Genomic DNA, 57,671 nt, shown 5'->3' on the forward strand with positions numbered 1-57,671 from the left:
GCGGTAGGCGCAACCGCCTTGCGCGTGCACATCACCACCATCGGGCCCGAGCGATATCGGGTATCGGCCTACGACTCCGCCGGCAAGTCGGTGCTGACCGCGGACTCGTTGGCGCTCCGGCCGCTGGGAGCAGCCGGGGTGCCACCCGCCGGGGCCGGCGAAAGCCTCTACCGCGTGGAGTGGATGCCCGTCGGTGCATCCGCTGCGGCCCCGGCCGAGCTGCTGCCCCTCGCGGAGGCGCTCTCCGGAGCCGATCCCGACGGCCGCGTGCTGTGGCTGGCCGGTGAACCGGGTGATCAGTCGGACGTGCCGACGCGGGCGCACGCCGTCGCCGAGTCGACCCTCCGGGCGGTCCAGTCCTGGCTCCGGGACGAGCGCCTCGCCGAGACCCATCTACTGGTCACGACCCGGCTGGCGGTAGCCGTCCGCGACGACGAACCGATCGACAACATCTCTGCCGCGCCCGCGTGGGGGCTGATCGGGGCGGTGCAACACGAGCATCCGGACCGCATCACCCTGGTCGACCTGGACATGCAGCCCGCCGACCTGTCCGATCCCGCGCTGTTGTCCATGGCGCTGGGGTGCAACGAACCTCAGCTGGCCATCCGCGAAGGGGTGCTGCTGGCACCCATGCTCGCCGCGGCAGCGCCCGCCGCGGCGGCGCCCGCCGCGGCGGCGCCCGCCGCGGGACCGGCACCCTTCGGTCCGGCCGGCACGGTCATGATCACAGGTGGGACCGGGACTATCGGCAGACTGATCGCGCGCCACCTCGTGGCGCGGTATGGGGTCCGCCGGCTGGTGCTGACGGGCCGGCACGTCCTCGATGCCGAGAGCGCGGCCCGATTGCGAGAGGAGGTTGCCGAGCCGGGTGTCGAGATCCGTGTGGTCGCGTGCGACGTGGCCGACCGCGCAGCTGTGGCGGACCTGCTCGCCGACATTCCCGACCTGTCCGGCGTCATCCACGCTGCCGGTGTGCTCGAGGATGCCACCGCCGCCGCCGTGACCCCGCAGCAATTACACGCCGTTCTGCGTCCCAAGGTGGACGGTGCCTGGCATCTGCACGAACTCACCCGCGACCGCGAGTTGTCGGCATTCGTGCTGTTCTCCTCTGCGGCGGGAGTGCTCGGTGGCGCCGGCCAAGCGAATTATGCAGCGGCGAACGTCTTCCTCGACGCACTCGCGCAGCACCGCCGCCTCCGCGGACTGCCGGCGATCTCCATGGCCTGGGGATTGTGGGACCGTCCGAGCGGGATGACGTCCCATCTCAATGCGGCCGACCTCGACCGGTTGCAGCGCACCGGCATCGACACCCTCAGCCCGGAGTCGGGGCTTGCGCTGTTCGACGCGGCGCTTGCAGTCAATCGTCCGTTGATCGTGCCGATACGGCTGTCGGCGCGTTCCTCGAAGTCCGACGGTGAGTCGGTGCCGCCCATCCTGCGCCGCGTGCTGGGTATCCGTCACCGCCGCGCTGCCGCCGCCGACGCGCCGACGGGCCTGGCCGACGAATTGCGCGCACTCGGTCCCGCAGAGCGGCACAGCCGGGTGCTGGACATCGTCACCACCCACGTTGCGGCCGTACTCGGGCATGAGGGGAAGGAAGCGATCGACCCGGAACGGGCGTTCAAACAACTCGGTTTCGACTCGCTGACCGCCGTGCAATTGCGAAATCAACTGACCACTGCCACCGGCGTGCGGCTTGCGGCGACAGTCGTTTTCGACCATCCCACTGCTGACGCGCTGACTCAGGAGTTGGTCGCGCGACTTCTCGGCAGTTCTGCTGCTCCGCAACCGGCCCAGAAAGCGCGAACCCGCAGAGACGACGACCCGATTGTCATTGTCGGAATGGCGTGTAGATATCCGGGGAAGGTGTACGGCCCGGACGACTTGTGGCGGCTCGTCCGCGACGGTCACGACGCGGTGGGGGCGTATCCCGACAATCGAGGCTGGAATCTCGACGAGGTGTACGACCCGGACCCGGATCGCAGCGGCACAACGTACATGAGCGAAGGGGGGTTCCTCCACGACGGGGACGAATTCGACGCCGCATTCTTCGGAATCAGTCCGCGCGAAGCCGTCGCGATGGACCCCCAGCACCGCTTGCTGCTCGAGTGTGCCTGGGAAGCGTTGGAAGCGGCGGGGATACGGCCCGATTCTCCCGACCTCACCGACACCGGCGTGTACGTGGGGATGATGGGCGGTGACTACGGGTTCCACCTGATGAGCCAACGCAATGTCGATGCCGAGGGCTATCTGATGACCGGCACCAGCAACAGCGTGGCCTCCGGTCGGATCTCGTACTCTCTCGGATTCACCGGTCCCGCAGTCACCGTCGACACGGCCTGCTCGTCGTCGCTGGTGGCCATGCATCTCGCGGCGCGGGCGCTGCGCGACGGCGAATGTACTCTCGCGCTGGCCGGTGGAGCGACGCTGATGGCTACGCCCGGTGTTCTCATCGAGTTCAGCCGCCAGCGAGGGCTCGCCGCGGACGGGCGGTGTAAACCGTTCTCGGATCGGGCCGATGGCACAGGGCTCAGTGAAGGCTCGGGGATGGTGGTGCTCGAGCGGCTCAGCGACGCAGAACGCAACGGTCACCAGGTATTGGCGATCGTCCGAGGATCGGCGGTCAACCAGGACGGTGCCTCCAATGGGTTGACCGCACCGAACGGGCCGTCGCAGGAGCGGGTGATCCGCCAAGCGCTGGCCAATGCCGGGGTCGGCCCCGCCGACGTCGACGCCGTGGAAGCACACGGCACCGGCACGACGCTCGGTGACCCGATCGAAGCGCAGGCACTGCTGGCTGCGTACGGGCAGGAGCGGGACGGACGGCCGCTGTGGCTCGGGTCGGTCAAGTCGAACATCGGCCATTCTCAGGCGGCGGCGGGCGTGGCCGGTGTGATCAAGATGGTGATGGCCATGCGGCACGGGGTGCTGCCCCCGAGTTTGCACGGTGATGCCCCGACGCGGCACGTCGATTGGACGGCGGGTGAGGTCTCTCTCCTGGGCGAATCGGTTGCCTGGCCGGAGACGGGACACCCCCGCCGGGTCGGGGTTTCGTCGTTCGGCATCAGCGGCACCAATGCGCACATGATCCTGGAGCAGTCGGCCGGCTCGGCCACGCCGAAGGTCTCGCCCCCGTCGGCATCGCCGTTGGTCTGGGTGATCTCCGGAAAGACAGGGGAGGCACTACGCGCGCAGGCCGCACGGTTGACCGCCTTCCTCGATCGCGATGACGCGGAACTCCCGGATCCCGCCGACCTCGCCTACTCGCTGGCCACCACTCGATCCGGTTTCTCCCACCGCGCCGCCGTGGTCGGGGAAACGCTGACCGAGCTGCGCGACGGTCTGGCTCGCATCGCCCTGGGCCGACCGGGCGGCAACGTCCTCAGCGGGACGAGTTCTCGCGGCAAGACGGCGTTCATGTTCACTGGCCAGGGCGCGCAACGGATCGGGATGGGCCGCGGTCTCTACGGTGCCTACCCGGTGTTCGCCAGGGCCCTCGACGAAGTCTGCTCCGCTCTCGACGAGCATGTGGAAAGCACTGTCCGACAGGTGATGTGGGACGAATCCGACGGTGGCGCCGCAAAGCTCGACAGTACCGAATACACCCAACCGGCGCTGTTCGCGGTGGAGGTCGCGCTCTCCCGGTTGCTGCGGGACTGGGGTATCACCCCTGACTACCTGATCGGTCATTCGATCGGAGAGATCACCGCAGCACACGCCGCGGGAGTGTTCAGCCTGCCCGATGCCGCCGCCCTGGTGGGTGAGCGCGGACGGTTGATGCAGTCCACCCGTCCGGGCCGGATGATCGCGGTACGGGCACGCGCGGACGACGTCGTGGCGCAGCTCGACGGCCGGGTCGATCTCGCGGCCGTGAACGGTTCCGAGTCGGTGGTGCTCGCGGGCAGCGAGCACGACATCGACGCCGCCGCAACCGAGCTGTCCGCCGCGGGCATGAAGACGACGAGCTTGCGGGTGGAGCGAGCCTTCCATTCGACCCTGATGGAACCCATCCTCGACCAGTTCGTCTCCGTCGTGTCGAGGCTGACCGCGCAGCCACCGAAAATTCCGGTCGTCTCCAACGTGACCGGGCGGATCGCCTCCGCCGAGGAGCTCACGTCCCCGAGATACTGGGCGCAGCACATCCGCCAACCCGTGCTGTTCGCCGACGGCATTGTGGCCCTGGACGATCTGGGCGTCACCCGACTCGTCGAAGTAGGTCCCGGCGCAGCCTTGGCCGCGAACGCCGCGGAGGTCGTCCCGACTGCATTTGCTGCACTGCCCGGACGCGGCGACGAGGCGCACGAAATCATGGAAGTCGTCGCGGCGGCCTATGTGTCGGGTGTCTCGGTCGACTGGGAGCGGGTGATGCCGGGTCGTAGCCGGGTATCTCTGCCCACCTACGCATTTCAGCGCCGTTCCTTCTGGCCGTCCGCGGCGGCGCGTAACGCCGGCGATCCGACGGAGCTGGGGCTGAGCCCGGCGGATCATCCACTGCTCGGCGCGGCGGTGACACTCGACGACGACGCGACGTTGTTCACCGGACAGCTCTCGCTGCACCGGGATTCATGGCTCGTGCCGCCGCGGGCCGAAGACGGTAGCCCATCTACGGCCGACGATTCGCACACGGTAATGCCCGCAGTGCTGGTCGAGCTCACGTTGCACGTAGCCCATCACGTCGGTCTGGACCATATCGACGAACTCACGCTGCACCACCCACTGACCCTTCCGGCGTCGGGGCTGGCCTCACTTCGCGTGCTGGTGTCGCCGAACAACGACACCAGCGGCCGCACCGTCACCATTTCGTCGAACGTGGGTGAGGCCGGCAGCGCAGACACCTGGGTTCGGAACGCGTCGGCGACCATCGACGACGTCGTCAGCTCCGAATCGGAGGTACGGCAGCACGTTTCCGCGGACGACGATGCCGAAGTTCGCCTCGGTGAAGGCGTCGACACCAGTGGCTTCGGCATCCATCCGGAGCTGCTGCAGGCAGCGCTCGAGCCCCTCCTCGGAGGCGACGGCTGGCCACTCACATGGTCGGGAATCCGTCTGCACACCGTCGGTGCGGAGGCAGTATCGGTACGTTTCTCGACGACCGAGGACGGGCGATACCGCATCGTCACTGCGGACCCCGAGGGTTCGCCTGTGTTGACCATCGATGGGCTGAAAGTGGTGCCGCGGGCAGTCGGTAGGGAAGGAGCGGGCCGCTCGGCAGGCAGCCTGCCGCTGCACCGGCTCACGTGGATTCCGGTCGAGGGCGGAGCGTCCGAGCCGGCCCTCGGCCCGGCGGTCATCCTCGGCGCAGAGGGATTCGGCGACGACGGGATCGGTTCCACCTTGCCGAACTATCCCGATATGGCGGCATTGCGGGCCGCACGGGAGTCGCTGCCCGACGGAGACGACCGACATCCGTGGACGGTGCTCGTCGGGTGTGGCACCGAGGGCGGAGGCGGGCCGGAAGCGACCCATGCGCTGTGTGCTCGGGTGCTGCAACTGCTGCAGTCGTGGCTCGACGACGACGAGGTTGCCGACAGCTCACTCGTGATCGTGACCCGTGATGCCATGGTCACCGAGGACGGTCGGGACCGAGGCGATCACCTCGAGGCTGCGGCAGTGTGGGGTCTCGTCGGCTCCGCGCAGAACGAGAACCCGGGCCGAATCGTCCTGATCGACCTCGACGATGCATCGGACGCCGAATCCGCCGTTGCCGCGGCGGTGACGAGCGGAGAACCTCAGCTGGCAGCTCGGAACAACACCTTGCTCGCGCCTCGGCTGCGGCGTCTTCGCGTCGTCGACGAATCCGGCTCGGCCCTCGATCCCCGCTCGCCCTTCGATTCTCGCGGTACCGTTCTCCTCACCGGGGGCACCGGCACCGTGGGATCACTGGTCGCTCGCCACCTGGTCACCGAGCATGGGGTCCGGCACCTGCTGTTGACCAGCCGGCGCGGACCCGACGCCGAGGGTTGCGACCAACTGCGGAGCGAACTGAGCGGCCAGGGAGCCGAGGTGAGCATCGTGGCGTGCGATACCTCCGACGAATCGGCAGTTGCCCACTTGCTGTCCCGAATACCGGAGGAGCACCCACTCACGGCTGTGATCCACGCGGCCGGAGTGATCGACGATGCCACCTTGTCCTCGCTGACCCCCGAGCGACTCGACGCCGTGCTGCGGCCCAAGGTCGACGCGGCGTGGAATCTGCATCGGCTGACCGCCACCTGCGATCTGCGCGCGTTCGTCATGTTCTCTTCACTCGCTGGAGTCCTCGGGGCGCCCGGGCAGGCGAACTACGCTGCCGCGAACATGTTCCTCGACGCGCTCGCCCGTCACCGCAACGCCCTCGGACTGCCCGCGCTGTCGATCGCCTGGGGCATGTGGGCACCGCCGAGTGCCATGACCGACAACCTCGGTGCGATCGATCTCGCTCGTGCCCGTCGCAGCGGGATGGTTCCGATGAGCGCTGCCGAAGGCCTCGCTCTCTTCGACAGTGCGTTGACCGCCGGTGTGCCGACCGTGGCGGCCGCTCGGTTCGACCTGTCCGGTTCGGCCGCTCCGTACGTTCCCGCCCCACTGCGTGGCCTGATACGGGAGGTGCGTCCGCGCGCCGCAGGTTCGGACTCGGCGGCGACCGGATCCAGCGGGTCCGGGACCTCGGATTGGGGTCAGCGCCTTGCTGATCGGTCGACGCCCGAGCAGCGGCACCTGATGCTCGAACTGGTTCGGAGTGGGGCTGCGGCCGTCCTCGGCTACGACTCTCCCGACGCGGTAGACGCCGACCAGGCGTTCAAGGAACTCGGTTTCGACTCGCTGGCCGCCGTTGCGCTCCGCAACTACCTCGGCGCCGCCACCGGCCTGCGGTTGCCGCCGACGATGGTGTTCGATCACCCCAGTCCGCGTGCCGTCGCCGAATTCCTGCGCGGAGAGCTCGTTCCGGATCCGGTGTCGGTCGCCCTGTCCGACGTCGACCGACTTCGCGCCGCCATCGCCGAGCTCGGCACCGACACCGAGGCGCGGTCGGCCGTCGCGAAACGGCTGGAAAATCTGGTGGCAGAGGTGGCTGCGCCCGAAGAGGCGCACGCCGACACGGTCGACAAGATTCACGCCGCCACCAGTGAGGAGATCCTCGATTTGATCGACCGCGGTTTGTGAACTGCCGGACTATGCAGTGTGAGCGAGGGTAGGTTCGGACGAGTGGCCAGCGAGGATCCCGATCGGCTCTCCGCCGATGACGCGCGCATCCTGGCGCTCGAATCGGCGGCAATCACCGGTCATACGCTGAAATTGATCGTCCTCGAGCCGGATACCGGACCGCTCGACCTCGACGCCCTGAGATCCTCGGTAGCGGCGCGACTTCCCGGTCGACCGCGCGCGAGGCAGCGGGTCGACACGTCGGGACCGGAGCCGCGCTGGGTCGACGCTGACGACTTCGAGATCAGCGACCATGTCCGGCGTCTGGCAGAGCCCGCCTGCGTCTCGCGGGCAGATCTGTGGCGGGCCGTCAGCAAGCTGATGTCCGAGCGACTCGATCATGACCGACCCTTGTGGACAATCGACGTGATCGGCCCACTCGGCGACGGCCGCGAAGCGATCGCGGTCCGGATTCACCATGCGATGGCCGACGGGATCACGGCGGTCCGCTTCCTCGATGCCGTGCTCTGGGATCCGCACCCGTATCCGGACTCCGGCCAGGTGGCGCGCCCGGGCATTCGCTCGGCTGCGGCGAAGCGCTCGTGGTTCGCCGAGGCCCGGCGGATGCCCGGAGCCGTCTGGCGGGAACTCGTCTCGCGCGGGTCGCGCTCTCCTTTCGACCGCCCGATCGGTGTCTCCCGGGAGGTGGCCTTCACGGTCGCCCCGCTGGCAGAGCTGAAGTCGATCGGGAAGTCACGTCCCGACCACGCAACGGTCAACGACGTTCTCCTCGCGATCGTCGCCGGTGGGGTGCGCCGATGGCTCGGCGAAAGCGCGGTGGGGCTTCCGCGACTTCGTGCCCAGGTTCCGGTCAGCCTCCATCACCGAACGGAGAGCGCGGGGGAGTTCGGGAATCGGGACTCGTTCCTCAACATCGATCTACCGCTCGGGGAGACCGACCCGCTCGAGCGGCTCGACCGGATTGCCCGAGAGACCAGGGAGCGCAAACTCCTCGGCGATGCCGAAGAACTCTACGACCTGTTCCATGCTCTCGGGCGCACGAAGCACCTCGGCAGCGCTGTGGAACGGCTCGCCGGGAGCCCGCGAGAATTCAGCCTGTCGATTTCGAACGTTCCCGGCCCGGCCGTACCCGTGGGCGTTGCCGGTCGCCGGGTCCAGCATCTCTTCTCCTCTTCGGAGCCGGCCGCGCACCACGCCCTCCGTATCGCCGCGATCTCGTGTGCCGGGAGCATCGGGATCGGGCTCTGCACCGACCCGGCGACGCTACCCGATGTCGCCCGGCTCGCGGTCGCGATCGACGACTCGTACGCGGAACTGCGCACGGCGGCGATCGGGGGAGGGTGATCGCCCGCCGTATCGGCGGTGGGTGCGGTCAGGCGTTGTCCCCCAGCAGGGTCGTGCGGACGTGCCGTAGATGCGCCCGCATCGCCGTGCGGGCGCTGTCCGGGTCCCGGTCCGCGATGGCCTCGACGATGTCCTCGTGCTCACCGCAGTATTCGCGGTGCAGCTCGGGGTTGAAGGTGCGCTTCTTCAGGCCACCCCAGATCGGTTGCTGACGGCTGTCGATGAGGAGTTGGCTGACCCCGATCAAGACGATGTTGTGGGTGGCGAGCGCGAAGCTGTGGTGCAGCGCGGTGTCCCATCTCTCGAACTCTTCCGAGGAGCGGGCGCCCTCCCCGCCGCGCAGGCAGCGCCGCATGTCCTCGATGTCGTCGCGGGTCGCCGCGGCCACCGCCAGTGGGAGCAGCTCCGGTTCGAGGATCAGGCGCGAGCTCATGATCTCGCTGGGGCTGGGATGGTTCGCCGTCTCCGGGTCGGCGGTCTCCCGCGGGGCGAGAAACGTGCCCCGGCCGACGTAACGCACCACCGTTCCCCGGTGTTCGAGGTCCTCGAGGACGGACCGGACCACGGCACGGCTCACACCGGCGTCGGCGGCCAGTTCCCGCTCTGTCGGCAGCTTGTCCCCCGGGCCCAACTGCCGCTCGGCGACGACGGCTTCGATGTGCCGCAGAGCGGCCGCCGTAGGTCCCACAGCCAGGGTCACAACAACTCCTCTCGACGAACCAATTTGAACCAATTATAGGGGCTTGGTTGACAGCCTTCCTGCCGACATTGCCATAAATCGAGTGTTGACGATCACAGCATCCGCGACCTATCGTAACCAATACGGACCGCAACTCGGTTTGGTTCACATTGGTTTCACAGGAGGTTTCATGCGCTTCGCGCGGATTCAAGGTAAGAACGGCGCGGTCGTCTGCGCCGTGGACGCGAACGGAGCTGCACTGCCGGTGCAGTTCGGTGACACCGGTGCCCCAGTGCGCGAGCTGCAGGAGATCATCGCCGGCGGCCAGGCCGCACTCGGCCGATTGAGCGCCAGTACGCCCGCCGAGGGCGGCAAGCTGCTCGCCCCGATCACCCCGCACCGCAACGTGTTCTGCGTCGGCCGGAACTACTCCGAGCACGCCGCCGAGTTCGCCAAGAGCGGGTTCGACGCGACCGGCTCCGCGGACGGGCAGCACGTGCCGCAGTATCCGGTGGTCTTCACCAAGCCCGCCGCCACGGTCATCGCGTCCGGCGACCCGGTCGACCCGCACACCGATATCACCTCGGCGCTGGACTACGAGGGGGAGATCGGTGTGATCATCGGCAAGCGCGCTTCCAAGGTCAGCCGCGCCGACGCAATGGACTACGTGTGGGGTTACACCCTCATCAACGACGTCACCGCCCGCGACCTGCAACGCGACCACAAGCAGTGGTTCATCGGCAAGTCCCTCGACACGTTCTGCCCGCTCGGCCCCTGGGCCGTCACCGCGGACGAGATCGACATCGACGACCTGCAGCTGCAGACCCGCGTCAACGGCGAGCTGCGGCAGGACACCAACACCGCCCAGCTCATCTTCGACGTGCCCACCATCATCGAGACGCTCTCGGCCGGCATCACCCTCGAACCCGGTGACGTGATCGCCACCGGCACCCCGGTCGGCGTCGGTATCGGCTTCGACCCGCCGAAGTACCTGGTCGAGGGCGACGAGGTGATCGTCTCCGCCCCCGGCCTGGGCGAGCTGCGCAACAGCATAGGCATCCCGGCCCCGGTGGACCACCTCACCCCGGCCGGGACCAGCGAGCTGTTCGTCGAGAAGACCGGCAGCGGACCGGCGGTCGTGCTGATCCACGGCCTCGGCGGTGCCACCACCGTGTACGAGCCGCAGGTCGCGACGCTCGCCGAAACCCACACCGTGCTGCGCTACGACCTGTCCGGTCACGGCCGCTCCCCGTTCGCCGGGCCCGCGAGCATCGACAACTGGGTCGAGGAGCTGCGCGAACTGCTCGACGCGGAGGGCATCGAGCAGACCGCCCTGGTCGCGCACTCGATGGGCACCCTGGTCGCGAACACCTTCGCCGCCAAGTACCCGCAGCGTGTCAGCAAGGCCGCGCTCCTCGGCGCGGTCCGCGCTCAGCCTGAGGCAGCCAAGACCGCCACCCGCGCCCGCGCCCGCACCGTCCGTGAAGGCGGCATGTCCGCCGTCGCCGACACGATCGTCGCAGCAGCGCTGTCGCAGCACACACACAGCACCCGCCCGACGTCGGTGGCCCTGGTCCGCGAGCTGCTGCTCGGCCAGAACCCCGAGGGCTACGCAAGCGCTTGCGAGGCCCTCGCCGCCGCCGTCGAACCCGACTTCGCCTCGATCGAGGTCCCGGTGCTGCTGCTCACCGGAGACGAGGACAAGGTCAGCCCGGTCACGGTCAACGACGAACTGCTCTCGATCTACCCCAACGCCCAGAAGCACGTGCTCGACGGGGTGGGCCACTGGCACTCCCTCGAAGACCCCAGTGCTGTCACCAACCGGCTCCAGGAATTCCTGAACAAGCCCTGAGCTTCTCCGAAGAAAGGAGTGGCGACAATGACGTCAGCCAACACCCCCGATCAGTCCATCCTTTTCACCAACGTCCGGATCTTCGACTCCACCGGCTCCGACCCGTACGAGGGTGAGGTGCTGGTCGAAGGCGAACGCATTGCCGAGGTCCGCAAGGGCACAGGAGATCTGCCTCGCGAAGGCGCGAGAGTCATCGACGGCCAGGGCAAATTCCTGATGTCGGGTCTGTGTGATGCTCACACCCACTTCTCCTGGGTCAATTCCGCCGACCTGCCCGGTCTCGGGACGATGGGCGTCGAAGAGCACACCCTGCTGTGTGCCCGCTCGGCGCAGACCTACATCGATTCCGGCTACACCATGTGTGTCGGTGCCGCGGCCGCCAAGCCGCGACTCGATGTGGTGATCCGCAATGCCATCAACGCCGGCCAGATCCCCGGCCCCCGTTACCTGGCGAACTGTCAGGAGATCGCGGTCACCGGCGGTGCCTTGGTCAAGGGCATCACCGCCTTCGCCGACGGGCCCGAGGAAATGCGTAAGGCGGTCCGGAAAAACGTCGATCTGGGTGCGGACCTGGTGAAGCTGAGCATGTCCGGCGAGGAGATCACCGGCAACCAGCACGCCGAGGACAACTACTTCTCGGACGAGGAAACCCTCGCCGCGGTGACCGAGGCGCACCGCCGCGGACTGCGGGTGTGTTCCCACGCCAGGTCCGGGGAGAGCGTGAAGATGTCGCTGCGCAACGGCGTCGACATCATCTACCACGCCTCCTTCACCGACGAGGAAGGTCTGGACATGCTCGAAGAGCAGAAGGACCGCATCTTCGTCGCACCCGGGCTGAACTGGCTGGTCGCCACCCTGCACGACGCCGAGGCATTCGGGTATCCCCCCGAAGCCGCCGAAGCTGCCGGATACCAGCACGAACTCGACTGTGCGATCGAGGTGCTGAAGAAGATGAAGGAACGTGGCATCCGGGTGCTGCCCGGCGGAGACTACGGCTTCGCGTGGACACCGCACGGCACCTACGCCCGCGACCTGCAGCACTTCGTCGAACTGCTCGAGTTCTCCCCGAAGGACACCCTCCTCGCGGCCACCGCGCTCGGCGGGCAGATCATGCGGATGCCCGACGACCTCGGGCAGGTCAAGGCCGGGTTCTTCGCGGACATGATCCTGATCGACGGTGACCCGCTCGAGGACATCACCATCCTGCAGGACCAATCCAAGATCGTCGGCATCATGAAGAACGGTGCCTTTCACAAGGATCCGGGCTCCGGACAGTCGGCGCGACCGTCCGAACTCAGCGAAACCCACCGAGGCACCCCCATCCCCGCGTAGGCGTTGCCAACCCTTGTCTGCTGGTGAGGATGGGAGCGTGATGCACCACCCTCACCGGGCGGCAAAGGACAACTGCGCCCGCCGATATCCACGTGCCCGGCGGGCACACCGTCGCCTGACCCTGGCGAGAACCGCCACGCCGTCGACCTCGGGCGGCGCTCGGTGAACAGGCGTTCGGGCTTTGCACCGGCACGGCGACGCTGCCTGACGTCGCCCGGCTTGCGGTCGCGATCGACGACTCGTACGCGGAACTGCGCACGGCGGCGATCGGGTGAGGGTGATCGCCGAACCCTACGATGACGGACATGGCGATCACTCCCGACACCAAGGACTGGACCTGGGTGCTCGAACGAGCTTGTCCCGACTGCGGGTTTGACTCCGCGGAGGTCCGGTACACGGACATTCCCGATCTCGTGCGCGCGAACGCCGCGGCGTGGGTGCCGGTTCTGGAGCGGCCAGACGTGGCTGTGCGCCCGGACGAGGGGACGTGGTCGGCGCTCGAGTACGCCGCCCACGTGCGTGACGTGTTCCGCATCTTCGAGGTGCGACTGCAGTCGATGCTGGACGAGACGCATCCGGTGTTCCCCAACTGGGATCAGGACGAGACGGCAGTGGCGGAGCGGTGCAACGAACAGGACCGGGTGGTGGTGGGGAGGGAGCTGGTCCACCACCTCCACGACGTGACCCGGTAACAGATTCGGATTCTGGGGCCCGATTCGGTAGAACGTGTTCCAATTCGGGCTGATTGTGTCTATCGTCACATCAGCAGATGCGCAGACATGAATGAAGGGTTGGAAGACACATGAAGACCAAGGGTGCGATCCTGTGGGGCCTGAACGAGCCGTGGTCGGTCGAGGAGATCGAGATCGGCGATCCGGTTGCGGGCGAGGTGCAGATTCGCATGGAAGCCGCCGGCATGTGCCACTCCGACCATCACATCGTCACCGGCTCGATGCCCATGGCATCCTTCCCGGTGATGGGCGGCCACGAAGGGTCCGGCGTCATCACCAAGCTCGGTCCGGAGGTGAAGGACCTCGAAGTCGGCGACCACGTGGTGCTCTCGTTCGTGCCTGCCTGCGGACGCTGTCCGGCGTGCTCGGCGGGACATCAGAATCTCTGTGACCTCGGGATGGGGCTCCTGAGCGGGTTGGCAATCAGTGACGGCACCTTCCGCATCCACGCGCGCGGCGAAAACGTCATTCCGATGTGCCTCCTCGGCACGTTCTCGCCCTACATGGTCGTGCACGAGACCTCGGTCGTGAAGATCGACAAGGACATTCCCTTCGACGTCGCCGCCCTCGTCGGCTGCGGAGTTCCCACCGGGTGGGGGTCGGCGACGCGGATGGCGGAGGTGAAGCCGGGTGAATCCGTCGTCATCATGGGTGTCGGCGGCGTCGGTATGAGCGCCCTGCAGGGTGCGGTGGCGTCCGGAGCGCGCCAGATCTTCGCCATCGATCCCGTTCCGTGGAAGCGGGAGCAGGCACTGAAGTTCGGGGCCACCCATGCGTTCGAGAGCGCCGCGGCCGCCATCGAGCCGATCATCGCCCTCACGAATGGGTTGATGGCGCAGAAGACGATCATCACGGTCGGGGAGATGCGCGGCGAATATGTCGAGGAAGCCCTGCTGCTCACCAGCAAGTTCGGCACCTGTGTCGTCACGGCCATGGGCGCGATGACCGACATGGACGTCAAGCTGAACCTGTTCCTCTTCTCGATGCTGCAGAAGGACCTGAAGGGCACCATCTTCGGCGGCGGAAACGCCCGGGTCGAGATCCCGAACCTGCTGGCCATGTACAAGTCGGGGCAGTTGAACCTCGACGACATGATCACCCGCACCTACACCCTCGAAGGGGTTAACGACGGGTATCAGGACATGCTCGACGGCAAGAACATTCGCGGCGTCATCCGGTACACCGAAGCCGACTGGTGACGGCTCGCCGCAGCAGACCACGGGGTGCTCTCGTAGGCTGACCGGGTGCAGAGTCTCGATCAGATTGCCCGATGGCCCGTGGACAACGCTGCGGCGGTCGTCCTGTCGCGAGACGAAGGGGTGATCGGCGAGTACGGCGACCAGCAGCGCGTCTTCCCGCTCGCCTCGGTCACCAAATTGCTCTGCGCGTACGCCGTCCTGGTGGCCACCGAGGAGGGGGCCGTCGAACTCGACCAGCCCGCAGGCCCTGAGGGTTCGACGGTGCGTCACCTCCTGGCGCACGCGTCGGGCCTCGCCTTCGACGAAAACCGGGCGCAGACCACGCCGGGGCGTAGGCGAATCTATTCGAGCGCAGGCTACGAGGTGCTCGCCGAGTTCGTCACCGCCGAGACGTCGATCGACTTCGCCGACTATCTGGCCGAATCCGTCTTCGCGCCGCTGAAGATGGGGGCGTCCGCGCTCGTCGGTCCCGCCGGCCACGGCGCGGAGTCGTCGGCCGGCGACCTCGGACGCTTCGCCGCCGAGTTGCTCCGGCCGGCGCTGTTGTCGCGGGAGACGGTCGATGCGGCCACGTCGGTGCAATTTCCGGGCCTGGACGGCGTTCTGCCCGGCTACGGGTCTCAGCGCCCCAACGACTGGGGTCTGGGATTCGAGCTCCGTTCCCGCAAGAGCCCGCACTGGACGGGCCTGAGCAACTCGCCGCGCACCTTCGGGCACTTCGGCCAGTCGGGCACGTTCCTGTGGACCGATCCCGCGGCGGGGCTGGCGTGTGTGGTGCTGACGGATCGCCCTTTCGGTGACTGGGCCAAGCCCCTCTGGACCGAGGTGAGCGACGCGGTGCTGGCGGAGGGCCGGCGATCATGACACACCGAATGTGCGAATCACTGGCGCAACACGGGCAACACAAGGCACACTGGTCCACCGAGCGTGCTGCACGCATCGACTGAGGCCGTTGGGGAAGACGTCCCTCGTCGAAGCAGGAGGCTGGAGTGCGCGCATTGGATCAGTTCGCGGACGCGACGGCTGGAGTTGTCTACATCCACTCGTCGCCCGCCGCGTTGTGCCCCCATATCGAGTGGGCGTTGACCGCAACCCTCGACTGCCCACCGAATCTCAAGTGGACCTCGCAGCCGGCTTCCAAAGGGGTTCTGCGCGCCACCACTAGTTGGGTCGGCCCCGTCGGCACCGCCTCGAGACTGGTCAATGCGCTTCGCGCCTGGCCGATGCTGCGATTCGAGGTGACAGAGGATGCCAGCGAAGGCGTGGACGGCGAGCGATACAGCCACGTCCCCGGCATGGGTTTGTGGCACGGTTCCACCAGCGCCAACGGCGACGTCGTCGTGGGGGAGATGCGACTCCGGGCTCTGATGGAGGCTGGCGGCGATCTCGCCGCCGAACTCGACTACGCGTTGGGCACCGCGTGGGACGAGGAACTCGAGCCCTATCGCAGCGGAGGGGAAGGGGGAGAGGTTACTTGGCTGCGCAGGGAAGTCGGCTGATCCCTCCTCACAGGCACCGCCTGCATCGCTCAGACGAAGCCATCAGCGATATCCTGGGGAGCACGTCGTCGAGAGGCTGATCGTGCGGATTTCATTGAACGTATCGCGGACCCGATGAATCGACCTGGACGATGCCCGAGATCGATCCATTCGAGACCCACCGCGATGTGACCCCCTCGCTCGCATCGGAACTGGCAGCCGACGGGTTCGACGACGCCCGGGAGATCGGGCGGGGAGGCTTCGGCGTCGTGTACCGGTGCACGCAATCCGCACTCGACCGGACCGTGGCCGTGAAAGTGCTCACCGACGATCTCGCGGACGAAAACCGAGTGCGTTTCTTTCGGGAACAGAGGGCAATGGGCCGCCTGACCGGCCACCCCAACATCGTCAACGTCCTCCAGGTCGGGGTTACGGATCGCGGACAACCTTTCATCGTGATGCCGTACTACCCGCAGGGCTCCCTGGATGAACGTATCCGACGGCACGGTCCGCTAGGTGTGGATGAGGTGCTGCAGTTGGGGGCGAAACTGGCTGGCGCGTTGGAAGCCGCCCACGGTCAGGGCATCGTCCACCGTGACGTCAAGCCGGCGAATATACTCCTCACCGATTATGGCGAGCCAGCGCTCTCGGACTTCGGGATCGCGCACATTTCCGGCGGGTTCGAGACTGCTACCGGCGTTATCACTGGTTCCCCCGCGTTCACCGCGCCCGAGGTCCTCGGCGGGGCCTCCCCGAGCCCTGCCTCGGACATCTACGGACTGGCAGCCACCTTGTTCTGCGCAGTTACCGGCCACGCTGCGTTCGAGCGCCGCAGCGGCGAACAGTTGGTGGCCCAATTCATCCGTATCACAACGGAATCCGTCCCGGATCTGCGAGATCAGGGCCTTGCTGATGATGTTGCCACTGTTCTCGAGCAGGCAATGGCCGGCCGCCCCGAGGACCGGCAACCCTCTGCCGCCGTATTGGGTGACCACCTACGTGAGATTCAGCGGAGCCGGGGACTGCCCGCAGGCAAGGTGGCTCTCCGCGCGCAAGCCACAATGGAACAAGAGCCGACATTACACGGGCAGTTTCCCACAAGCCCTCCCCGCCACGAGCGTGGGAACCTCCCCCTGGAATTGTCCAGCTTCGTCGGACGCAGGCACGAACTTACCGAAGCGAAGAATCTGCTGGCATCGTCGCGATTGCTGACCCTCGTCGGAATGGGCGGCGTCGGGAAGACACGTCTCGCATTGCGACTTGCCACGAGTATCCACCGCGAGTTCCCCGATGGAGCCTGGCTCGTCGAGCTCGACGATGTCCGCACCGCGTCCCGCTTGATCGACGTGGTGGCCGCAACCCTCGGTGTGCGGGACCACACCGGGCGGTCGCTACGTGAGATTGTGTTCGACTTCCTGTCGTCGCGAGCACTGTTGCTGGTGTTGGACAACTGCGAGCAAGTGGTCGACGCCGTAGCGGATCTTGCCACAGCTTTACTGCAACACAACCGGAACCTGCGCATCCTCGTCACAAGCCGGGAACCTCTTGCGATTGCCGGTGAAGCGACGTTGCGCGTTCCCCCACTCACCGTCCCCGACCCCGACCGCGAGCCGTCACTACAGGGTCTGCCCCGTTACGATGCCGTGTCGCTGTTCACCGAACGCGCCGCCACTGCGGTCTCGACATTTACGTTGACCGATGCCAACAAGTCCGCGGTGACACACATCTGTCACCGGCTGGACGGATTGCCGCTGCCTATCGAATTGGCGGCTGCGCGGTTGCGCGCCATGTCGCCTGAGCAAATCCTGCAGAGACTTTCCGACCGCTACGCGCTGTTGACCCGCGGAACCCGCGGCGCGCCCTCGCGCCAGCAGACGCTCCGGTTGTGCGTCGACTGGAGCTACGACCTGTGCAGCCCGCTGGAACAACGGACATGGGAACGACTGTCAGTGTTCACCGGTGGTTTCGATCTCGATGCCGCAGAACACGTGTGCGCGGAGAACCTGCAACCCGGCGAACTGCTGGACTCGGTGGCAACCCTCGTCGACAAGTCGATCCTGATCCGCGAAGAACACGGCACCGCAGTTCGTTTCAGACTGCTCGAAACCCTCCGTGCTTACGGACGAGAGAAAGCGGAGCAATCCGGCGACTACCACGATCTGCGCCGACGGCATCGGGATTGGTATCGCGAGCTCGCTAGAACCGCCGCCGATGAGTTCATCGGTCCCCGGCAGATCGAGTGGATCGCGCGAATCAGCAGTGAGCAGCCCAACCTGCGCGAGGCCATGGACTTCTGCCTCGCCGAGGACGATGTCGAATCCGGCCTACAGATCGCTACCCCCTTGTTCCAACTCTGGGGGTCACGCGGCCAGCTCAGCGAAGCGAGACGCTGGCTCGACCAATTCCTCTCACGCCACGGAGCGCACCCGACCACCGCCACTATCAGAGCGATCTACGCCGACTGCCTCATGACCGGACAGCAGCGGGATTATCAGAGAGCTGCTGCTCTTGCCGCCCAGGCCCGCACCCTCGCCGAGCAGATCACCGACCCCATAGCGCATGCTATCGTCGATCACACCGAGGGTCTCGTCGGACTGTTCACCGGCGATCTCGACCGAGCCGCCGCGAGTCTTGAACGGGCACAGCCAGTATTCCGGCTAGCAGAGAACGATACCGCGCTACGGATCGAGTCTTTGACGTTGCTGGGATTGGCGTATCAGCTGCTCGATACCGAACCTCACCGGGCAATCGAATGTTACGAGGAAGCTCTCGCTATTACGAAAGCACACGGTGAATCGGTCTACCGGGCCTACGCGTTGTGGGCGATGGCCGTTGCACAATGGCGCCTGGGCGCGCAAAGTCGTGCAATCGAGCTGCTCGAAGAGGGATTGCGGCTTGCTCGACTCGTCGACGACCCAGTCAGTTGCGCGAACTGCGTCGAAGTACTCGCCTGGATCGCCGGAACCAGTGACCCCGAACGCGCCAGCACACTGATGGGAGCCGCGGAGGCGCTCGGCCGCGCGGCCGGGAGTCCGTCCGTATTCGCTCCCACCCTGTTCGTCCATCATGAGGAATGCGAGCGGTCCGCGCGCCGGATGCTCGCCAGCCGCGTCTTTGAGCAGACCTGGCAGCACGGCATGACAATGGATCTTGCGTCCGCTGTCTCCTACGCACTCCGTGAGCACATCTCGAAGGTGCACCCTCCAGGGTCCACCACCCTGACGAAACGCGAACAACAGGTCGCCGAACTGATCGCCGAGGGCCTGACCAACAAGGCGATTGCCGCCAGGCTCGTCATCTCGCAGCGCACCGCGCAGGGACATGTCGAGCACATACTCACCAAACTCGGATTCACCTCACGAACGCAGGTCGCGGCCTGGGTTGTCGAAGAGAGACAGTCGTCCTGATGCTGCTCACGGGTCGGTGCGGCAGGGGTGAGCCCGACACCGAACCGCCGCGGTCGAATTTGAGAATGGCTCCGTGGATACCTGCCGCTACAGCAATCTCGCGATGATTCGCTCCATCACGTCCATTCCGATTCGTGACCGAACGTGCGGTCCTCGCGACGCCTGACTTCCCGGCGCACATGGTGTACCTACGTGGGATCGACTGGCGCACGGATCTCCGGGGCGGAGGCAGAGCATAAAGGGACTCCGACTCATCTGGCAGATCCGAGCTGGATTTCCGAGATTCCGCATCTCCTGGCCCACAGGGACTGACCAGTCGATGTGCTACTGCACGAAATTGCTCTCGTTCCGCGCGGAACGCCGAAAGAGATGCCGCGTCGAGCAGTGAGCGACATCGGGTCCCGTCTCGGGATCGGAGAACTCCTGGCGCCACGTGTCTTCGCCCAACAGGATGCGGGGCAGAATCGGCGCTTTTGGTCCTCCTCGTGCGCCGACAGGGCTCACACCAGCAATTTACATAACAAATGTTGTGATAACTGCGGAATCTCGATAGGCTGCTTCCGTCTACCGTCCTTCGCAAAGGAGATGTTCGTGACCTCTACATATGATGTCGCGGTGATCGGCGCTGGCTTCGCCGGCGTCACCGCAGCACGCGACCTCACCCTCGCCGGCCACTCGGTGGTCCACCTCGAAGCGCGTGACCGGATCGGTGGCCGGACGTTCGTGGGGGAGGCATTCGGACGGCAAGTGGATGGTGGCACATAAGCGCATTGGTCCCAGGCGCACGTCTGGCACGCCGCTGACACCACCGCGATCGAGAAGGAGACCCGGTGGCCGACCGGCTCGACTCCATGGGCCTGTCCACGCTGGACCGCGATGTACTTTCGGATGTGACGGCGACGCTGGTGCACTCCGAGACCGAGCAGGGTATGGCTCAGTTCCTGTTCTGGACCTCGATCAATGGCGGCAGCTGGGAGACTTTCATGGAAGGTGCCGGTGGTTTCCCGATCGAGGGTGCACCAAGTGCCTGCTCGAGGCGATCAACGGCGAATCGACCGCAGAGTTGCGCCTGTCCGCACCGGTCACCGCGGTGGAGGACGACGGGGCCGGCGTCACGGTGATGACTGCGCAGGGTGAGCGGCTCAGGGTGCGGCACGTCGTGCTGGCGGTTCCGTCATGGGACGCCGCACGGTGCATGCCTTGACCTTCATCGCGGTGTATTCGCGGCACACGTTCGTGTGGTTGACCTACTCTCCGACCCTTGTATTGCCTGTCACCGCACTGCGAGGTTCGGAGAAAACCGTGCAAGTGGAATGTCGCTAACCCTGGCCCGTTCGTTTTCAATCGACTCGACGGAACGACGCTGCAGATCGATCTTCCGCCAGCTGCGCTGAAACTCATTGTGAACCAGAAACCATTCGCTGTAAGGACATCATGAAGCGCAAAGCGATCAATCCAGAAAATACCCTGCCTACGTACGAGCGACTGCATTATTCGCAGGCGACCCGGTTCGGTGACCTTATTTGGGTGTCCGGACAGGTCGGCTATGACCGTGCAACTGGGGAGATCCCCACAGACCCTGAGGAACAGGCCCGGCTGGCTTTCGAGGGCATGAAGCAGGTCCTCGAGGAGGCTGGATCGTCGCTCGACAACATTATCGAGCTGACGACCTTCCACACCGACCTTCACGGCGATGGACCCGGATTCGGTGAGGTGAAAGACAAGTACATCCGTGAGCCCTATCCGTCCTGGACCGGCGTGGGCGTCACTCAATTGGCCCGGCCGGAGTTCGTCGTCGAGGTCCGCGCCGTCGCTTGCGCGGGACGTTAATCCGCTCAATTACAGGGACAAGCCGCCGCCCAGAGCCCATGACATGGCGAACCTGGCACATAGGTTAGGAAACGAATGAAGAACCTTACTGCGCCGATGCAGTTCTTTCCGGACACTGGCTGGATCGATCGGCCGTCGCAACTCGAAGCAGCGGTGGAGGGCGAACAGTCTTTCGATTTCGCGGTCGTGGGAGGTGGCGTGGGTGGCATGCTCACGGCGCTCCGCCTGGCCGAGAACGGTCGCCAGGTAGCCCTACTCGAATCCGATGTTCTGGGGTGGGGTGCGAGCGCAAGGAACGCTGGCTATTTGACGACCGCAGTGGGAAGTGACCCGGCCATTCTCGCAAAGTTCTATGCGGATCGCTTTCGCGGACTGGTCCGGTTGGCGGATGCGGCAGTTCACTTCTCTGAGGACCTGTTCGGCCACTATTCCATCGACTGCGATTACGAACAGACGGGTGTGCTCGGTTCCGCAGTAACAGCTAGCCAGCTAAAGCAGGTGAAAACCAGTGCCCAAATCCTGATCGACGCGGGAATCGATTCGGAGATTGTCGACGGCCATGACCTGGGCGTACCCGATACCTTCCTGGGTGGGGTCTACGCCCGTGCAGGCGGAATTCTCAACCCCGGCAAATACGCGCTCGGACTCCGCGATGCCGTCCTGCGTTCCGACGTCACGGTTTTCGAACAGAGTCAGGTTCTCGATGTGCAAGACGACGGCGACTCGGTGACTCTCGTGACCAGGCGTGGTCGCGTCCAGGCCAAGAAGGTGGTGCTCTCGAACAATGCTCACGCGCGAGAGTTGTCGATCGTGCCGAGGCGGATGAGCAATCCTGTCTGGACGACCGCGATCGAGACCGAGCAGGTGCCCCCAGAGCGTCTCGACGAGGCCGGATGGACCAGCCGTATCCCGATGGTCACAATGCACATGGTGATGGAAAGTTACCGCACCACCACCCGGGGAACGATGGTTATCACCACCCGGCAACTGCAGATGCCACGGGGCAAACTCACCGATCACCTGCCGGACCAGACGATCGTCGCGGACCTCGTTCGGGCGTTCCGTACGCGCTTCCCGACGCTGAGCGACATCGAGCCGGCGAAAGCGTGGGGCGGATGGATCGGCATGACACCGGCGATCTTGTCGGTGGTCGGGGAGATCTCGCCTCGTGTGCTATACGTCAATGCCTGCAACGGTCACGGGCTCGCCCAGGCCGCCTACTTGGGACACCATATCGGCGACTACCTCTCGGACAAGGGCATGCATGAGGACCTGCAAGTGGTGTGGCGGCCGAAGCCACGGTTCGCGCCCGGAGTCGTCTACCCCCCGATGCTCAGACTGGCGTGGCTGGCGGACCGGATCACCGACCGCCTAGGGCAGGTGCATTGACTTTTCGGGCCGCATACCCTTTCGCGACCGAACCTCCGCAGGTCGCACTTCGCACGTCGCTGGCCCCAGGTCAAGGTCGACATACCGAGTGTGGAAGCCCTGGACCTCCGTTCGGTTGCGTCACAAGGTCCGGTTGCGGTGGTGAACTGGGAGACTGCGGTACGATGACATCATCAACCGGACGCTGATACGTACGGGCGCTGATTGTTCGCGGCAATGGCGCCGGGCACCCGGCGTGCTCGAGACCGCTACTGCGGGGGCAGATGACCGCGGAACAGCAGATAGGCGATCGCCTTGACCAGGTTCTCGATGGGGTCGACGAGGTCGATGATCATAGGTGTCCTAAGGGGGTAGGGATTCAGGCCGGGTCGAATTTCGAGACGAGCCAATTGTCGCCGTGACGTTCCAGTTCGACGCGGACCGTCGTCGTGGTCGGCGTGGGCTCGGGGTGCGGTGCCAGCGTGGTCTGCTGATTTACGAAAAGCACGGCGACGGCACGATTCTCGTCGAACTCGGCGATTCCCTTACCCGTCACGGTGGCGGTGGTGCTGATCTTCTTCTCCTTCGCTGCCGGTGCGACGACGTCGCGGGTGAACGTGCGGTAGTAGTCGGCGAAGGTGCCGGTGAGGTATCTGTTCGCGGCGTCGAGGTCGGCGTCGACGGTGTCGGCCCGGTAGGTGAGGATGGCGACCGTCGCGTCGGCGGCGGCGTCGACGGCAGCCTGCTGCCGATCCGGTGCCAGCGCACGGTCCTCGGCCCGGACAACGAAGACCAGGTACGCCCAGGCGGTCACCGCCGTGACAGCGAGCACGACGGCGATCACCAGCCTGCTCTGCCCACGCCGTGGCGGCGGATCGGAATCTATGGGGGTAATGGCTGGTTCGGACTCGGTCTCGGGCGTCAACTGTTCTGTGATCATGCGACGAAATCCACTTTCGACATCTTGTAGGTCCCTTCGTGCTCGGTCATCGTCACACGCAGCCGCCAGTTGCGGCTCTCGTTCGCCGCGCCCGCGGCATTGGTGACCGTGGACGACGCCGCCACGATCACCGTCGCGGAGTCGCCGTTGCGGGACTCGATTCCGGCGGCGACCACCTGCCCCTGCGTCACAACCTTCGCCGCCTGGACGACGGAGACGAACGAACTCGACCGCGCTTCGAAGTCCTTGGCGAACGCGCCGGTCGAATGGTCGAGGACGTTGCGCACGTCCTCGGCGGCGGAGCTCTCCCGCACCGAAAGCATGGCGTTCAAACCGGAATTCGCGGCGCCGAGAATCACAGCGTCCTCGGCACGGGCGGCCTCGGCCGCCCGGTGCGCGGCGAATTGGAACACCGCGAGCACCGCGAAAATCGCCGCGACGGCGACCAGGACGAGCGGGACGGCTGCGGTCTTGACTACCTTGATCATGTTACGGACCTCCGATCCAGGGATTGGTGCCGAGCGGTGCGGTACCGCCCGCGCGGCAGGAGTCGACATCGGGAGCACGCACCCCCGGGTTCTCCACGCACGGCATATTGCGCGCGCCACGTGGCACATAGGATTCGCCCGGCGCGACGCCGCAGTAGTTGGGTGTCGGGCTGTCGATCACCGCCGACTCGCTCGGTGACCGGCGCTGATCGGGCGGCACGAACCCGGTCAGGCACGGTGGAGGCGCGTTGACATTCAGGTTGAAGTCGAGGTTGGCCATCCCGGGGTGGGAACCTTTGACGATGCTCTGCGCCATCGCGGCCAGCGGCGGGTAGACCACGAGGATCTGTTCGAGGCTCATATTGTAGATCCGCAGGACGTCGGCGACCGACTGCAGGTTTCCCAGGGCGCGGGGCAAGGTCGGGCTGATCCGGCGGAACAGGTCGGCCGCCTGGGTTCCGGCCTCCTCGCCACCGCCCAGCAGGGCGCCCACGTGGGCGTCGTTGGCGGCGAGCGAGCCGGTGATCGCACCGAGATACCCCGTCCACGCCCGGATGTCGTCGCCCGCGGCCAGCTGGGTGTCCAGCAGGGCGCCGGCATTGTCGATCAGGTGCAGGGTCGGTGCGAGATTGCGGTGGCCCTCGTCGAGCACGTTGTCGAGGCCGTCGAGGATCTGCTGCAGGTCGGGTCCGGAGTTGCGAAACGCCGTGCCGCTCTCGGTGATCACCGTCTGCAGGTCTTCGCGGGGGATGTCGCCGAGTGCGGCATCGAGGGCGTTGACCATGTGCGCCGTCGGGGTCGGCAGCCGGGTGCTGTCGATGCGGTCACCGTCAGCGAGGTAGGGCGCCGAATCCGTCTGGGGCAGCAGCTCGATGTACTGTTCGCCGATCGCCGACCGGCTGTGCACCTCGGCGCGCAGGTCGGTCTTGGGGATGTCGAGGTCGGCGTCGAGATACACGGTGACTACGACGATGTCGGTGTTGATTCGCAAGCTGTGCACGACGCCCGCGTGCACACCGCGGTAGGTCACGTTCGATTTCGGGTACAGCCCGGCGCCCGAGGCGAGCGCGAGTTCGACTGTACTGCGTCCGATTCCGAGCATTGCGGGCACCCGGAGATAGGAGACGAGGATCCAACTGACGACGACGACCGTGATGATCGCGAACGCTCCGAGCTGGTAGCGGACGAATTTCGTGAGGAGCATCAGTTTCCTCCTCGGCTCGGCGGATTCAGCGGACTGAACAGCGGGTTGTCCGAAGTCGGTGCGATCGGGGGCAATTGGCCGATCAACCCGCCGAGCGAGGCGAGCTGACCGGCCGCGGGAGTGCCGGTGAGCAACGCCCGGTCCAGCCGAGCGGTGGTCAGGTCGAGATTCAGGAACAGGTTCGCGAAATCACCCTGGATTGCGTTCCGGTAGGTGTTGAGCGGGAACGGGATGGTCCCGAGGAACGACAGCGACGACGGCAGCGCGGGCCCCGCGTCGGCCAGCCCGCGCAGGGTCGGCTCGAGTGCGCGCAGGTTCGCGTCGAGTTCGGCGCGGCTGCCGGTGATCACCTCGTTCGCGGCGTCGGCAAAGTCGCCGATCGCCAGTAGTGCGGCGGCCAGGTCGTCTCGCTGTTCGTTCAAGGTGCTCAGTGCCGGTGCCAGGGTGGCGACACCGTCTTCCACCACCTGACGGTCGTCGGCGACGATTTGGGCGAAGCGGTCGATGCCCTCGAGGGCGCGGATGAGGTCGTTCCGTTGCGCGTTGAGCCGGGTGGTGAAGTCCTCCACATTGGTCAGCAAATTGCGCACCACGTCCGCGCGCCCCGACAGGGCAAGCGCCACTTCGCGGTTGATTTCCTCCAGCTTGCCGATGCCACCGCCGTTGAGCAGGAAAGACAGGGTCGACAGGGTCTGTTCGGTGGTCGGGTAGGTACCGCCGCGATCGAGCGGAATGCGGTCACCGTCGCAAAGTTCGCCCGCCGGCTGGGGTGGGGCCAGCAATTCCACGTGGGCGGAACCGAGCAGGCTCGTCGAGCCGATCTTCGCGGTGGCGTTGGCAGGCAAGCGCACCTGCTCGTCGAGGGAGACCGTGATCAGGGCGTGATCGCCGTCGACCTCGATCCGGCGGACGGTGCCGACATTCACGTCCCCCACGCGTACCCGAGCGTTCTCGGTCAGTGTTGTCACGTCAGGCAGCTCGATCTGCACCTCCCATGCCCCGTCACCGCCGCCTGCCGCGCCGGGGAGGGCGAACTGGTTCGGGCCGGTCCACCCGCAGCTCGACAGCAGAGTGGTCGCGGCGAGGCCGCCGGCGAGGGCGAGCACGGTGCGCGCGCGGCCGGTCATCGCGGACCGGTCCCGAACGGCGCGGCCAGTGGCGGCAAACCGGGTAGCAGCAGACCCGGCAGCCCACCGGTCGCCGGTGGTGCGGTCGCCGCCACCGGCTCTGGGCTGGTCACGGCCGGTTCCGCCAGTCCGGGTTCGCTGTAGACGATCTGATCGGGCAGGGCCCCGACCGTGTTGCCGACCACCGTCCCGAGCGGAATGTGGTTGAACGCCAGGGTTTTCAGCACGGGGCCGAGATAGTGGATGCATAGATCGGTCGCTTCCTGTGCGCCCTGTTCACCCGCGCCTGCGATCGCGCCGCAGAGGAACTGGACCGGATTGGCGGTATTGGTCAGCACTGTCGCCGAGGTCAGCGAGTTCTGCGCCGGCTGGTAGATGTTGCTCAGGTTGACAAGGGTCGTCGGGGCAATGTGGAAGACCTGTTCGAGGTCACGACGCTTGTCAACCAGCGCTTGGGTGGCGGCACCGAGCCCGTCGACGGTGTCCCCGAGAGCTTGCTTGTTGTCCCGGACGAACTGCCCGATATCGAGCATTGCCCCGTCGAGTTCGGCCACCGCGTCGCCGAGCGTCGTCTCGCTGGTGCCGAGCAATTGGGTCACCGAGGCCAGGTGACCGTTGAATTGCACGATCTGCTCGTGGCTCTGCGACAACGCCTCGACCAGCATCGACAGATTCCGCACCATCGCGAACAGGTCGGTACGCCCGTCCGACAGCGCCGTGGTCGTGCGGGCGAGCTTGTCGAGGGTGTCGTGCAGAGTCGCCCCGTTGCCGCGCGCACTGTCCGCGGCGTTCCCGACGAACTCGCCGAGGGTGCCGGTGGCCGGCCCGGTACCGTCAGCGCGGGGTCCGAGGGTCTGGGTGAGCCGGGTGAGCTGTTCTTTGACGACGTCCCATTCCACGGGCATCGCGGTGCGCTCCTGCGGAATCACGCCGCCGTCGGGGAGTGCCGGGCCGCCGGTATGAGCGGGGGTGAGCTGGACGAACCGGGTGGTCACGAGCGTCGGCGCCACGATCACCGCTTGCACGTCGGCAGGCAGCTCCCACTGGCGGTCCAGTCGCATCCGGACGGCCACCCGTGTCCCTTCCGGGTCGATCCGCTCGACACTGCCCACGTCGACGCCGAGGATCCGCACGGAATCCCCCGGAAACAGGCCGACGGCGGCCGGGAAGTACGCGGTGACCGAACGCTGCGACAACTTCGGGACGATGACGTAACTGAGCAAGGCCAGGAACACGAGGATCCCCACGCCCGTGGCCAGGGAAAGGGTTCGGCGGTTCATCCTCATCGTGGTCCCTCCGTCAGGGTCTCGGCGGGTGGGGTCGGTAGGCGGCCGTCGCCGAGCGCGGCGTCGATGAACGGCTGAACGAACTGGCCGGGCAGCAGATTGGTGATGTAGGCCTGGAAGAACGGGCCGCTGCCGAGTGCCTCGTTGAGTGTCCGGGCATAGGTGGCCAGCCCGGGGATCGCCGCCTCCAGTGAGGCCTGATGCCGTTCGAGCAGATCCAGCACCCGGTTCACCCGCTCGAGTGCCGGTCCCAGCTGCTCGCGGTTGTCCGCGATCAGCCCGCTGATCTGCTGCGCGACCGCCGACAGGTGCGTCGCCAAGGTGTGCAGGGCAGCGCGGCGGGCATCGACCGCCGCGAACAGTGTGTTGCCGTCCAGAACAAGCGCGTTCAGCTGGGTCCGGCGTTCGGCGAGCACCCCGCTCACCGTCGAACCGTGCCGCAACAGCTCCTTCAATGCCTCGTCGCGGGAGCCGAGAGTGTCCGAAAGCCGGGCCACCCCGTCGAGCGCGGTGTGGACTTCGGGCGCCGACTCCGCGAGCACCTCCGAAGTGGCGCGTAGCGCGTCCGACAGCTGATCGGTGTCGATATCGGCCACGTTCGCGGTGAGTGCGCCCAGCTCGGTCGGCAGGTCGTAGGGCGCGCGGGTGCGCTCCAGCGGAATCGGTACCTCCGGGTCGTAGCGGCCGGGGTCGTCGCTGGGAACCAGCACGATCGCCTTGGCGCCGAGCACCGCTCTGGTACGCATCTGCGCTCGCGGCTGCTCGCCGAGGGCGAGATCGTCGCGCACCGACATGGTCACCTCCACGTCGGTGCCTCGCAACGCGATCTCGGTGACCTGCCCGACGTTCACGCCGACGAGCTCGACCTTGTCGCCGACCTCGATGCCACCGGCATCGGCGAAGATCGCGGTGATCTCGTGATCGATGTCGAGGAAGACGAGGTCGTCGTAATAGGACACCGCGACCACCGCGGCGAGAATGACTGTGGCACCGATGATTCCGGCCCTCGTGCTCCGATCTCTGTTGTAACTGATCATTGTGGGGTTACACACCTGCCCTGGTCTTGCTGCACGAGTTTCGCCTCGATCGGCGCACCGCCCGGCCCGTCGACGCGGATCGACACCGAGCACAGGTAGAAGTTGAAGAAGCTGCCGTAGGAGCCGAGGCGGCTCAGGCGCCGGTAGGCCTCGGGCAGTTCGCTCAGCACCGACTCGATCTGTTCGCTGCCGTCATCGAGAAGCGTTGCTGTGCGGTGCGTTTCGGTGACAACGCCCTGAACGGCCGCTCGGTCATCGAGCAGCAGGTCGGCCAGCATTGCCGAGCCGTCGTCGAGATGGGCCAGTGCCTCGGCGATCGGCACGCTCTGGCTCGACAGCCGGGTCACCAGTTGCTGGAGCCGGTCGATGATGGTCGAGACCGCACCGCGGTCCTTGCCGATCGACTCGAGCGTGGTGCCGAGCTCGGCGATCACGGCGCCGATCAGCACGTCCCGATCGGCCAGCTGGTTGGTCAGCACGGCGACCTGCTGCAAGATGCCCGTGACGCTGCCGCCCTGGCCCTGCAGCACCCGCAGCAGATCGCCGGAGAGCTGGTCGATCTGTTCGGGTTCCAGCGATCTGGTCAACGGCGCGAGCCCGCCCAGCAGCGCGTCGATATCAAGTGCGGGTTTCGTCTGTTCGACGGGGAAGACCCCGCCTTCGGGCATCGCTTCGGACCTCGCCGGGCCGTTGGTGATCTCGAGGTAGCGATCACCGAGCAGGTTCTGGTATCGCACCTGCAGGATCGCGTTCTCGGTGATCTGCACGGTGTCCATAACGTCGAACTGGACGTGGGCCCGGCGCCCGTCGAGGTCCACCGCGTGCACCCGCCCCACATCGACTCCCGCGATCCGCACTTCCTGGCCCGAGGTGAGTCCGGAGGTGTCGGCGAAGATCGCCTCGTACGGTGTCCGGTTGTCGAGCCGGATCCGGCCGAGCACCAGGATCAGCATCACCAGGACGAAGATCATGGCGACACCGAAGATCCCGAATTTGACCGTAGTCTTGGTCATCGCGGTCCTCCTGGGATGCCGTACAGCAGGAAGTCGAGCACGTTGAGCTGGGCCTGTTTGCCGTCCGGCGCAAAGGGGTTCACCCCGGTGTCGGTAACGACGTAGGGCGCGGGTCCGTCGGCGGGGTTCACCAAAGGTAGGTGTCCGCACCTGGGTCCGCCACTGGCCGCGACTTTCGGTAGGTTGTCCGGGTTGTGATAGGGCGTCTCACCCGCCAGCACCGTTCCGCTGACATTGATGCCGGGAACGGTGCCGCCGATCGCCGTCTCGACCGCAGCCCGTGCCTCGTCCAATCCTTGGAAGAAGCAGGGGAATTCGGGGGAGTAGTCGCCGAGCAACCCGGTGGTAGGCACCAGATCGCGCAGCAGGCCGGCGACCGCGGCCCGATTGTGGTCCAGCAGCGTGCTCCCGGAGTCACCGAAATCGACGGCGGCGAGGAGGAACCGGTCCAGATCGTCGGCCTGCTCGACGATCGTCGAGCCGGTGGTGGTCAGGGATTCGACCGTGTCGAGCAGGCTCGGCGCCGCGTCCGCGTAGATGTGTGCGACATCCGCGGTGACCCGGAGGTCGCGTTGCAGGTGCTCGAGGCTCGGCCGCAGCGCGCTCGAGTAGGAGTCGGCGCGCTCGAGTGTACCGCCGATCCGGGCGCCGCGGTCACGCACGGCGTCGGCGATGGCGGTGAGGGTGGCGTTGAGATCCTGGGGCGACACCGCGCGCAGCACGGTCGTCAACCGCTCGAACAAAGTGTTCAGTTCGGGTGTGATTTCGCGGGAATCGATTGTGTCACCGGTGTCGATGTGACGCGTCGAAGGCTGCGTCGGCCGAACGAGATTGATGTACTTGGCGCCGAAGACGGAGGTCGAGTCGATCGTGGCGAGCACATTGTCGGGCACCGCGTCGACCTGATCGGGGAACAGGTGCACTTCGACCCGGGCATAACCGTCGGTTTCCTCGACCTTCGCGATCCGACCGACCTGCACGTCGAGCATCTTCACCCGCGCGCCCGGCTCGAGACTCAGGCCCGAGCGCGGCGTCAGCAGCACGACATCGACGCTGCGCACGAAGGTCCCGCGAAACTGGAGCGCGACGAACACGGCGACAACGGCGAGCACTGACAGGAAGGCCACACCGTCGAAGGTGTAGTGCGGTTCCCGTGGTCCGCGCCGCGGCGATCGGCGCTTCATCCGGCGAAGTGGAAGTTGCCCGACACGCCATAGACGGCCAGGGAGACGGCAAGGGTGACGAACACGACGGCGGCCAGCGACGCGCGCACCGCGCGCCCGACAGCCTCACCGACCCCGGCGGGACCGCCCGAGGCGGTGTACCCGAAGTAGGTGTGGATCAGCATGACGACCAGTCCCATCAGAATCGCTTGCAGAAATGACCACAGCAGGTCCGTCGGTACAAGGAACGACCGGAAGTAGTGGTCGTAGACGCCGCCGGACTGACCCCAGACGACGACCGTGACGGTGCGGCTGGCCAGGAACGACGCGACGACCGCCACCCCGTACACGGGAACGATCGCAAACACCCCCGCCACGATGCGGGTCGAGGCGAGATATGGCACCGACTGCACGCCGATAACTTCCAGCGCGTCGATCTCCTCCGAGATCCGCATGGCGCCCAGTTGCGCCGTCGCGCCCGCGCCGATGGTCGCGGCGAGTCCGACGCCGGCGATCGACGGCGCGGCGATGCGGACATTCACGCAGGCCGCGAAGAACCCCGTCAACGCCTCGACACCGATGTCACTCAGTGAGGCGTACCCCTGCAGCGCGACGACCGCACCGGCGGACAACGTGAGGAAACCACAGATCACTACCGTGCCACCGATCAGTGCCAGCGCACCGGAACCGAGCGCGACCTCGGCGACCAAGCGCAGCGTCTCGCGGGGGAAACGCCGCACGGCGAATGGTATTTCCAGGATGGCGTCGCGGTAGAAGACCGCTTGCCTGCCGACCTCGTCGAGCGTTCGCTTCGCTCCTGATACTCCGACGATCGCCATCAGCGACCTGCTGTCATCTTGATACCGATGGCGGTCGTCACGACGTTGACCAGGAACAACGCCATGAACGCGTAGACGACCGTTTCGTTGACCGCCTGTCCCACACTCTTGGCGCCGCCCTTGACGGTCAGGCCCCGGTAGCACGCGATCAGGGCCGCGATGAGCCCGAACGAGGCGGCCTTGACCTCCGAGATCACCAATTCCGGTACCCCGGTGAGCAGGGGAATTCCGTCGACGAACGCGCCGGGGGTGACGTTCTGGAAGAACACCGAGAAGATGAAGCTGCCGACGATCCCGATCGCGCAGACCAGCGCGTTGAGCAACAGCGCCACCAGCGTTGAAGCCAGCACCCGGGGCGAGACCAGCCGCACGATCGGGTCGATGCCGAGCACCTCCATCGCGTCGATCTCCTCGCGGATGGTGCGCGACCCGAGATCGGCGCAGATCGCGGTTGCCCCGGCTCCCGCGACCACCAGCACCGTCACTACCGGTCCCACCTGGGTGACCGCGCCGAGCGTGGCACCCGCGCCCGCCACATCCGAGGAACCGAATTCGGCGGCGAGGATATTGAAGGTGAAGCTGATCAACGCGGTGAACGGCAGCGCGACGAGCAGCGTCGGCAGCAACGACACCCGCACGATGAACCAGCACTGGCTGATGAACTCGCGCCATTGGAACGGCCACACCATCATTCCGCGGAAGGCGTCGGCCGACATGGCGAAGAACTCGCCGAGCAGAGTCAACGGGCGCGCAACGGGATTCGTCATCGCGCCCGCCGCTTCTTGCCTGCCGCGCCGCGCAGGCCCGCCACAGCGGCGACGAAGACGAGCAGCAGTGTCCAGGCCGCGCCGGCGGTGAGTTCGAACGGCAGCGAGTTGATCCGGTAGACCGGAACCCCACCGCGGGCGAGCAACCACGCCGCCGCCCCGGCGGCGACACCGGCGACCACGGCCGCCGCCAGCCAGCGCAGCGTCGGGTCGGCATCGGGCGCCCGGTCGGCGCGCTTTCCGTCCCACGCTCCCCACGCCGCCGCCGCCCCGACGACGACAACGGCGCCCGCGCCACGGAACCACGCCCCGTGCTGTGGCCAGGTGTCGAGCAGGGAACCGATGAGCACCCGCACCGACACCATCACCGCGGCACACCCGGCGCCACGGACGATCCGGGGATCGCCCAGCCTACGGGCGAAGTTGGCGGGCGCACCGGTTTTTGGGTGGGTGCCGTGTCGGGTCAGGACAGGACTGCTCGGTATCAGCACTACGGTTTCCTCGCGATCGGGCGGCAACGCGCGGGACAGGGCATCGAGCGGTGAGAACAAAACCCTGGTGCGCAAGAGATTTCGGGGCGTCGATTGCTTCTCGGCGACATCGATCTGGCGGCGGGGAATCGGCTGCCGGTTCACGGACCCAGCCCTCGGCACCCGCCGGTTTCGACGTAGCGCATGTCACAGTAGGCAACTGTTCTGAGCTGGACCATATGCCGACCGCACGAAATTGGGGTCCCCGTTCGTGCGATGAGCACCAAGGAGTCAGTTGTCCTCGGGCCTGCTCAGCACGGTCGAACCCAGCCAGCGGCAGGCCTGCAACGCGAGCTGGATGTCGAGCACGATCGCCGGATCCTCGAAGTCGTGTCCCAACCGCTCCGCGGCCTGCTGGAGCCGGTACTGAATCGTGTTGCGGTGCAGATGCATCGCGTCCGCGGCCGCGGTGTAGCTGCGACCGCACGACAGGAAAGTCAGCAGAGTCTCGCGCAGCCAGCAGTCGCGTTCCCCATCGGCCGCCAGGTCGCCGAGTGTGCGGCGCACAAACCACCGCAGTGCGTCGATGTCGTCGGTCATGAGGGCCAGCGGCGTGATCTGGGCATAGGCGACAACCCGGCGACGGCCCGCGCAGGCGAGGGCCACGCGCTGGGCACGGGTGGCCTGCAGATGTGAACGCCGGAAACCGTTCTCGCCGCGACCGGGGTCGCCGAGCGCCAAGCGGACGCCGAGGCCATGCTCGGCCAGCGCCGCTTCCATCGCCTCGACGTCGAACGGCTCGTTGCCGCGCAGCGGAATCCACAGCCTGACCTCGTGCTCATCGGTCGGCACCATCAGCGGATGGCCTGTCGCACCGACGTACTTGGCCAGCAGCGAGCGCGTCTCGTCGAACAGGGTCAGCGCGTCGCGGGTGGACACCGACTCGTCGAGCCACGCCGCGACCGCGAGGTGGACGGTGTCGAGCCGATATCCCAGGGCTTGCTCGGCGTGGTGCACTTCGGCACCCGCTCCCGTCAGTAGCGTCTCGACCCACTGCCTGTGCAACCCGCTGCGGCTGCTCACCCACCTGTCCCGCTCGGCCTCGTAGACCTCACCGACCTGTTCGAGCATGCGGTCGATCCACAACGCGGTGCGGTTGACCAACGCGATGATGGCTTGCGGACTCGCCTCGGGGCCGAGGGTGAGGGCGAAGCTCATCGCCTGATCGAGGAAGTCGGTCTGCGCCATCCGGTAGGCGCGGATCACCACGGTGATGGAGACATCCCGTTGGGCGAGGACCCGCAGAAACGAACGCACCGGCAGGGGCAGCTGGATATCGGCTTCGCCGACGGCATCGTCGAGGAATTCGATCACCGCGATCACGTCCTCGACGATGCTGGCCTCCAGCAGGGCGGCCATCCGCTCGTCTTCGGTGAGCTCGGGCAGTTCCGAACGCGCCGAGGTCATCAGGTCGGCGACGAACGCCTCCATCCGGTGGCCCATCTCCAGGGCAACCGGTCGAAGGATGTTGTCTCCCCGAGAAATACCGCCAATAGATGTCGTCATGGATCCGGCCGATCTTGCGGTCGACCTTTTCGCCGCCGAGCAGCACACCGGGGTAGCCGCGGTGAGCGAGTTCGGTGCGTCGTGCAGGGGGCAGGAGTTCGGTGGGCGCGTGACATGATCATCCGACTATAACGACTGACTCACAACGTGTCACCGGTTCCGCCGGTCGCCAACAGGAGCTCGCGTGCGCCCACCCCGGTGACCCCCGCTAGCCGCGCGAAAGCTCGCGCAGGTACTGGCACACCTCCTCCACTGCATGCTTGGCCTGCGCGAACACCGTGACCTCGGTGAAGAAGCCGTGGAAGACGCCGCGGTACCTGGTCGACGACACCGGTACGCCGTCCTCGCGCAGCCGCTGAGCGTAGGCCTCGGCGTCGTCGCGGATCGGGTCGACCTCCGCGGTGATGATCAGCGCGGGCGGCAGACCCCGCAACGACTCCGCATGCATCGGCGCCGCGAGTGGGTCGCCGCCGGGATGGCCTGCCCCTGTGTACTGCTCCCAGAACCAGCGACCCTCCGCGGCGCCGAGTAGTGGCGCGTCGGCGAAATCCGACCACGACGGCCGAGTGAACCCGTCGTCGACGGCGGGATAGGCGAGCACCTGCGCCACCGGCAGGGTGTCGCCCTTTTCGCGCCGGTACAGACACAGGGCGGTGGCGAGATTGCCGCCCGCGGAGTCGCCGCCGACCGCGATCTGCGCCGGGTCGATGCCCAGGTCGGGCGCCGATCTGGCCAGCCACGTGTAGGCGTCGATGCAGTCTTCCAGTGCGGCCGGATATTTATTCTCGGGCGCCAGTCGGTATTCCAGAGACACGACCGTCCAGCCCGACCCCGCGGCGATCGCGCGGCACAGCTCGTCGGCTCCGTCGAGGGTGCCCAGGACGAACCCGCCGCCGTGTAGGTAGACGAGGGTGGGGCCGGGCCCGCGGGAGCCGGCACCGTCCGCGCGGTACAGACGGGCCGCGATCGCGCCCGTCCGAGTCGGCACGGTCAACTGCTCGACATGGTCGAGGCGCGTGATCGGCTCGGCGGACGGTGCGGAGTTGACCAGCGCGCGGGCCTGCTCGGGACCCAGCTCGTGCAGGCGTTTCGGCAGCAACTGGCTGATCAATCCGGCCACGGCCGTGGCCTGGTCATCGAGCAGATTCCGCCAGGCGGGAGCGGCGTCGTTCATCAGAATTCCTCGCTGATCGTTGACAAGTAGTGATCTGTGCCTCACCATCTTAGTCACGTGACCCAGACATTTGACTAGAAGTTCACGTTCCATTTGGGATCCGCTGTCGACGGTGTACCGCGCACACGATCTCGTCGAATCGAAAGGACAACATGATGACCGAAACGACGATCGGTCCCGCGACACGCGGGGCTGACTCGGTCGGCGGGGTCGACATCCGGATCGAGGACGACGCAAGTCCGATCGTCCGGCTCATCGCCCGGACCATCGCCGATTCTCTGCGCGCCGACAGCTCACTCCTGCCTGCCGGACTGTCGGGCGCGATCGCGATCCGCTCCCACGACACCCCGCAGGCTGCCACGCTCACCATCGCCGACGGTGCCATCGCGGTGTCGGGCGGTGTGTTCGTCGAGCCCGACCTCGACGCGACCGTCGACCTGAACCAGTTCTTCGCCCCCGTCGGCGAGCCCGTCGGCTCGCCCGAGTTGCTGGGCGTCGCCGTGGCGCTGCTGTCGCCGCCGCTGCCTGACTGGAAGACCGCCGCGGTGAGCTTCTGGGACAAGGCCCGGTCGGTTCCCGGCATCCCCGACATGCTGGTCGCCGTCATCGAGGGCCCCGACGGTGTCGAGCAGGTCGTCGCGGGCGAGGGGGAGACCCACTACGTCATCGCAGGCCCGCCGGAACTGCTGGCGGCCGTCTTCACCGGCGCGGTCGATCTGCTCGCCGCCCTGTCCACCGGCCTCATGGGCGTGCGTGGCACGCTCTCGCAGCTGTCCGTGCTGGTCGCAGCATCCTGGAAGGTTCGTTACGATGTCTGAAATCGCCACCACCGCAACGGCTCTCGAACCCGGCGTGCACACGGTCCGGATCGAGTCCACCAACCACGACGGCTCCTTCCACGGCAAGAACGTCTCGCCCGCGAAATTCACCGCGTGCGCGGAATCGGGTTTCGCGATGGCCGATCTGCTCTTCGGCCTCGACCTCGGCAACGCGCCGACCCTCGGGTTCGACTACCCCGCCTGGCGTGGCCATCTCGCCGACCTGCAGTTCCGGCCCGACCTGTCGACGCTGGTGCAGTGGGCGCCCGGTGTGCAATCGGTGATCGGTGACTACTGGCAGCCCAACGGCACCCCGATCGGCACGTGTCCCCGCAATCTCGCTCGCAAGATGGTCGATCAGCTCGCCACGCGTGGTTTCGCCGCGACCATCGCGGTCGAAATCGAAGCCACCCTGTTCCAGGAATCGGTGCACGAGGCAAGGGCGAAGGGATATCGCGATCTCACCCCGCTCGGCGGGTCCGCGGGCACCGCCTACAACTTGGCGAAGTCCAAGGACTGGGTCGACTACATGTCGGCGGTCGCGCGGCGTCTCGAGGAGATCGGCATCGAGTGGGAGGCGTGGAGCGATGAGGACGCGGCCGGTCAGGTCGAACTCAATCTCGTTCCCGGTGACCCGATCTCGGTGTGCGACAATTGGGCTCGCTCCCGGCAGGTGATGCGCGAGGTGGCCTTCGAACTCGGCCACACCGTCACCTTCATGGCCAAGCCGACCGCGGGCTACGGCCAGGCCTCGCACGTGAATGTGTCCCTGCAGCGCGACGGCGTCAACGCGTTCTACGCTCCCGAGGGGCCGTCGGACACCATGCGCCACGCCGTCGCCGGGCTGCTCGCGACGATGCGTGGGGCGACCTCGGTCATGCTCCCGCAGATCACCTCCTTCCGTCGCCTGGTCGACCTCAGCGGTCCGCCGACGACGGTGACCTGGGGCATCGCGAACAAGACCACCGCGGTGCGTGCGGTGGTCGGACACCCCGCCTACTCCCGCCTCGAGTACCGCGTGCCCGGCGCCGATGCCAACCTGTACCTCGCGGTCGCGACAATCCTGGCCGGTGTGATCGCCGGGATCGACGCCAGGCTCGAACCGCCCGACCCGATCACCGATATGGCGTGGTGCGCGCCCGACCTCGAACGGCTGCCCGACACCATCACCAAGGCGGCCGACGCGCTCGAGACCGACCTGATCCTGCGCGAGCAGCTCGGTGACGAGTTCGTCGACTACTGGGTCGGCACGCGGCGCTGGGAGTGGATGCAGTTCCACACCACCGGCGGTGACCCGTTCGCCGACCTGTCCGAGTGGGAGTCCACGCGCTACTTCGAGTTCCCGTGACCGCGGGCTCGGCCCGGCGCAAGCCCCTGATCGGTCTGACCGGACGACGGTTCAGGATGGGGCTGATCAAGGGCTCGCACCCGGGTTACGGTCAGCGGCTCACCGACAGCTACTTCGCCGATTTCGCGGAGCGGATCACCCGCGCCGGTGGTGTGCCGGTGAATCTGCCCTACGACGCCGATCCGGCGGAGCTGGGCGATTGGCTGTCCGGTGTGCTGATCACCGGTGGTCAAGATGTGCATCCGAGCCGCTGGGGTGGGGACGAGTCGGTGGTCAGCGGGATCGATCCGCGGACCGACCCCTCGGTCCACGATCCCAGCCGGGACGAGTTCGAGATGACGTTGACCCGGGTCGCGCTGGATCGCCAGATCCCGCTGCTCGGCGTCTGCCGCGGCATGCAGGTGCTCAACGTGACCCTCGGCGGCACGCTGATCCCCGACCTACCGGTCGGACCGATCACGCACCTCATGTCGGCGCCTCCGCTGTCGGACGGCGATCCCGAGCACGTCGTCACCTTCGACGTGGGAACAACCGCCCAGAAGGTGTTCGGCGATCGGCTGGTGACCAACTCATGGCACCACCAGGCGGTCGATGTCTGCGGTGACGGGCTGGTCGTCACCGGCCGCACCGACGACGGTGTCGCCGAGTCGGTGGAGCTGCCCGGAGCCGCCGTGCTCGGGGTGCAGTGGCATCCCGAGTGGATGGCAGGTGACGACGGCGCGGTGCGCTGGCTCGTCGAAGCGGCCAACGAACGGCACTGAGCGAAGCGGAAATGGCTGTGGCCGCCACCGGTCCGGTGGGGGCCACAGTCGCTTCTGTGGGGAGTTCAGTCCACGCTGACCCAGGACACCAGCGACCGCATATCCGGCGCGGGCGTGCTCTCGGGGATCTCGACCGTGAGCGTCTCGGCGGAGCCCCCTCCAAGATTGGCCGCCATCCATGTGTCGAGCACGCTGAGGGTGAGCTCCATCTGTATCTGTGCCGCGGCGGTGTCGGTGAACACCAGCCAGTTGAGTGCGAAGCCGTCGGACAGCGCGGCGACCAAGTAGATCAACCGGTCGATCGTGTCCGGTGGAACGTGTTGGCCCGCCGCGGTCAACGGTGCGCCGAGGATCGTACGCATGGTTTCGAAGGCGGCGTTGTACACCAGCTGGGCCTGCGCGCCCTCCCGCTGGCCCCAGCTGATCAGCTCGATGATTGTCGCGCCGAAGGCGGGGTTGTCCAGGTACCACTCCATCAGGCCGCGTAACAACGCCCGTGCGGTGGTCGGAATGTCGCTGTGGACGTCGTTGCGGATGAGCACGTCGCGATACTCACCGGCGAGGTACTCGAACACCGCTCCGAACAGCACCTCTTTGGTGGCGAAGCAGTAGTGCAGCGTCGCCAGTGGAGCCTTCGCCTCCTCGGCGATCCGGCGCGTAGTGGCTCCGTCCACTCCGTGGTCGGCGATCACGCGCACGGCCGCGGCTACCAGCTCGGCGCGACGTTCCGCGGCGGGAATGCGAGCCATGCGAATCTCCTTCTCACCAGATCTGAACGACTGATCAAGTCAAACTCGACATTACCAGCCCGAACAATTCGCCAGACCCGCATCCGTTGCTGTTGGGCGATTAGTTAGTCAAACGCCTTGATCATTTGACCCACTACCGTTACGGTTATGGCAGGCCTCACATTCCCTCGCGAACCAGGCCCATCGAGAACCGTCGACGACGGCGTGCGAGCCGCGTCGGCCGCAGCCCGGCCACTGCAGAGCGATCGACGGCCTACCACCTGCTACCGCGAAGAGGACGACATGACCCAAGTCGAATCGGTCCACGCCGAACGCGCGATCGCGCTCGAACGCCTGTCCGTGGACCCGCCGATCGACACCCTCGTCGGCCTCCTGGCCGACCGGGCCGTCCGCTCGCCCGACCGTGAATTCCTCCGATTCGTCGACGGGTCGTGGACCTTCGCCGAGATCGACGACTGGAGCACGCGGCTGGCCCAGCGGTTGGTCACCGAAGACGGTGTCCGTCCGGGGGACCGCGTTGCGATCATGCTCCCCAACGTGGTGCAGTGGCCGGTCGCCTGGCTTGCGATCCTCGGGGCAGGCGGCGTCGCGGTGCCGGTGAACTCGTCTTACCAGCGCGCAGACCTCGAATTCGTGCTGCGGGACTCCGGTGCCCGGGTGATGTTCACCGACGCCGCGCACACCCCGATCGTCGAAGAGGTGCGCGCCGCCAATGACGATCTGGCCGATGTCCGGATCGTCGGAGTCGGTGCACGCGACGAGCTCACGCAGTATCCGGCGGCGTGGCCGGGGGTTGCCATCTCCGGCGACACCCTCGCGAACCTCCAATACACCTCAGGCACAACCGGATTCCCCAAGGCCTGCATGCTCACCCACGATTACTGGACCCGGCTGGGCTGGGTCTGCGCGAACGCAGCCGGTCTCGGCCCCGACGACGTGGCCCTCACCTCGCAGCCATTCTCCTACATGGACCCGCAGTGGAACACGTCGTTATGCCTCACGATCGGCGCGCCGCTGGTCGTGCTTCCCCGGTTCTCCGCCTCCGGTTTCATGGCCGACGTCCGAAAGCACCGGGCCACGTTCTGCTACGTGCTCGGTTCCATGCCCACGCTGCTGTTCAAGCAGCCGCCCAGCCCCGACGACCGCGACAACGACCTGCGCATCGTGCTGTGCTCGGCCATTCCGGTCGCGTTGCACGCCGAGCTCGAACAACGCTGGGGCGCGCCGTGGCGGGAGATCTTCGGGATGACGGAGAGCGGGGTGGACCTGTTCAGCCTGCCCGAGAGGGCCGGTGATGTCGGCAGCGGACGACTGGGTCAGCCGGTGCCGACCAAACAGGTCCGCGTGGTCGACCCGCAAGGCCGTGAGGTCGGCGACGGTGAATCCGGCGAACTGATCACCGCGGGCAAGCCGATGATGCTCGGCTACTGGAACCGGCCCGAGGAGACCGCGCAGGCCCTGCGCGACGGCTGGCTGCACACCGGCGACGTCGCGGTGCGCGAGGCGGGCAGCTATCGCCTGGTCGGCCGGATCAAGGACATGGTCCGTCGCGGCGGGGAGAACATCGCCAGCGCCGAGGTCGAACGGGCGCTCGAACGCGACGACACCGTCGTCGCGGCCGCGGTCGTCGGTGTCCCCGACGAGCTGTTCGGTGAGGAAGTCAAGGCCTTCGTGCAGCTGGCAGCAGGCGTCGAGGAGGGTCGCGAGACTGCCGAGCGGATTCTCGGAAATCTTCGAAACCAACTGGCGCGCTTCAAGGTTCCGCGCTACGTCGAGTTCGTCCCCGATTTCCCGCGCACGCCGTCCGAGCGGGTGTCGAAGCCTGCGCTGAAGATTCGCGCCGCCGAGCATCCCGGCACCACCTACGACCTGCAACCCCCGCGTGCCTGAGGAGCCAGACATGACCGACCCCTACCTGGACGTGCACATCGACGACGACGTCGCGGTGCTCACGCTGAACCGCCCAGCGAAGCTGAACGTGATGGATGTGGCCACCCGGGTGCTGCTCGCGCAGACGATCCGCCGGTTCGGTACGGGTGATCTCGTCCGCGGGATCGTCCTCACGGGCACCGGGCGGGCATTTTCCGCCGGGGAGGACCTGCAGGCGGTGCCGACCGACTACGACGAGATTCGCGAAGCCTTCGCGACCTTCCATGACATCACGCGGGCAATTCTCGAGACGAAGGTTCCCGTCATCGCCGCCGTCAACGGTATTGCGGTGGGCGGTGCCTCGGAGATCACGCTCTGCTGCGACTCCCGGATCGGCAGCCCCGCCGCCGAGTACTACCAGCCGGAGAACCACCGCGGGATCATCATTTCGAACGCTGCCAGCCTCCTGATGGGCCGGCTGGTGCGCAATCATGCGATGCGAATCATTCTCGGCTCCAGCCGGATCGGCGCGGAGGAGGCCCTGCGGATCGGGCTGCTCGACGAGATCACCGCCCCAGAGGCGCTCGTGGACCGCGCGGTCGAGGTGATCCGGCAGTGGAACACCGACCCTCGTATCACCGCGCTGCACCTGGGTTTGCTGCGGCCGCGCCTCGAAGCCATCGAGGCCGCGTTCGCCCGCGAAGACGACGCCGCCCGCCAGTCGTGGGAGTCCGGCGCCTTCAGCGAAGGCATCGAGGGCTTCTGGACATCGAAAAACGCGGCGCCATCGGCGTCGCAATAGCGCAATCAAGATCGGAGACATGATGATCACCACCGAAGCAGCTGTCCTCACTGCGGTGAACGAACCGCTGGAATTCACCGAGATCCAGGTCGACGACCCGGAGCCCCACGAGGTCCGCCTCGCCGTCTCGAATGTCGGCCTGTGTCACAGCGACCTGCACTACATGACCGGTACCGTGGGCGCCGACCTGCCCGTGGTCGTCGGGCACGAGGTGGCGGGCGTCGTCGAGTCGGTCGGCTCCGGGGTCTCCTCGTTGCTCCCCGGCGACCGCGTCGTGGGCGCGCTCACGCCGTCGTGTGGGTTGTGCCGCAACTGCCAGGTCGGGCATTCGACGCAGTGCCAGCGTGTCGCGCAGATTCGGCAGCGGTCGCGCCCGGCTTTCCAACTGCCGGGAGGCCAAGTCGTCGAGCGACTCGGCGACGTCGGCGCGTTCTCCCGCCACACCCTGATGCGGGAGAACTCGCTGGTGAAGGTTCCCGACGAGGTGGGACTGCATGTCGGGTGCCTGCTCTCGTGCTGCATCATCACCGGTGTCGGCGCCGTGTTCCGCGCCGCCCAGGTACGCCCCGGCGCGACCGTGGCCGTGATCGGCTGCGGCGGTGTCGGATCGGCCATCATTCAAGGGGCGCGGCTCGCGGGCGCCTCGGCGATCGTCGCCGTGGATCTCGACGAATCCCGGCTCGCGGCGGCCCGGACCTACGGTGCCACGCACGTTGTGAACGGGGCGGCAGATGTCCCTGCTGAGATCCGGAACGTGCTCGGCGACGGGGTGGATTACTCGTTCGAGGCCGTCGGCAACGCGCGGACCGCGGCTACCGCGCTGGCGGTCCTGCGGGCCACGGGCACCGCATGCCTCGTGGGTATCGCGCCCGACGGCACCGATCTCACCCTCCCTGCGTCGGACTTCTTCTTCGGTGAGAAGCGCCTCATCGGCTCCTACATGGGCTCCGGCCAAGCGCACGAGGATATTACGCAGTTCGCGCACCTCTACCTGCAGGGTCGCCTGCTGCTCGACGAGATGGTCAGCGACGTCATCCCGTTCAGTGAGGTCGACAAGGGCTTCGAAGCGATGAAGTCGGGAGAGGTAACCCGCATCGTCGCCGACCTCACCGTGTGAACCCCCACCCCTTCGAGCACCCAGGGAGCCCCAGATGGCGAATCCGCAACTGTCCCAGCCAGTCAATTACATTGCCGACGAGTGGTCCGAGTGCCAGACGATCCCGGACGCGTGGAATCTCGACCCCAACACCGGCCAACCCGTCCACCGGGCCGTCACCTCGAGTCCGGACGACGTGGAGCGCGCGCTGCGCCATGCCGAACGGTCCTACGGCTTCGAACGCTGGGACGACACGGCGAGAGAGGAGCGTGCGGCGGTCATCGAGCGCGCAGCTGAGATCGTCGAGACCCGGATCGAAGACATCGCCCGGACCGACGCTCTCACCAGCGGTGTCCCGATCGCGAAGGCCCGGATGGTCGCGGAGTTCCTCCCGCACAGGATCCGCTCGTCCGCGGCGGAGCTACGCACCATCCCGCGGCGCACGGCGCTGGCGGCCGGCGGCCGCGACGTGCGGCTGTACAAGGTCCCGTGGGGGCCCGCGGCCATCCTCACCCCATGGAACGGCCCGAGTTTCATTCCCGCCGCGAAGATGGTGAGTGCGCTGGCCGCCGGGTGCCCTGTCATCCTCAAGCCCTCGGAGCACGCGCCGAGCAGCGCCCAGATCATCGTCGAGAGCTTCGTCAAAGCCGGGCTGCCCGCGGGCGCACTGCAGCTCGTCCACGGCGCGGGCGATGTGGGAGCGGCGATCACTGGTGATCCCCGGGTGAAGATCGTCTCGTTCACCGGCGGACCGACCGCGGGCCGGGCGATCGCCCGCGCGGCAGCGGAAGACTTCAAGGTGCTCCAACTCGAGCTCGGTGGCAACAACCCGGCCCTCGTGCTGGATGACGCCGACATCGACGTGGCCGCCGACGGCATCCTCGAGGGGATGACCAAGCTCAACGGTCAGTGGTGTGAGGGGCCCGGGAAGGTGCTGGCGCACAAGAGCCTCGTCGAGCCGCTCCTCCGCGCGCTGATCGATCGCATCTCCCGCATCGAGATCGGACACTCCCTCGAAGAGGCCACGCAAGTGGGCCCCATTTCGAACGCGCCACATTTCGCCACGCTGCAGAGCCGGATCGAAGGGCTGCGGGCGCACGGCGCGACTATCCATCAGCCCGCGAACCTCCCCGCACTTGACGGATTCTTCCTGTCGCCCACCGTCGCTACGGGAGTCGACGCATCGTTGGCGACCGCCGAGCTGTTCGGGCCGATCGTCAGCCTGCACGCCGTGGAATCCGACGAGGACGCACTGCGCGTGGCCAATGCGAACCCGTCGGGTCTGGACGCCTACGTGTTCGGCGGCGACGTGGACCGCGCCATCGAGGTCGGATCCCGGGTGCTGTCGGGCGAGGTCCGAGTGAACGGTGCCAAGGTCGCCGATCTCGCCGACGGTTCGGCACAGAGCTTCTGGGGCACGTCCGGAATCGGCGGTCACGCCCCCGGCGAGTCCGTCCGCGTGTTCTGCGGCGACCGCGTGGTCGGCGTCGATGCACCCGATCTTCCGATGTAGCGCCCGGGACACTTTTCCGTCACCTCTTGACTGTGACCAGGACCACTGGTGTACTGGACTCAGTCAACTGATCCAGTCATATGATCACCAAGACGAAAGCGGCAATTTCCATGAACTTCCCCTCCACCTCGGATACCGGGATCGTCGATGTCATCGGCGTCGGCGCCGGCTTCTCCGGCCTCTACCTCTCGCACCGGCTCACGAGGGCGGGGTGGACCTTCGCCGGGTTCGAGGCCGGACCCAGTGTCGGCGGCACCTGGTTCTGGAACACCTACCCCGGCGCCCGCTGCGATGTCGAGAGCATCTACTACTCGTACTCATTCGACGAGGCGCTCCAGCAGGAGTGGACGTGGAGCCAGCGATTCGCGCCGCAGGCCGAGATTCTGAGCTACATCGAGCACGTCGCCGACCGCTTCGACCTGCGTAAGCACTTCACGTTCAATACCCGAGTTGTCAGCGCGACATGGAACGCGGACGACCGGCTGTGGGAGGTACAGCTGGACAACGGTGAGACTCGCCGCAGCCGCTACCTGATCTCGGGCGCCGGCGGCCTGTCCACCCCGAAGGACTTCGACGTGCCAGGCCTCGCGAACTTCACCGGACTCCAGGTATCCACCAGCCGGTGGAATATCTCGCTCGACGACCTCGCCGGCAAGCGCGTTGCCGTGATCGGCACCGGATCTTCCGGGGTTCAGGCCATCCCCCTGATCGCGGAGGTGGCCGAGCACCTCACGGTGTTCCAGCGCACCCCGAACTATGTGATGCCCGCACGCAACGCCGACCTCCCCCCGGAGCAGGTCGCCGCCATCAAGGACGACTACCCGGCGATCCGAGAAGAATGCCGGCACTCACCCGGCGGCATCCCCGACCGTCCCGTCACCGACAACGCCTTCGACGTCTCGGACGAGGAGCGCCAGCGGCGGTACGAGGAAGCGTACGAGCGCAGCGGCTTCCAGGGCGTCGGCGCCGAGTTCGCAGACCTGCTCACTGATCCCGAGGCGAACCGGACCGCCTCGGAATTCATCCACGACAAGATCCGCGAGATAGTGAAGGATCCGGTCACGGCGGAACTGCTGGTGCCCAAGTACCACCCACTCGGCGCCAAGCGCAGCGTGTTCGGCACCGACTACTACGAGACCTATAACCGGCCGAACGTGTCGCTGGTGTCGCTGCGTGGCGAGTCGATCGAGACGATGACCGAGAACGCGATCGTCACCTCGAAGGGCACCTACGAGGTGGACGCCATTGTGCTCGCGATCGGGTTCGACGCCTTCACCGGCCCGCTGTACGGGCTGAATATCACCGGCGCGTCCGGCGAGAAGCTGCAGGAGGCCTGGAGCGACGGTATCCGCTCCTACCTCGGGGTCATGGCCGCCGACTTCCCCAACTTCTTCATGGTCGGCGGACCGCTGAGTCCCGCGCTGGCCAGCAACGTGGTGGTGACGATCGAGCAGGCCGTCGACTGGATCGCCGACCTCATCGAGCACGCCCGCGACTCCAACGCCACGCTGATCGAGGCCACCCCTGAGGCCCAGGACGACTGGGTGGACATCACCGAGGGGACCGTCGCCCAGACGCTGTATGCCACGACCGACTCCTGGTATCGCGGCTCCAACATCGAGGGCAAGCCCAACACCTTCATGGGCTACGTGGGTGGCGTGGGCAAGTACCGCCGGATGTGCACCGAGATTGCCAAGCGCGGGTACCCCGGCATCCAGATCGACGGCGAAGCGCAGTCCCGCACCCTCGGCCCCATCCATCAGGAAATCTCATGAGTAAGACCGTGCACCGGCGCTATGTCGCCTTCTCCGACGCACACTATGCCGGAAACCTGGTCGACGGTGCCTTCGCCCTGAAGTTGTTCGGTGACGTCGGCACGAACCTGTCGATCGAGATCGACGGCCACGAGGGGCTGTTCGCCGGCTACTCGTCCGTCGAGTTCCTCGCCCCGGTTCGTGGCGGCGATGTCGTGGAGGCCGAGGCCGCGCTGGTGAAAAAGGGCAACCGCAGCCGCACAGTCGATTTCGAGCTCCGGGTGATCTGCCGCGGTTCCGACGACACCGGCCGCTCGCAGGTCCTGGAGACGCCCCTGGTCGCGGTGCGCGCTCGCGGCACCGCGGTCATTCCTGCAGATGATACGGAGTAGAAGCCATGGAGCTGATCCACGACACTGGCTGGGCCGCAACGCCTGTCGCCGCTGAACCATCCCTGCGCGGTGACATCGACTGCGACGTGGTGATCGTCGGCGGCGGCGGGGGCGGCATGTCGGCCGCACTGCGCCTCGCGGAGAGAGGCGTTGACGTGGTCCACCTCGAGGCGAAGACCCTCGGCTGGGGCGCGACCTCCCGCAACGCCGGATACATCACCAACTCCATCGCCGCCGATCCGGAAATGCTGGGCTTCCTGCTGAAGCGCGAACGGCTGCGCGACCTCTACCGGTACGCCGAGAACGCGGTGCACTTCGCCGAAGATGCCATCACACACCACGGGATCGACTGCGGCTACCAGCAGGAGGGGATCGTGATGGCCGCCGTGTCCAAGGGGCAGCTGCGGCACGCACGCCGCAACGCGAAGGTCATGGCCGCGGCCGGATCGTCGGCCGAATTCGTTGAAGGTCGCGCAGCAGGCCTCCCGGACGGCTTCCTCGGCGGAGTGCGTGAGGGCGTCGGCGGCACGCTCAACCCGGGGGAGTTCGTGCTCGGTCTGCGGGCCGCGACGATCGCGGCCGGCGTGCGTGTCTACGAGCACACCCTCGCCCGCGACGTCACGGACACCGGCGGCGGGGTCACCGTCGAAACACCGGACGGAAGAATTCGGGCTCGCAAGGCGCTGCTGACCACAAACGCCAACAGCAACGGCTTGTCCATCGCACCGAAGCACCTCGCCAGCCCGGTGTGGACGTCCCTGGTGGAGACCGAACCCGTCGCACCCGAGCGACTCGACGAGATCGGCTGGACCAGCCGTGCCCCGATGGTCACGCTGCACATGATCATCGAGAGCTACCGCATCACCCCGCGGGGCACGATCGTGTTCGGCACCCGCCGCGTACAGACCGGGCGGAACCCACTGCCCGACCGCACCCCCGCGCGGAACGTCGCAGACGATCTTGTCCGCGGATTCCACGACAGATTCCCGGGCCTGCGCGACGTCAAGCCGCAGCGGGCGTGGGGTGGCTGGATCGGCATGAGCTCCACCTGGCTCCCCGCCGCCGGCGAGGCCTCTGACAACGTGCTGTACTCGCTCGCCTGCAACGGCCACGGCTTCGCCCAAGCACAGTATGTGGGCCACCTGCTCGCGGACCGCATCGGCGGTGCGCCGCTGCACGACGACCTGGCGGCAATTTGGCACGGGCGCAAGCGCTTCTGGCCCAGCCTCGTCAGCGGCCCCGCGCTGTACGCGGCCTGGCTCGCCGACCGCGCCTCCGACCGCCTGGCAGCACTCACGAAATAACTATCGGCGTAAGCCACCTTCCAAGGAGATGCTCATGTCCATCAAAGAACTGCTCTTCGCGGTCTCGGACATCTGGATGATCGCCGTCGGATTCACCTACGGGATCAAGTTTATCCGGAACTACAAGAATTACCTGCTCGGCATCGAGTGGATCGTCGTCGCGACGTCGGGCACGAATTTCCTGCTCTACGGTCTCCTGAAGGCTGGTCACGACAGCCCGATGTATGCCTTCGCCTACTTCCTGGACGCCTTCTCCCGGTCGATCGGCATCACGCTCATCTTGGTCCTGGGGCTGATGAAGGTCACCCACCGGTACAAGCCGTCCGCGGCGGTGGACATCGGCGCGTTCGCCCTGGCGGGTGTGGTGGGTTTCCTCCTCAGCCATTTCGCGGAGGAGATCGGTCTGCCCGGCAAGATCTTCTACATCGTGGTCAACGTGCTCACCACGATTTTCCTCATCTACTTCGTCAAGCGGCTGTGGGGCATCGGCGAGCGCGGGCACGCGGCGTGGGCCGCCGTCGCCACCGCCTGCGGGTTCGTCATCGCGGCGACCTACGACTTCGTTTCCATTCCAGGGGACGACGCCGAGCACACGATCTTCTACATCTTCGCACTGTCCACGTGGGGCCTGCAGATGTTCGCGTACTACCGCGCCTACCGAGCATTCGACGCCTACAACAAGCGCGTCGACGCCCAGACGGTCAGCGGCAGCGCTCCAGCAACGGCGTAAGCGGCCGAACCCTCCGTGGAGATCGATCCATAGTCAGGAACCGAAATGTCAACGCATGTCATGCACGAAGAGACCACCGAGGTTGTCGTCGTCGGCGCCGGAATGTCGGGTCTGATGGCGGCCACCACGCTGGCGCCGGAGACCGACGTGGTGGTGCTCGAATCCACCGAGCGCACCGGTGGACGCGTCGAGACCGTCCGTCGGGGCGACTACTGGATCAACGTCGGCACCCAGTTCACCGAGGGCACCGGCACGCTGATCGATGCCCTCGACCGGCACGGCATCGAGATGGGCTCGCTCGCAGGCAAGAGCGTCGCGCTGTACTTGAACGGCGAGGTGGTCGACACCTCGAACCCCGTCGCGCTCATGTTCCGCACGCGGATGACCATGATGGACCGTATCGGCATGGCCATCGTCGGTGCCCGCATCCTTTCGGTCATGCCGTTCCTGGAGTCGCAGAGCCGTATCGCGCAACGGGTTCGCGCCAAGCTCGACACCAAGCTGGCGTCATACCTGCTGAAGGGTGTCCGGTCGCAGTTGGCCGCCGCCGTCGTGCGGTCGTGGTCGGCGCAGTGGATGGGATGCGAGGTGGAGGAGACGGCCGCCACCCAGTTCGTCACCTCCGTGGGCCTCGCGCTGGCCGACCCGGAGAAGATCCCGAACTTCTCGCTGCCGGTGGGTGGCAATCAGACGTTGACCGACGTGCTGACGGAAGATCTCGGTGGCCGTATCCGGCTGAACTCGGTGGTGCGCTCGGTGCGGCAGGACGGTGACGGCGTGGTCGTCGACTATCACGACGGTGACCGACCGGTGCGGTTGCGGGCAAAGCGCGCGATCGTGACCGCACCCGCCGATGTCGCCGAGCGAATCATCCCGGACCTCCCGCAGCAGCACCGGAATGCTTTCAACGACATCACCTACGGCCGGTACGTGATCGTCGGATTCTTCACCGACGAAGTCGGGCCGCAGCGCTGGGACGACTACTTCGCTGTCTCGACGCCGCAACTGTCGTTCCAGGCGATGTTCAACCACGCCGCCGCGATGCGGAACGGCGACAACCGTAAGCCGGGTGGAGCACTCGCCTGTTTCGCCGGTGGCGCTCACGCCGACGCGTTGTTCGACCTCCCCGACGAGGAGATCGTGTCGCGATACCAGCAGGACCTGCTCGCAGTGTTCCCCGAGCTGGAAGGGAAGCTGGGCGAGGGCATCGTGCGACGGCACCGTCGGGTCGTGCCCTTCTGGGCGCCCGGGCGGAGGAACTCGCTTCCGACGTTGCGTGATCCGCTCGGCACCACCTACCTCGCCGGCGACTATCAGCTCGAATTGCCCTCTCTCGCCGACGCGGCCACGTCGGGCGAACGGGCGGCGAAGGCCGTACTGGCGAGCCTGAGCGGCGTGGGGGTGCAGGGCGTCCCGACACGTTCCTGAATCAGCTCCCGTCCCAGCGCGCCCGGCAACCGGGCCGCGATACCCACACCCCACTGCTGCAATATTTCGAGGGAGAGGCCCCAGTGAGCTTCAAGAGCCCGTTTCCGGACGTCGAGATTCCGAACCTCAGCGTCTACGACTTCCTCTTCGGCCAGGTCGATGCGGCCGATGGGGATCGGCCGGCGCTGATCGACGGCGCTTCCGGTGCGGTCACCACGTATCGGGCGTTGATCGCCCAGATCAACGGGGTCGCGGGGGCGCTCGCCGCGCGCGGGTTGGCCGTCGGTGAGGTGGCGGCGTTGCATTCGCCGAACGTGCCGGCGTTCGCGTCGGTGTTCCACGGGATCCTGAGGGCCGGTGGGGTCGCGACCACGATCAACGCGTTGTACACCGCCGAGGACATCGCCAAGCAGCTCACCGACTCGAAGGCGAAGTTCCTGTTCACCGTCTCCCCGCTGCTGCCGCAGGCGGAGGCCGCGGCCGCGCAGGTCGGGATCCCGGCCGCGCACGTGATCGTGTTGGACGGTGCGGACGGGCACCCGTCGCTGCAGGATCTGCTGGCCGAGGGGGCGCCGGCGCCGGAGGTGTCGTTCGACCCGGGCACCCAGTTGGCGGTGTTGCCGTATTCGTCGGGCACCACCGGCCGGCCGAAGGGGGTGATGCTCACCCACCGCAACCTGGTGGCCAATGTCTGCCAGATCGACCGGCCGATCGGGATCGGTGCCGACGACAAGCTCCTGGCGGTGTTGCCGTTCTTCCACATCTACGGGATGACGGTGCTGCTCAACGCCGCCCTGCGTAAGCGGGCCGCGCTGGTGACGATGCCGAAGTTCGACCTGGTCGAGTTCTTGACGATCGTCGCGGAGCAGAGGTGCACGTATGTGTTCATCGCCCCGCCGGTGGCGGTGGCGTTGGCCAAGCATCCGCTGATCGATCAGTACGACCTGTCGAGTGTGCATTCGATCTTCTCCGGGGCCGCCCCGCTGGATCAGGAACTGGGTAAGGCGGTGGCGAACCGGCTCGGGTGCCGGGTGCGGCAGGGGTACGGGATGTCGGAGATGAGCCCGGTCTCGCATGCGATTCCGTTCGACCGGGACGATATTGCGCTGGACTCGGTGGGTCCGACCATCGCGAACATGGAATGCAAGCTGGTCGATCCCGGGACCGGTGCGGAGATCGAGCAGCCGGCCGAGGGGGTCAGTGCGGCGGGGGAGTTGTGGTGCAAGGGCCCGAACATCATGGCCGGGTATCTCGGTAACGAGGAGGCGACCGCGGAAACCCTGGATGCGGATGGGTATCTGCATACCGGGGACATCGCGACGGTGGATTCGGAGGGGGTGGTGACGATCGTGGACCGGATGAAGGAGTTGATCAAGTACAAGGGTTATCAGGTGCCGCCCGCGGAGTTGGAGGCGTTGTTGTTGACGCATCCGCAGATCGCCGACGCCGCCGTGATCGGGGTGCTCGACGAGGATGGTGAGGAGGTGCCCAAGGCGTTCGTGGTCCGGCAGCCCGGCGCCGACCTGGACGAGGACGCGGTGATCGCGTTCGTCGCCGAGAAGGTCTCCCCGCACAAGAAGGTCCGCAAGGTCGAGTTCATCGACCTGGTGCCGAAATCGGCCGCCGGCAAGATCCTCCGCAAGGACCTACGCGCCGCCGAGGCCGCAAAGTAGACACTCCGACATGACTCACACCGAACCGACCGCGGTGTGGTCTACCGAATCAGAGCGGGATGTTCTTGTGATCGCCGCGATGCGCGGGGGCGGCCGCGAGGGCTGCGGTGATGACGCTGCGAGTCTTGGCCGGGTCGATCTCCTCGTCCACCACGCCGATCGCGACGGCGCGATCGACACCACCGGCGATGCTCTCGTGCTCGATGGCCAGACGCTCGTGCAGCGCCTCACGCTCTTCTTCGGGAGCGGCGGCGAGCGCGCGCTTGTGCAGGATGCCGACCGCAGCCTTGGCGCCCATCACGGCGACCTCGGCGTCGGGCCAGGCGTAGACGGCGGTGGCCCCGAGCGCGCGAGAGTTCATGGCGATGTAGGCGCCACCGTAGATCTTGCGCGTGACCACCGTGACCCGGGGAACCTTGGCCTCGGCGAACGCGTGGAGCAGCTTGGCGCCCCGGCGAACCACGCCTTCCCATTCCATGCTGACGCCGGGGAGGTAGCCGGGGACGTCGACGATGACGACGAGGGGGATCCCGAACGCGTTGCACAGGCGCACGAAACGCGCCGACTTCTCCGCACTTTCGGAGTTGAGGCAACCGCCGAGGCGAAGCGGGTTGTTGGCGATGACGCCGACCGTGCGGCCGCCGAGGCGGCCCAGCCCGGTGACGATGCTGCGCGCGTAATTGCCCTGCAACTCTTCGAAGCTCGACTCGCCCTCGACGTTGTCGAGCAGTTCGTGCACGATCGGGCGAACGTCGTAGGCGCGCTTGGCTGACTCCGGCATGAGGGCGCGGAGATCGGTGTCACCGTGTTCGGCTGCGGCCTGGTCGAATTCGCCTTGCTCGCAGAACATCGACACGAGGCGGCGCGCCCGATGCAGGGCATCGGCCTCGTCGTGGGCGGCGATGTGCGCCACACCCGACTTCTTGGTGTGGGTGTCGGGGCCGCCGAGGGACACCATGTCGACCTGTTCGCCGGTGACACTGCGCACCACGTCGGGGCCGGTCACGAAAACGCGGGCCTCGGGCGCCATGATGACGATGTCGGTGAGGGCGGGGCCGTATGCCGCTCCGCCGGCGGCGAAGCCGAGTACTACGGAAATCTGGGGGATGCGACCGGAGGCACGCACCATGGCCTCGAAGACGAGTCCGACGGCGTGCAGCGCCTCGACGCCTTCGGCGAGGCGCGCGCCACCCGAATGCCAGAGCCCGACGATGGGGGCATCTTCCTCGAGGGCGGTGTCGATCGCCGTGACGATGTGCTTACAACCTTCGACTCCCATGGCACCGCCCATGACGGTGGCATCGGAGCAGTAGGCGATGGTGCGGACACCGTCGATGTTGCCGGCCGCAGCCAGCACACCGGACTTGTCACGCGGGTGCAAGGGGACGACGGTCCCGGCATCGAACAGCTTCTCCAGACGCGCAAGGGGGTCGCGTGGATCGACTGACGCATCGGACTTCGTTGCGGGTGCCAAGATTGTCATCGCGTCCTCCTTGTAGCGGCCCTGAGGGGCTGTCGATGGGTGGAGACCCCCTGAAGAAGGAGGTCTCCACCCGCGATCTAGCTGGACCGGCTTGTCAGACCCGGCCGAAGGCGAGCGCGACGTTGTGCCCACCGAAACCAAACGAGTTGTTGATCGCGAACTCGATCTCGCCGTAACGGGCTTCGCCTTTGACGACATCCAGATCGATTTCTGGATCCTGATTCTCGAGATTCAGCGTGGGCGGGATGACTCCCTCACGCAGACTCAGGACCGTGAGCACCGCCTCGAGCGCACCGACGGCGCCGATCGAGTGCCCCAACGCGGACTTCGGTGCGTACACCGCAGCATGGTTGCCGACAGCAGCCTTGATGGCGTTCGCCTCTGCTGTGTCACCGATCGGCGTGGCCGTGGCGTGCGCGTTGATGTGCTGGATGTCCTTCTTCGTCAACCCAGCAGTCTCGATTGCCCTCGTCATGGCCCGCGCAGCGCCCGAACCCGAAGGATCGGGAGCGACGATGTGGAACCCGTCGGAGGTGATTCCCGCGCCCAGCAGACGGGCGTGGATGGTGGCACCGCGAGCCTTGGCGTGCTCCTCGGTCTCGAGAACCATCATTGCGCCGGCTTCACCGAAGACGAAGCCGTCGCGATCCTTGTCGAACGGCCGCGAAGCCGCCTTCGGATCGTCGTTCCGGGTGCTCAGCGCACGCATCATCGCGAAGCTCGCGATCGGCACGGCGTCGAGGTAACCCTCCACACCACCGGCGACGATGATGTCGGCGTCACCCATCACCAGCATGCGGTATGCATGCGCGATGGCCTCGGAACCCGAAGAGCAGGCCGAGACGGGTGTGATGACCCCGGCGCGGGCGCCGAGTTCGAGTCCGACGGTGGCCGACGGACCGTTGGGCATCACCATCTGCACCGCGAACGGCGACACCTTGCGGTAGCCGCCGGCCTTCATCTTCTCGACTGCGTCGATGAGAGCCTCGCCGCCGCCCAATCCGGTGCCGATGACGACACCGAGTCGGTCCTTGTCGACCTCCGGGCTGCCGGCGTTCTCCCAGACCTGACGGCCCAGGACGAGCGCCAACCGCTCGACGAAACTCATCCGGCGAATCTCGACCCGGGACAGTGACTCGTCGGGCGACACCTTGAGCTTGCCACCGATCGTCACCGGAAGGTCGTTCTCGGCGACGAAGGGCTCCTGGATGGTGTCGATGCCGCTCTCGCCGGCCAGCAGGCCCTTCCACGTGGCATCCACATCACCAGCGATCGACGTCGTGGCCGCGAGGCTCGTGACGACGATGTTGGGGAACTGTTTCCCGTTGGTCGAGGCGGAAGTCACGGTTGAGCTCACTCCTCGTCGTTCTTGGCTGCTTCGAGCTTGGCCTTCACGGCGTCAGCCTCGGCGCCGCCTTCGGCTTCGAGCTTCTGGATGTAGGACACGGCGTCACCGACGGTGCGCAGGCCTGCGAGATCCTCGTCGGGGATCTTCACGCCGTACTTGTCTTCGGTCTGAACGGCGATCTCAACCATGGAGAGGGAGTCGATGTCGAGGTCGTCGACGAAGGACTTTTCGATGGTCACCTCGGAGGGTTCAATGCCGGTGACCTCCTCGATGATCTCCGCGAGTCCGGCGATGATGTCTTCCTGGGTGGCGGCCACTGAGTGGCTCCCTTCTGATTCGGTGTAGATGTATCTGGAGTTGTGCGGACGCGTCCCCATCGGCCGCGCCCGCGGGCCCTGCACGCACCCTGAGGTGCGCGCAGCAAACTAGCCGACTTGTGTGAGTTCGGCCAGCGCGGAGATATCCCCCGGGGTCTTGAGTGCCAGAGTCGGCGTACCGCGCATTTCACGCTTGGCGATGCCGACCAGGGTTCCAGCTGGTGGAAGTTCCGCGATCGCGGAGACCTGAGCGGTCCGCAGACTCGCGGTGCACAGGTCCCAACGCACAGGTCGGGTCACCTGCGCAGCCAGCTTAGTCAGTGCGTCGGCTCCGGATGCGACCGGTGCGCCGTCGGCGTTGGAGAGCAGTGTGCGAGTGGGTTCGTCGGGCTTGATCTTGGACGCCGCTTCCGTGACGGCTTCCTGGGCGGGGGCCATGAACCGGGTGTGGAAGGCGCCGGCGACGGGGAGTGCGCGCACCCGTGCCTTCGCCGGTGGGTTGGCGGCGAGCTCTTCGAGCGCGGAGAGCAGACCCGCTGCCACGATCTGGCCGGCAGCGTTTCGGTTGGCCGGCTCGAGGCCCAGCTCTTCCAGGCGGGCGAGGACCACGGCTTCGTCGCCGCCGAGGACGGCGGACATTCCGGTCGGTTCGAGGGCGCAGGCCTTGGCCATCTCCGCGCCGCGGATCGCAGCGAGGGCGACAGCATCGTCTGTGGAGAGCACACCGGCGATAGCCGCCGCGGCAAGTTCCCCGACCGAATGCCCGGCCGCGATGGCGTCGGCGGGGATCACACCGCGGGTGTCGAGCTCCTCGAAAGCGAGCAAGGCGGCGGCCACGACGAGAGGCTGGGTCACCGACGTGTCGGTGATCTCCTCTGCCGTCGCTGTGGTGCCGAGCCGGACCAGATCGAGGCCGGAAGCCTTCGACCACAGTGCGACACGGTCATGAGAACCCGGCAGCTCCAACCAAGGAATGAGCATGCCGGGTGTCTGAGAGCCCTGACCCGGGGCGAGCAACGAAATCACTCTTCAAGAGAACACCGTCAGGTACGTACTGCGAGATGTCGTTGCGGATGAACCTTTGTCAGCGGATTTGTTGGGTTCCCACAAAATTGCACGTGGGACCCTCGCATCGAAATTGGACAACCGTTCGTTACAGCGCTGGTTCTCCGAATGGGAAGCCTGTGACTGGTGTTAAACGTGTGATGGGTTCGTTATGGGAACGTGTCAAACGACCGACCGTGGCGGCCACCCGAAGCACGTACGCATCCCTCGGATTCGTCGGATCACGGCCCGTGACTTCAGCGATTCGCTTGAGTCGATACCGCACAGTATTTGGATGAACAAACAGCTGCCGTGCACAAGTCTCAACCGCACCTCCACAGTCGAGATAGGCGTCCAACGTGTCCGTCAGGACCCCGCCCGCGGCCGCCAGCGGAGCTACGAGATGTTCGTTGAGGGCAGTGACCGCCGCGTTGTCGCCGAGGAGCGCGCGTTCGGGGAGGAGCTCGGCGGCGTGGACCGGCCGGGGGGCGCCCCGCCAGCCCGCTACCGCCTGCATCGCGGCCAGCGCCTCGACGGCACTGAAGTGGGCTGCGCCCAGCGTCGGGGTGGTCGGACCGATGATCACCGGCTCTTCCGAGAACTTGCCGAGCAGATCCGACATGAAACTCGAGTGCCCCGACCCCTCCTGTAGTTCACCGCTGACCACCATCACCAGGCGGGAGCCCTGCACCACGGCCAGCGCTGCACGGCCGTGTTTCTGCGCGATGGTGTGCACCGTCCCGACCACGGACACCCGCTCGTCCTCCGGCGGTGTGCCCACGATCACGGTGGCGGGCGCGGTGGCGTCCCAGTTGAGGGTGGCCGCCCGCGACAACATGTCGGATCCGGTGTCGCCCCGGACGACCGCATCGACGACGAGTGCTTCGAGCCGGGTGTCCCAGGCGCCGCGGGATTCGGCGGCGCTCGCGTAGACGGAGGCGGCCGCGAAGCCGAGCTCGCGGCCGTACCGGAGCACGGCCTCGGTCAGTGCGATCAACTGCTGGTCGTTGCGGGCGAGGGCGGGAAGCCACTGCTCGAAGAACTCCATGGCCACCCGCACCATGTCGACCGTTTGCCGGAGAGTGAGTCGGCGGGCCAGGTCCTGGGGGATGACCTGGAAAGCGTCGAGGCTGAAGCGGATGTCGCTGTCCGGGTCCTTGAGCCACTCCAGAAAGTTGACGACCGCCGTCTGCACGAGGAGCTGCACGTTGGAGCGTTGAGCGGCATCGAGGTCGTCGAAGAAGGGCAGTTGATCCTGCATGGTGGTGACGGCCTCGGTGGAGAGGCGGCCGGAGTACTGCTTGACGCGGCGCAGGAGAGCATCGGGCAACGGATCTCTGGGCTGTCGTCTGCGGGAGACCATCGGACTCTGCTCGACCATGGTCAAGAACCTACGCTCACCGCCGCCCGAGATGTCCGACGGACACCCGGGCGGCAGTGAGTCGAGGAACTATCTGTGGGTTACGCGCTTCCGGTGTCGGTGTAGGACACCTCCGCGGCGCCGACCTCGTCGATGCGGTACTTCGACGCAGCCTCGACGGCCTTCGACCGGTCGACCGCTCCTTCCCCGGCGAGCGCGCTGAGGACGGCGACGACGATCGATTCGGCGTCGACGTTGAAGAATCGACGCGCGGCCGGGCGGGTATCGGAGAAGCCGAACCCGTCGGTGCCCAGGGTGGTGTACGAGCCCGGGACCCACTGACGGATCTGGTCCGGGACGGCGCGCATCCAGTCCGAGGCGGCGACGAACGGGCCGGCCGCATCGGAGAGTGCCTGCGTGACGTAGGGCAGTGGTGCATCGTTGC

At 66.7% G+C, this 57,671-nt stretch carries 46 protein-coding genes and 1 pseudogene (2 of these 47 cut by a window edge); 26 read left to right on the plus strand and 21 right to left on the minus strand.

Features of this window, described 5'->3' with window-relative positions:
• Positions 1–7,143, plus strand: partial view of a type I polyketide synthase gene (locus tag GFS60_RS12130; RefSeq protein WP_159921501.1) — the 3' portion only. Its footprint begins 3,492 nt before the window's first position; only the last 7,143 of its 10,635 coding nucleotides appear in the window; its start codon lies off the left edge, out of view; the stop codon is at positions 7,141–7,143.
• Between the two features lie 42 nt (positions 7,144–7,185).
• Positions 7,186–8,487, plus strand: coding sequence for a wax ester/triacylglycerol synthase domain-containing protein (locus tag GFS60_RS12135; protein ID WP_159921503.1), 1,302 nt, complete (start codon positions 7,186–7,188; stop codon positions 8,485–8,487).
• A gap of 28 nt (positions 8,488–8,515) precedes the next feature.
• On the opposite strand, the gene GFS60_RS12140 is transcribed toward GFS60_RS12135, so the two are convergent.
• Positions 8,516–9,187: a FadR/GntR family transcriptional regulator gene (locus tag GFS60_RS12140; protein ID WP_159921505.1), complete on the minus strand. Its 672-nt coding sequence runs from the start codon at positions 9,185–9,187 to the stop codon at positions 8,516–8,518.
• Between the two features lie 169 nt (positions 9,188–9,356).
• Here GFS60_RS12140 and GFS60_RS12145 point away from each other — a divergent pair, with 169 nt between their 5' ends.
• From GFS60_RS12145 to GFS60_RS12195, 11 genes and pseudogenes are all read left to right on the plus strand, one after another.
• Positions 9,357–11,018 (plus strand): bifunctional fumarylacetoacetate hydrolase/alpha/beta hydrolase family protein, encoded by a 1,662-nt coding sequence (locus GFS60_RS12145; RefSeq protein ID WP_159921507.1) that lies wholly within the window; start codon positions 9,357–9,359, stop codon positions 11,016–11,018.
• Positions 11,019–11,045: 27 nt separating this feature from the next.
• Positions 11,046–12,350 (plus strand): metal-dependent hydrolase family protein, encoded by a 1,305-nt coding sequence (locus tag GFS60_RS12150; RefSeq protein WP_159921509.1) that lies wholly within the window; start codon positions 11,046–11,048, stop codon positions 12,348–12,350.
• Positions 12,351–12,655: 305 nt separating this feature from the next.
• Positions 12,656–13,012: pseudogene (locus tag GFS60_RS12155) on the plus strand (DinB family protein); the annotation flags it as partial.
• 140 nt (positions 13,013–13,152) lie between these two features.
• Positions 13,153–14,280, plus strand: coding sequence for an NDMA-dependent alcohol dehydrogenase (locus GFS60_RS12160; protein WP_109329042.1), 1,128 nt, complete (start codon positions 13,153–13,155; stop codon positions 14,278–14,280).
• Positions 14,281–14,325: 45 nt separating this feature from the next.
• Positions 14,326–15,144: a serine hydrolase domain-containing protein gene (locus GFS60_RS12165; RefSeq protein WP_159921511.1), complete on the plus strand. Its 819-nt coding sequence runs from the start codon at positions 14,326–14,328 to the stop codon at positions 15,142–15,144.
• A 125-nt stretch (positions 15,145–15,269) separates the two neighbouring features.
• Positions 15,270–15,779: a DUF3145 domain-containing protein gene (locus GFS60_RS12170; RefSeq protein ID WP_159921513.1), complete on the plus strand. Its 510-nt coding sequence runs from the start codon at positions 15,270–15,272 to the stop codon at positions 15,777–15,779.
• A 131-nt stretch (positions 15,780–15,910) separates the two neighbouring features.
• A complete protein-coding gene (locus GFS60_RS12175; protein ID WP_159921515.1) occupies positions 15,911–19,165 on the plus strand; it encodes a protein kinase domain-containing protein in 3,255 nt (1,084 codons plus the stop codon).
• Between the two features lie 591 nt (positions 19,166–19,756).
• Complete coding sequence (locus GFS60_RS12180) at positions 19,757–19,930, plus strand: FAD-dependent oxidoreductase (RefSeq protein WP_442972189.1); 174 nt, start codon at positions 19,757–19,759, stop codon at positions 19,928–19,930.
• Positions 19,917–20,369 (plus strand): FAD-dependent oxidoreductase, encoded by a 453-nt coding sequence (locus GFS60_RS40365; protein ID WP_159921519.1) that lies wholly within the window; start codon positions 19,917–19,919, stop codon positions 20,367–20,369. Before GFS60_RS12180 ends, GFS60_RS40365 begins: the two co-directional genes overlap by 14 nt.
• Before the next feature lie 230 nt (positions 20,370–20,599).
• Positions 20,600–20,995: a RidA family protein gene (locus GFS60_RS12190; protein ID WP_159921521.1), complete on the plus strand. Its 396-nt coding sequence runs from the start codon at positions 20,600–20,602 to the stop codon at positions 20,993–20,995.
• Positions 20,996–21,070: 75 nt separating this feature from the next.
• Complete coding sequence (locus GFS60_RS12195; protein ID WP_236603442.1) at positions 21,071–22,384, plus strand: NAD(P)/FAD-dependent oxidoreductase; 1,314 nt, start codon at positions 21,071–21,073, stop codon at positions 22,382–22,384.
• A gap of 358 nt (positions 22,385–22,742) precedes the next feature.
• Here the strand turns inward: GFS60_RS12195 and GFS60_RS12200 are convergent, their stop codons facing one another.
• The 13 genes from GFS60_RS12200 to GFS60_RS12260 form a co-directional block, all read right to left on the minus strand.
• Positions 22,743–23,303 carry a twin-arginine translocation pathway signal gene (locus GFS60_RS12200; RefSeq protein WP_159921523.1) on the minus strand — a complete coding sequence of 187 codons (561 nt, stop codon included), beginning with the start codon at positions 23,301–23,303 and terminating at the stop codon, positions 22,743–22,745.
• Positions 23,300–23,791: a hypothetical protein gene (locus GFS60_RS12205; RefSeq protein WP_159921525.1), complete on the minus strand. Its 492-nt coding sequence runs from the start codon at positions 23,789–23,791 to the stop codon at positions 23,300–23,302. The genes GFS60_RS12200 and GFS60_RS12205 overlap by 4 nt, the downstream gene beginning before the upstream one ends.
• A gap of 1 nt (position 23,792) precedes the next feature.
• Positions 23,793–24,995 carry an MCE family protein gene (locus tag GFS60_RS12210; RefSeq protein WP_159921527.1) on the minus strand — a complete coding sequence of 401 codons (1,203 nt, stop codon included), beginning with the start codon at positions 24,993–24,995 and terminating at the stop codon, positions 23,793–23,795.
• Positions 24,995–26,122 carry an MCE family protein gene (locus tag GFS60_RS12215; protein ID WP_159921529.1) on the minus strand — a complete coding sequence of 376 codons (1,128 nt, stop codon included), beginning with the start codon at positions 26,120–26,122 and terminating at the stop codon, positions 24,995–24,997. Before GFS60_RS12215 ends, GFS60_RS12210 begins: the two co-directional genes overlap by 1 nt.
• Positions 26,119–27,402: an MCE family protein gene (locus GFS60_RS12220; protein ID WP_159921531.1), complete on the minus strand. Its 1,284-nt coding sequence runs from the start codon at positions 27,400–27,402 to the stop codon at positions 26,119–26,121. Before GFS60_RS12220 ends, GFS60_RS12215 begins: the two co-directional genes overlap by 4 nt.
• 2 nt (positions 27,403–27,404) lie before the next feature.
• A complete protein-coding gene (locus GFS60_RS12225; RefSeq protein WP_159921533.1) occupies positions 27,405–28,445 on the minus strand; it encodes an MCE family protein in 1,041 nt (346 codons plus the stop codon).
• Positions 28,442–29,458 carry an MCE family protein gene (locus tag GFS60_RS12230; protein ID WP_159921535.1) on the minus strand — a complete coding sequence of 339 codons (1,017 nt, stop codon included), beginning with the start codon at positions 29,456–29,458 and terminating at the stop codon, positions 28,442–28,444. Before GFS60_RS12230 ends, GFS60_RS12225 begins: the two co-directional genes overlap by 4 nt.
• Entirely contained in the window at positions 29,455–30,642 is a 1,188-nt protein-coding gene (locus GFS60_RS12235) for an MCE family protein (protein ID WP_159921537.1), read from the minus strand. The genes GFS60_RS12230 and GFS60_RS12235 overlap by 4 nt, the downstream gene beginning before the upstream one ends.
• The gene (locus GFS60_RS12240; RefSeq protein WP_159921539.1) at positions 30,639–31,460 is read right to left on the minus strand and encodes an MlaE family ABC transporter permease; all 822 of its coding nucleotides are present in this window, start codon (positions 31,458–31,460) and stop codon (positions 30,639–30,641) included. Before GFS60_RS12240 ends, GFS60_RS12235 begins: the two co-directional genes overlap by 4 nt.
• Entirely contained in the window at positions 31,460–32,227 is a 768-nt protein-coding gene (locus GFS60_RS12245) for an MlaE family ABC transporter permease (RefSeq protein WP_109329067.1), read from the minus strand. Before GFS60_RS12245 ends, GFS60_RS12240 begins: the two co-directional genes overlap by 1 nt.
• On the minus strand, positions 32,224–32,862 hold the full coding sequence (locus GFS60_RS12250; RefSeq protein ID WP_159921541.1) for a hypothetical protein: 639 nt from the start codon (positions 32,860–32,862) through the stop codon (positions 32,224–32,226). The genes GFS60_RS12245 and GFS60_RS12250 overlap by 4 nt, the downstream gene beginning before the upstream one ends.
• Before the next feature lie 126 nt (positions 32,863–32,988).
• On the minus strand, positions 32,989–34,263 hold the full coding sequence (locus GFS60_RS12255) for a PucR family transcriptional regulator (protein ID WP_159921543.1): 1,275 nt from the start codon (positions 34,261–34,263) through the stop codon (positions 32,989–32,991).
• A gap of 208 nt (positions 34,264–34,471) precedes the next feature.
• On the minus strand, positions 34,472–35,437 hold the full coding sequence (locus GFS60_RS12260; RefSeq protein ID WP_159921545.1) for an alpha/beta hydrolase: 966 nt from the start codon (positions 35,435–35,437) through the stop codon (positions 34,472–34,474).
• A gap of 155 nt (positions 35,438–35,592) precedes the next feature.
• Between GFS60_RS12260 and GFS60_RS12265 the strand changes: the two genes are divergently transcribed.
• The 3 genes from GFS60_RS12265 to GFS60_RS12275 are packed head-to-tail and all read left to right on the plus strand — an operon-like array spanning position 35,593 to position 38,364.
• Positions 35,593–36,255: a hypothetical protein gene (locus GFS60_RS12265; RefSeq protein ID WP_159921547.1), complete on the plus strand. Its 663-nt coding sequence runs from the start codon at positions 35,593–35,595 to the stop codon at positions 36,253–36,255.
• Positions 36,248–37,603, plus strand: coding sequence for a glutamine synthetase family protein (locus tag GFS60_RS12270; RefSeq protein WP_159921549.1), 1,356 nt, complete (start codon positions 36,248–36,250; stop codon positions 37,601–37,603). Before GFS60_RS12265 ends, GFS60_RS12270 begins: the two co-directional genes overlap by 8 nt.
• Entirely contained in the window at positions 37,600–38,364 is a 765-nt protein-coding gene (locus GFS60_RS12275; RefSeq protein WP_159921551.1) for a gamma-glutamyl-gamma-aminobutyrate hydrolase family protein, read from the plus strand. Before GFS60_RS12270 ends, GFS60_RS12275 begins: the two co-directional genes overlap by 4 nt.
• A 65-nt stretch (positions 38,365–38,429) precedes the next feature.
• Here GFS60_RS12275 and GFS60_RS12280 read toward each other — a convergent pair whose 3' ends face one another.
• Positions 38,430–39,113 (minus strand): TetR/AcrR family transcriptional regulator, encoded by a 684-nt coding sequence (locus GFS60_RS12280; RefSeq protein ID WP_159921553.1) that lies wholly within the window; start codon positions 39,111–39,113, stop codon positions 38,430–38,432.
• 282 nt (positions 39,114–39,395) lie between these two features.
• Here GFS60_RS12280 and GFS60_RS12285 point away from each other — a divergent pair, with 282 nt between their 5' ends.
• The 10 genes from GFS60_RS12285 to GFS60_RS12330 all read left to right on the plus strand — a co-directional run bounded on the left by GFS60_RS12285 (position 39,396) and on the right by GFS60_RS12330 (position 51,674).
• Positions 39,396–41,003 (plus strand): class I adenylate-forming enzyme family protein, encoded by a 1,608-nt coding sequence (locus GFS60_RS12285; RefSeq protein WP_159921555.1) that lies wholly within the window; start codon positions 39,396–39,398, stop codon positions 41,001–41,003.
• A 10-nt stretch (positions 41,004–41,013) separates the two neighbouring features.
• On the plus strand, positions 41,014–41,784 hold the full coding sequence (locus GFS60_RS12290; protein WP_159921557.1) for an enoyl-CoA hydratase/isomerase family protein: 771 nt from the start codon (positions 41,014–41,016) through the stop codon (positions 41,782–41,784).
• A gap of 22 nt (positions 41,785–41,806) precedes the next feature.
• Entirely contained in the window at positions 41,807–42,901 is a 1,095-nt protein-coding gene (locus tag GFS60_RS12295) for a Zn-dependent alcohol dehydrogenase (protein WP_159927103.1), read from the plus strand.
• Positions 42,902–42,935: 34 nt separating this feature from the next.
• Complete coding sequence (locus tag GFS60_RS12300; protein ID WP_159921559.1) at positions 42,936–44,393, plus strand: aldehyde dehydrogenase family protein; 1,458 nt, start codon at positions 42,936–42,938, stop codon at positions 44,391–44,393.
• 110 nt (positions 44,394–44,503) lie between these two features.
• A complete protein-coding gene (locus tag GFS60_RS12305; RefSeq protein ID WP_159927105.1) occupies positions 44,504–46,168 on the plus strand; it encodes a flavin-containing monooxygenase in 1,665 nt (554 codons plus the stop codon).
• On the plus strand, positions 46,165–46,539 hold the full coding sequence (locus GFS60_RS12310; RefSeq protein ID WP_159921561.1) for a hotdog fold domain-containing protein: 375 nt from the start codon (positions 46,165–46,167) through the stop codon (positions 46,537–46,539). Before GFS60_RS12305 ends, GFS60_RS12310 begins: the two co-directional genes overlap by 4 nt.
• Positions 46,540–46,544: 5 nt before the next feature.
• Positions 46,545–47,843, plus strand: a complete 1,299-nt coding sequence (locus GFS60_RS12315; protein WP_159921563.1) for an NAD(P)/FAD-dependent oxidoreductase — start codon at positions 46,545–46,547, stop codon at positions 47,841–47,843.
• 34 nt (positions 47,844–47,877) lie between these two features.
• A complete protein-coding gene (locus tag GFS60_RS12320) occupies positions 47,878–48,573 on the plus strand; it encodes a transporter (RefSeq protein WP_159921565.1) in 696 nt (231 codons plus the stop codon).
• A gap of 45 nt (positions 48,574–48,618) precedes the next feature.
• On the plus strand, positions 48,619–50,001 hold the full coding sequence (locus tag GFS60_RS12325; protein WP_159921567.1) for a flavin monoamine oxidase family protein: 1,383 nt from the start codon (positions 48,619–48,621) through the stop codon (positions 49,999–50,001).
• An 83-nt stretch (positions 50,002–50,084) separates the two neighbouring features.
• The gene (locus GFS60_RS12330; RefSeq protein WP_159921569.1) at positions 50,085–51,674 is read left to right on the plus strand and encodes an AMP-binding protein; all 1,590 of its coding nucleotides are present in this window, start codon (positions 50,085–50,087) and stop codon (positions 51,672–51,674) included.
• 49 nt (positions 51,675–51,723) lie between these two features.
• Here the strand turns inward: GFS60_RS12330 and GFS60_RS12335 are convergent, their stop codons facing one another.
• From GFS60_RS12335 to aceE, 6 genes are all read right to left on the minus strand, one after another.
• The gene (locus GFS60_RS12335; RefSeq protein WP_159921571.1) at positions 51,724–53,157 is read right to left on the minus strand and encodes an acyl-CoA carboxylase subunit beta; all 1,434 of its coding nucleotides are present in this window, start codon (positions 53,155–53,157) and stop codon (positions 51,724–51,726) included.
• Positions 53,158–53,251: 94 nt separating this feature from the next.
• Positions 53,252–54,502 (minus strand): KasA/KasB family beta-ketoacyl-ACP synthase, encoded by a 1,251-nt coding sequence (locus tag GFS60_RS12340; protein ID WP_109335018.1) that lies wholly within the window; start codon positions 54,500–54,502, stop codon positions 53,252–53,254.
• Positions 54,503–54,510: 8 nt separating this feature from the next.
• The gene (gene acpM / locus GFS60_RS12345) at positions 54,511–54,822 is read right to left on the minus strand and encodes a meromycolate extension acyl carrier protein AcpM (RefSeq protein WP_109329100.1); all 312 of its coding nucleotides are present in this window, start codon (positions 54,820–54,822) and stop codon (positions 54,511–54,513) included.
• A gap of 108 nt (positions 54,823–54,930) precedes the next feature.
• Entirely contained in the window at positions 54,931–55,848 is a 918-nt protein-coding gene (locus GFS60_RS12350) for an ACP S-malonyltransferase (protein WP_159921573.1), read from the minus strand.
• Positions 55,849–55,975: 127 nt separating this feature from the next.
• The gene (locus GFS60_RS12355; protein ID WP_109329104.1) at positions 55,976–57,247 is read right to left on the minus strand and encodes a PucR family transcriptional regulator; all 1,272 of its coding nucleotides are present in this window, start codon (positions 57,245–57,247) and stop codon (positions 55,976–55,978) included.
• 80 nt (positions 57,248–57,327) lie between these two features.
• On the minus strand, positions 57,328–57,671 hold the 3' end of the coding sequence (gene aceE, locus GFS60_RS12360) for a pyruvate dehydrogenase (acetyl-transferring), homodimeric type (RefSeq protein ID WP_159921575.1). 2,509 nt of this gene lie beyond the right edge of the window; only the last 344 of its 2,853 coding nucleotides appear in the window; its start codon lies beyond the right edge, outside the window; the stop codon is at positions 57,328–57,330.

It is taken from the genome of Rhodococcus sp. WAY2 (assembly GCF_009859915.1).
Lineage (GTDB): Bacteria > Actinomycetota > Actinomycetes > Mycobacteriales > Mycobacteriaceae > Rhodococcus_F > Rhodococcus_F oxybenzonivorans.

Coding starts and splice junctions, on each gene's coding strand:
- GFS60_RS12315 (WP_159921563.1), top strand. CDS start 46,545: ATGGAGCTGATCCACGACACTGGCTGGGCCGCAACGCCTGTCGCCGCT.
- GFS60_RS12295 (WP_159927103.1), top strand. CDS start 41,807: ATGATCACCACCGAAGCAGCTGTCCTCACTGCGGTGAACGAACCGCTG.
- GFS60_RS12150 (WP_159921509.1), top strand. CDS start 11,046: ATGACGTCAGCCAACACCCCCGATCAGTCCATCCTTTTCACCAACGTC.
- GFS60_RS12270 (WP_159921549.1), top strand. CDS start 36,248: ATGTCTGAAATCGCCACCACCGCAACGGCTCTCGAACCCGGCGTGCAC.
- GFS60_RS12175 (WP_159921515.1), top strand. CDS start 15,911: ATGCCCGAGATCGATCCATTCGAGACCCACCGCGATGTGACCCCCTCG.
- GFS60_RS12215 (WP_159921529.1), bottom strand. CDS start 26,122: ATGACCGGCCGCGCGCGCACCGTGCTCGCCCTCGCCGGCGGCCTCGCC.
- GFS60_RS12240 (WP_159921539.1), bottom strand. CDS start 31,460: ATGGCGATCGTCGGAGTATCAGGAGCGAAGCGAACGCTCGACGAGGTC.
- GFS60_RS12195 (WP_236603442.1), top strand. CDS start 21,071: ATGAAGAACCTTACTGCGCCGATGCAGTTCTTTCCGGACACTGGCTGG.
- GFS60_RS12230 (WP_159921535.1), bottom strand. CDS start 29,458: ATGACCAAGACTACGGTCAAATTCGGGATCTTCGGTGTCGCCATGATC.
- GFS60_RS12325 (WP_159921567.1), top strand. CDS start 48,619: ATGTCAACGCATGTCATGCACGAAGAGACCACCGAGGTTGTCGTCGTC.
- GFS60_RS12290 (WP_159921557.1), top strand. CDS start 41,014: ATGACCGACCCCTACCTGGACGTGCACATCGACGACGACGTCGCGGTG.
- GFS60_RS12265 (WP_159921547.1), top strand. CDS start 35,593: ATGACCGAAACGACGATCGGTCCCGCGACACGCGGGGCTGACTCGGTC.
- GFS60_RS12280 (WP_159921553.1), bottom strand. CDS start 39,113: ATGGCTCGCATTCCCGCCGCGGAACGTCGCGCCGAGCTGGTAGCCGCG.
- GFS60_RS12200 (WP_159921523.1), bottom strand. CDS start 23,303: ATGATCACAGAACAGTTGACGCCCGAGACCGAGTCCGAACCAGCCATT.
- GFS60_RS12310 (WP_159921561.1), top strand. CDS start 46,165: ATGAGTAAGACCGTGCACCGGCGCTATGTCGCCTTCTCCGACGCACAC.
- GFS60_RS12190 (WP_159921521.1), top strand. CDS start 20,600: ATGAAGCGCAAAGCGATCAATCCAGAAAATACCCTGCCTACGTACGAG.
- GFS60_RS12145 (WP_159921507.1), top strand. CDS start 9,357: ATGCGCTTCGCGCGGATTCAAGGTAAGAACGGCGCGGTCGTCTGCGCC.
- GFS60_RS40365 (WP_159921519.1), top strand. CDS start 19,917: ATGGTGGCACATAAGCGCATTGGTCCCAGGCGCACGTCTGGCACGCCG.
- GFS60_RS12320 (WP_159921565.1), top strand. CDS start 47,878: ATGTCCATCAAAGAACTGCTCTTCGCGGTCTCGGACATCTGGATGATC.
- GFS60_RS12225 (WP_159921533.1), bottom strand. CDS start 28,445: ATGATCAGTTACAACAGAGATCGGAGCACGAGGGCCGGAATCATCGGT.
- GFS60_RS12255 (WP_159921543.1), bottom strand. CDS start 34,263: ATGACGACATCTATTGGCGGTATTTCTCGGGGAGACAACATCCTTCGA.
- GFS60_RS12205 (WP_159921525.1), bottom strand. CDS start 23,791: ATGATCAAGGTAGTCAAGACCGCAGCCGTCCCGCTCGTCCTGGTCGCC.
- GFS60_RS12210 (WP_159921527.1), bottom strand. CDS start 24,995: ATGCTCCTCACGAAATTCGTCCGCTACCAGCTCGGAGCGTTCGCGATC.
- GFS60_RS12220 (WP_159921531.1), bottom strand. CDS start 27,402: ATGAACCGCCGAACCCTTTCCCTGGCCACGGGCGTGGGGATCCTCGTG.
- GFS60_RS12245 (WP_109329067.1), bottom strand. CDS start 32,227: ATGACGAATCCCGTTGCGCGCCCGTTGACTCTGCTCGGCGAGTTCTTC.
- GFS60_RS12235 (WP_159921537.1), bottom strand. CDS start 30,642: ATGAAGCGCCGATCGCCGCGGCGCGGACCACGGGAACCGCACTACACC.
- GFS60_RS12285 (WP_159921555.1), top strand. CDS start 39,396: ATGACCCAAGTCGAATCGGTCCACGCCGAACGCGCGATCGCGCTCGAA.
- GFS60_RS12355 (WP_109329104.1), bottom strand. CDS start 57,247: ATGGTCGAGCAGAGTCCGATGGTCTCCCGCAGACGACAGCCCAGAGAT.
- GFS60_RS12160 (WP_109329042.1), top strand. CDS start 13,153: ATGAAGACCAAGGGTGCGATCCTGTGGGGCCTGAACGAGCCGTGGTCG.
- GFS60_RS12260 (WP_159921545.1), bottom strand. CDS start 35,437: ATGAACGACGCCGCTCCCGCCTGGCGGAATCTGCTCGATGACCAGGCC.
- GFS60_RS12305 (WP_159927105.1), top strand. CDS start 44,504: ATGAACTTCCCCTCCACCTCGGATACCGGGATCGTCGATGTCATCGGC.
- GFS60_RS12335 (WP_159921571.1), bottom strand. CDS start 53,157: ATGACAATCTTGGCACCCGCAACGAAGTCCGATGCGTCAGTCGATCCA.
- GFS60_RS12300 (WP_159921559.1), top strand. CDS start 42,936: ATGGCGAATCCGCAACTGTCCCAGCCAGTCAATTACATTGCCGACGAG.